The 47,905-nt window shown below is 72.0% G+C and carries 50 protein-coding genes (1 of these 50 running past the window's edge); 22 read left to right on the top strand and 28 right to left on the bottom strand.

The window, feature by feature from the left end:
• Nucleotides 1-190: 190 nt before the first annotated feature.
• Both AB0947_RS33115 and AB0947_RS33110 read right to left on the bottom strand, forming a co-directional pair.
• A complete protein-coding gene (locus tag AB0947_RS33115; RefSeq protein WP_366754063.1) occupies nt 191-457 on the bottom strand; it encodes a twin-arginine translocase TatA/TatE family subunit in 267 nt (88 codons plus the stop codon).
• A 14-nt stretch (nt 458-471) separates the two neighbouring features.
• Nucleotides 472-1,047: a TerD family protein gene (locus AB0947_RS33110; RefSeq protein WP_366754062.1), complete on the bottom strand. Its 576-nt coding sequence runs from the start codon at nt 1,045-1,047 to the stop codon at nt 472-474.
• Nucleotides 1,048-1,484: 437 nt separating this feature from the next.
• Here AB0947_RS33110 and AB0947_RS33105 point away from each other — a divergent pair, with 437 nt between their 5' ends.
• The 3 genes from AB0947_RS33105 to AB0947_RS33095 all read left to right on the top strand — a co-directional run bounded on the left by AB0947_RS33105 (nt 1,485) and on the right by AB0947_RS33095 (nt 5,062).
• On the top strand, nt 1,485-2,804 hold the full coding sequence (locus tag AB0947_RS33105; protein WP_366754061.1) for a GAF domain-containing SpoIIE family protein phosphatase: 1,320 nt from the start codon (nt 1,485-1,487) through the stop codon (nt 2,802-2,804).
• Between the two features lie 510 nt (nt 2,805-3,314).
• Nucleotides 3,315-4,229, top strand: a complete 915-nt coding sequence (locus tag AB0947_RS33100; protein WP_366754060.1) for a YceI family protein — start codon at nt 3,315-3,317, stop codon at nt 4,227-4,229.
• Nucleotides 4,230-4,408: 179 nt separating this feature from the next.
• Entirely contained in the window at nt 4,409-5,062 is a 654-nt protein-coding gene (locus AB0947_RS33095) for a YceI family protein (RefSeq protein ID WP_366754059.1), read from the top strand.
• A 185-nt stretch (nt 5,063-5,247) separates the two neighbouring features.
• Here AB0947_RS33095 and AB0947_RS33090 read toward each other — a convergent pair whose 3' ends face one another.
• On the bottom strand, nt 5,248-5,409 hold the full coding sequence (locus tag AB0947_RS33090) for a hypothetical protein (RefSeq protein WP_366754058.1): 162 nt from the start codon (nt 5,407-5,409) through the stop codon (nt 5,248-5,250).
• Between the two features lie 363 nt (nt 5,410-5,772).
• Between AB0947_RS33090 and AB0947_RS33085 the strand changes: the two genes are divergently transcribed.
• Nucleotides 5,773-6,138 carry an STAS domain-containing protein gene (locus tag AB0947_RS33085; protein ID WP_366754057.1) on the top strand — a complete coding sequence of 122 codons (366 nt, stop codon included), beginning with the start codon at nt 5,773-5,775 and terminating at the stop codon, nt 6,136-6,138.
• Between the two features lie 195 nt (nt 6,139-6,333).
• Here the strand turns inward: AB0947_RS33085 and AB0947_RS33080 are convergent, their stop codons facing one another.
• The 5 genes from AB0947_RS33080 to AB0947_RS33060 form a co-directional block, all read right to left on the bottom strand.
• Nucleotides 6,334-6,816 (bottom strand): DUF3618 domain-containing protein, encoded by a 483-nt coding sequence (locus AB0947_RS33080; protein WP_366754056.1) that lies wholly within the window; start codon nt 6,814-6,816, stop codon nt 6,334-6,336.
• On the bottom strand, nt 6,813-7,250 hold the full coding sequence (locus AB0947_RS33075; protein ID WP_366754055.1) for a phage holin family protein: 438 nt from the start codon (nt 7,248-7,250) through the stop codon (nt 6,813-6,815). Before AB0947_RS33075 ends, AB0947_RS33080 begins: the two co-directional genes overlap by 4 nt.
• Nucleotides 7,251-7,417: 167 nt before the next feature.
• Nucleotides 7,418-8,629, bottom strand: a complete 1,212-nt coding sequence (locus tag AB0947_RS33070) for an MFS transporter (protein WP_366754054.1) — start codon at nt 8,627-8,629, stop codon at nt 7,418-7,420.
• 682 nt (nt 8,630-9,311) lie between these two features.
• Nucleotides 9,312-10,097, bottom strand: coding sequence for a GNAT family N-acetyltransferase (locus AB0947_RS33065; RefSeq protein ID WP_366754053.1), 786 nt, complete (start codon nt 10,095-10,097; stop codon nt 9,312-9,314).
• 137 nt (nt 10,098-10,234) lie between these two features.
• Nucleotides 10,235-10,612, bottom strand: a complete 378-nt coding sequence (locus AB0947_RS33060; RefSeq protein ID WP_366754052.1) for an STAS domain-containing protein — start codon at nt 10,610-10,612, stop codon at nt 10,235-10,237.
• A gap of 162 nt (nt 10,613-10,774) precedes the next feature.
• Here AB0947_RS33060 and AB0947_RS33055 point away from each other — a divergent pair, with 162 nt between their 5' ends.
• From AB0947_RS33055 to AB0947_RS33045, 3 genes are all read left to right on the top strand, one after another.
• A complete protein-coding gene (locus AB0947_RS33055; RefSeq protein WP_366754051.1) occupies nt 10,775-11,254 on the top strand; it encodes an ATP-binding protein in 480 nt (159 codons plus the stop codon).
• Nucleotides 11,255-11,444: 190 nt separating this feature from the next.
• Nucleotides 11,445-12,017: a GNAT family protein gene (locus AB0947_RS33050; protein WP_366754050.1), complete on the top strand. Its 573-nt coding sequence runs from the start codon at nt 11,445-11,447 to the stop codon at nt 12,015-12,017.
• Between the two features lie 80 nt (nt 12,018-12,097).
• A complete protein-coding gene (locus AB0947_RS33045; RefSeq protein WP_366754049.1) occupies nt 12,098-12,856 on the top strand; it encodes a DUF642 domain-containing protein in 759 nt (252 codons plus the stop codon).
• A 123-nt stretch (nt 12,857-12,979) separates the two neighbouring features.
• Here the strand turns inward: AB0947_RS33045 and AB0947_RS33040 are convergent, their stop codons facing one another.
• Genes AB0947_RS33040 through AB0947_RS33030 form a run of 3 tightly spaced genes read right to left on the bottom strand, consistent with a single transcriptional unit; the run spans nt 12,980 to nt 15,455 of the window.
• Nucleotides 12,980-13,753 carry a DJ-1/PfpI family protein gene (locus AB0947_RS33040; protein ID WP_366754048.1) on the bottom strand — a complete coding sequence of 258 codons (774 nt, stop codon included), beginning with the start codon at nt 13,751-13,753 and terminating at the stop codon, nt 12,980-12,982.
• On the bottom strand, nt 13,750-14,796 hold the full coding sequence (locus tag AB0947_RS33035) for a DJ-1/PfpI family protein (protein WP_366754047.1): 1,047 nt from the start codon (nt 14,794-14,796) through the stop codon (nt 13,750-13,752). The genes AB0947_RS33040 and AB0947_RS33035 overlap by 4 nt, the downstream gene beginning before the upstream one ends.
• Before the next feature lie 47 nt (nt 14,797-14,843).
• Nucleotides 14,844-15,455 (bottom strand): TetR/AcrR family transcriptional regulator, encoded by a 612-nt coding sequence (locus AB0947_RS33030; RefSeq protein WP_366754046.1) that lies wholly within the window; start codon nt 15,453-15,455, stop codon nt 14,844-14,846.
• A gap of 91 nt (nt 15,456-15,546) precedes the next feature.
• Here AB0947_RS33030 and AB0947_RS33025 point away from each other — a divergent pair, with 91 nt between their 5' ends.
• Complete coding sequence (locus AB0947_RS33025) at nt 15,547-15,960, top strand: DUF4345 domain-containing protein (RefSeq protein WP_366754045.1); 414 nt, start codon at nt 15,547-15,549, stop codon at nt 15,958-15,960.
• Nucleotides 15,961-16,517: 557 nt separating this feature from the next.
• Here AB0947_RS33025 and AB0947_RS33020 read toward each other — a convergent pair.
• From AB0947_RS33020 to AB0947_RS33005, 4 genes are all read right to left on the bottom strand, one after another.
• A complete protein-coding gene (locus tag AB0947_RS33020) occupies nt 16,518-17,918 on the bottom strand; it encodes an isopeptide-forming domain-containing fimbrial protein (protein WP_366754044.1) in 1,401 nt (466 codons plus the stop codon).
• A 601-nt stretch (nt 17,919-18,519) separates the two neighbouring features.
• Entirely contained in the window at nt 18,520-19,956 is a 1,437-nt protein-coding gene (locus tag AB0947_RS33015; protein WP_366754043.1) for an MFS transporter, read from the bottom strand.
• A 278-nt stretch (nt 19,957-20,234) separates the two neighbouring features.
• Nucleotides 20,235-22,280, bottom strand: a complete 2,046-nt coding sequence (locus AB0947_RS33010; RefSeq protein ID WP_366754069.1) for an ATP-binding protein — start codon at nt 22,278-22,280, stop codon at nt 20,235-20,237.
• Nucleotides 22,281-22,490: 210 nt separating this feature from the next.
• Nucleotides 22,491-22,991: a cupin domain-containing protein gene (locus AB0947_RS33005; protein WP_366754042.1), complete on the bottom strand. Its 501-nt coding sequence runs from the start codon at nt 22,989-22,991 to the stop codon at nt 22,491-22,493.
• Nucleotides 22,992-23,235: 244 nt separating this feature from the next.
• Here AB0947_RS33005 and AB0947_RS33000 point away from each other — a divergent pair, with 244 nt between their 5' ends.
• Together AB0947_RS33000 and AB0947_RS32995 are read left to right on the top strand one after the other, a co-directional pair.
• Nucleotides 23,236-23,790, top strand: coding sequence for a hypothetical protein (locus tag AB0947_RS33000; RefSeq protein WP_366754041.1), 555 nt, complete (start codon nt 23,236-23,238; stop codon nt 23,788-23,790).
• The gene (locus AB0947_RS32995) at nt 23,787-24,218 is read left to right on the top strand and encodes a helix-turn-helix domain-containing protein (RefSeq protein WP_366754040.1); all 432 of its coding nucleotides are present in this window, start codon (nt 23,787-23,789) and stop codon (nt 24,216-24,218) included. Before AB0947_RS33000 ends, AB0947_RS32995 begins: the two co-directional genes overlap by 4 nt.
• 27 nt (nt 24,219-24,245) lie before the next feature.
• Here the strand turns inward: AB0947_RS32995 and AB0947_RS32990 are convergent, their stop codons facing one another.
• Nucleotides 24,246-24,752 (bottom strand): MarR family transcriptional regulator, encoded by a 507-nt coding sequence (locus AB0947_RS32990; RefSeq protein WP_366754039.1) that lies wholly within the window; start codon nt 24,750-24,752, stop codon nt 24,246-24,248.
• A gap of 365 nt (nt 24,753-25,117) precedes the next feature.
• Here AB0947_RS32990 and AB0947_RS32985 point away from each other — a divergent pair, with 365 nt between their 5' ends.
• The 3 genes from AB0947_RS32985 to AB0947_RS32975 all read left to right on the top strand — a co-directional run bounded on the left by AB0947_RS32985 (nt 25,118) and on the right by AB0947_RS32975 (nt 27,869).
• Complete coding sequence (locus tag AB0947_RS32985) at nt 25,118-25,654, top strand: NAD(P)H-dependent oxidoreductase (RefSeq protein ID WP_366754068.1); 537 nt, start codon at nt 25,118-25,120, stop codon at nt 25,652-25,654.
• Between the two features lie 97 nt (nt 25,655-25,751).
• The gene (locus AB0947_RS32980) at nt 25,752-26,687 is read left to right on the top strand and encodes an NADP-dependent oxidoreductase (protein WP_366754038.1); all 936 of its coding nucleotides are present in this window, start codon (nt 25,752-25,754) and stop codon (nt 26,685-26,687) included.
• Nucleotides 26,688-26,819: 132 nt separating this feature from the next.
• Nucleotides 26,820-27,869, top strand: a complete 1,050-nt coding sequence (locus AB0947_RS32975; protein ID WP_366754037.1) for a hypothetical protein — start codon at nt 26,820-26,822, stop codon at nt 27,867-27,869.
• On the opposite strand, the gene AB0947_RS32970 is transcribed toward AB0947_RS32975, so the two are convergent.
• From AB0947_RS32970 to AB0947_RS32950, 5 genes are all read right to left on the bottom strand, one after another.
• Nucleotides 27,839-28,516 (bottom strand): S26 family signal peptidase, encoded by a 678-nt coding sequence (locus AB0947_RS32970; RefSeq protein WP_366754036.1) that lies wholly within the window; start codon nt 28,514-28,516, stop codon nt 27,839-27,841. The two genes, AB0947_RS32975 and AB0947_RS32970, sit on opposite strands and share 31 nt — an antisense overlap.
• Nucleotides 28,513-30,378 (bottom strand): ABC transporter ATP-binding protein, encoded by a 1,866-nt coding sequence (locus AB0947_RS32965; protein ID WP_366754067.1) that lies wholly within the window; start codon nt 30,376-30,378, stop codon nt 28,513-28,515. The genes AB0947_RS32970 and AB0947_RS32965 overlap by 4 nt, the downstream gene beginning before the upstream one ends.
• Nucleotides 30,379-30,515: 137 nt before the next feature.
• Nucleotides 30,516-31,070, bottom strand: coding sequence for a hypothetical protein (locus tag AB0947_RS32960; protein WP_366754035.1), 555 nt, complete (start codon nt 31,068-31,070; stop codon nt 30,516-30,518).
• A 54-nt stretch (nt 31,071-31,124) separates the two neighbouring features.
• Nucleotides 31,125-31,706, bottom strand: a complete 582-nt coding sequence (locus AB0947_RS32955) for a MauE/DoxX family redox-associated membrane protein (protein ID WP_366754034.1) — start codon at nt 31,704-31,706, stop codon at nt 31,125-31,127.
• Nucleotides 31,707-31,818: 112 nt separating this feature from the next.
• Nucleotides 31,819-32,004, bottom strand: coding sequence for a hypothetical protein (locus AB0947_RS32950; RefSeq protein ID WP_366754033.1), 186 nt, complete (start codon nt 32,002-32,004; stop codon nt 31,819-31,821).
• A 434-nt stretch (nt 32,005-32,438) separates the two neighbouring features.
• Here AB0947_RS32950 and AB0947_RS32945 point away from each other — a divergent pair, with 434 nt between their 5' ends.
• Both AB0947_RS32945 and AB0947_RS32940 read left to right on the top strand, forming a co-directional pair.
• Complete coding sequence (locus AB0947_RS32945) at nt 32,439-33,245, top strand: MerR family transcriptional regulator (protein WP_366754032.1); 807 nt, start codon at nt 32,439-32,441, stop codon at nt 33,243-33,245.
• Nucleotides 33,242-34,243, top strand: a complete 1,002-nt coding sequence (locus AB0947_RS32940) for a BtrH N-terminal domain-containing protein (RefSeq protein ID WP_366754031.1) — start codon at nt 33,242-33,244, stop codon at nt 34,241-34,243. The genes AB0947_RS32945 and AB0947_RS32940 overlap by 4 nt, the downstream gene beginning before the upstream one ends.
• 70 nt (nt 34,244-34,313) lie before the next feature.
• Here the strand turns inward: AB0947_RS32940 and AB0947_RS32935 are convergent, their stop codons facing one another.
• Nucleotides 34,314-35,141: a helix-turn-helix transcriptional regulator gene (locus AB0947_RS32935; RefSeq protein WP_366754030.1), complete on the bottom strand. Its 828-nt coding sequence runs from the start codon at nt 35,139-35,141 to the stop codon at nt 34,314-34,316.
• Nucleotides 35,142-35,252: 111 nt separating this feature from the next.
• Here AB0947_RS32935 and AB0947_RS32930 point away from each other — a divergent pair, with 111 nt between their 5' ends.
• From AB0947_RS32930 to AB0947_RS32910, 5 genes are all read left to right on the top strand, one after another.
• Complete coding sequence (locus AB0947_RS32930) at nt 35,253-36,035, top strand: alpha/beta hydrolase (protein WP_366754029.1); 783 nt, start codon at nt 35,253-35,255, stop codon at nt 36,033-36,035.
• A 121-nt stretch (nt 36,036-36,156) separates the two neighbouring features.
• The gene (locus AB0947_RS32925) at nt 36,157-36,285 is read left to right on the top strand and encodes a S24 family peptidase (RefSeq protein ID WP_366754066.1); all 129 of its coding nucleotides are present in this window, start codon (nt 36,157-36,159) and stop codon (nt 36,283-36,285) included.
• Nucleotides 36,286-36,365: 80 nt separating this feature from the next.
• On the top strand, nt 36,366-36,707 hold the full coding sequence (locus tag AB0947_RS32920) for a VOC family protein (RefSeq protein ID WP_366754028.1): 342 nt from the start codon (nt 36,366-36,368) through the stop codon (nt 36,705-36,707).
• A gap of 127 nt (nt 36,708-36,834) precedes the next feature.
• Nucleotides 36,835-37,737: a hypothetical protein gene (locus tag AB0947_RS32915; RefSeq protein WP_366754027.1), complete on the top strand. Its 903-nt coding sequence runs from the start codon at nt 36,835-36,837 to the stop codon at nt 37,735-37,737.
• Between the two features lie 568 nt (nt 37,738-38,305).
• The gene (locus AB0947_RS32910; protein WP_366754026.1) at nt 38,306-39,244 is read left to right on the top strand and encodes a zinc-binding alcohol dehydrogenase family protein; all 939 of its coding nucleotides are present in this window, start codon (nt 38,306-38,308) and stop codon (nt 39,242-39,244) included.
• Between the two features lie 527 nt (nt 39,245-39,771).
• On the opposite strand, the gene AB0947_RS32905 is transcribed toward AB0947_RS32910, so the two are convergent.
• Complete coding sequence (locus AB0947_RS32905; protein ID WP_366754065.1) at nt 39,772-40,908, bottom strand: phospholipase D-like domain-containing protein; 1,137 nt, start codon at nt 40,906-40,908, stop codon at nt 39,772-39,774.
• A 312-nt stretch (nt 40,909-41,220) separates the two neighbouring features.
• On the opposite strand from AB0947_RS32905, the gene AB0947_RS32900 reads away from it, so the two are divergent.
• Nucleotides 41,221-41,391 (top strand): hydrophobic protein, encoded by a 171-nt coding sequence (locus AB0947_RS32900; RefSeq protein WP_225812692.1) that lies wholly within the window; start codon nt 41,221-41,223, stop codon nt 41,389-41,391.
• Nucleotides 41,392-41,737: 346 nt separating this feature from the next.
• Here AB0947_RS32900 and AB0947_RS32895 read toward each other — a convergent pair whose 3' ends face one another.
• The 3 genes from AB0947_RS32895 to AB0947_RS32885 all read right to left on the bottom strand — a co-directional run bounded on the left by AB0947_RS32895 (nt 41,738) and on the right by AB0947_RS32885 (nt 44,103).
• Nucleotides 41,738-42,406, bottom strand: coding sequence for a hypothetical protein (locus AB0947_RS32895; RefSeq protein WP_366754025.1), 669 nt, complete (start codon nt 42,404-42,406; stop codon nt 41,738-41,740).
• Nucleotides 42,407-42,470: 64 nt separating this feature from the next.
• Nucleotides 42,471-42,698 (bottom strand): hypothetical protein, encoded by a 228-nt coding sequence (locus AB0947_RS32890; protein WP_366754024.1) that lies wholly within the window; start codon nt 42,696-42,698, stop codon nt 42,471-42,473.
• Nucleotides 42,699-43,185: 487 nt separating this feature from the next.
• Nucleotides 43,186-44,103 carry a hypothetical protein gene (locus AB0947_RS32885; RefSeq protein ID WP_366754023.1) on the bottom strand — a complete coding sequence of 306 codons (918 nt, stop codon included), beginning with the start codon at nt 44,101-44,103 and terminating at the stop codon, nt 43,186-43,188.
• A gap of 219 nt (nt 44,104-44,322) precedes the next feature.
• Between AB0947_RS32885 and AB0947_RS32880 the strand changes: the two genes are divergently transcribed.
• Nucleotides 44,323-45,363: a LacI family DNA-binding transcriptional regulator gene (locus AB0947_RS32880; protein ID WP_366754022.1), complete on the top strand. Its 1,041-nt coding sequence runs from the start codon at nt 44,323-44,325 to the stop codon at nt 45,361-45,363.
• 94 nt (nt 45,364-45,457) lie between these two features.
• On the opposite strand, the gene AB0947_RS32875 is transcribed toward AB0947_RS32880, so the two are convergent.
• Together AB0947_RS32875 and AB0947_RS32870 are read right to left on the bottom strand one after the other, a co-directional pair.
• A complete protein-coding gene (locus AB0947_RS32875) occupies nt 45,458-46,540 on the bottom strand; it encodes a DUF1996 domain-containing protein (RefSeq protein WP_366754021.1) in 1,083 nt (360 codons plus the stop codon).
• A 140-nt stretch (nt 46,541-46,680) separates the two neighbouring features.
• Nucleotides 46,681-47,905 carry the 3' portion of a discoidin domain-containing protein gene (locus tag AB0947_RS32870; RefSeq protein WP_366754020.1) on the bottom strand. 950 nt of this gene lie beyond the right edge of the window, so the window shows 1,225 of its 2,175 coding nt (coding positions 951-2,175); the start codon falls outside the window, past its right edge; its stop codon occupies nt 46,681-46,683.

The raw sequence follows: 47,905 nt of genomic DNA, 5'->3' as shown, positions 1-47,905 counted from the left end.
GCCCGTCACGTCACGAAAGTCGGTAACACCCGAAGCCGGTGGCCCAACCCCTTGGTGTCCGCGTTGGTCGGTTACGCGCTGTCGGTCGCCGTGGCGGCGGCGTGTCTCCTCGGTCTCTCCCCGTGCCGGCGCGCGAGGGAGGGTAGGCGGTCGCCCGTCGGGCGCCGGCCGCCTGCCCCCGCCCCTCGCTTCAACGCCGCTGCGGCTTCCCGTCGCCGGGCGGTGCGGCCGGCCGGTGGTCCGCGTCGGCAACTGCGGAGGCGTCCTGGCGGGTGATGGTCTCGCCTCGGATGACGCGCGGTTGCGCCGTCGGCTGTCCGTCGTCCATCGCCTTGGCCTCGGCCTTGAGGATGCGTGCCGACTTGCCCGCCGACCGGGCCAGTTCGGGCAGCTTCTTGGCGGCCAGGACGGCTATGACGACGATCAGGATGATCGCGAGTTCGCTCAGTCCGAACACGGAGGGGCCGCCCGTCAGACGTTGACGCCGAAATCGGCGGCGATGCCGGCGAGCCCGGAGGCGTATCCCTGCCCGACGGCACGGAACTTCCACTCGGCACCGTTCCGGTACAGCTCGCCGAAGATCATCGCCGTCTCGGTGGAGGCGTCCTCGGACAGGTCATAGCGGGCGATCTCCGCGCCGCCGGCCTGGTTGACGATGCGGATGAAGGCGTTGCGGACCTGGCCGAAGCTCTGGCCGCGGTTCTCGGCATCGTGGATGGACACGGGGAAGACGATCTTGTCGACCTCGGCGGGTACGGCGGCGAGGTTCACCTTGACGGTCTCGTCGTCGCCCTCGCCCTCACCCGTCAGGTTGTCGCCGGTGTGCTCGACCGATCCGTCCGGGCTGGTCAGGTTGTTGTAGAAGACGAAGTGCCGGTCGGAAAGCACCTTGCCGGACGCGTCGAGCAGCAGGGCCGAAGCGTCCAGGTCGTAGTCGGCACCGGTGGTGGTGCGCACGTCCCAGCCCAGTCCGACGAGGACGGCGGTCAGGCCCGGCGCCTCCTTGCTGAGCGAGACGTTGCCACCCTTGGACAGGGAAACTCCCACTGCTCTCCTCCTCGGTGAGACGATGACGTCCCAGAATGAATCTACAGGACTGTAGAAGCAGCGGGGTGGCCGGGAGTCCCTGGGTTCTGGACGGCAGCAGGAGCGCGGGAATGTTCGCCGGACGGGCGTGGTTGGGTAAGACGTGATGGTGAAGGGACGATGTCCCCGGGCCTCATCCATTGCATGCGAGGACGATCGTCCGGCTGAAGCCTCGCATCGCCTTTCGCCGCGTAGGCGACCGCCCTTCACGATCACACCTTCTGTGGGTAACGCCCCGGTCGGCATGCCGGCCGGGGCGTTCCCGTCTCCGTCGGTGCCGGGGCGGTGCCGGATCGGCCGAGCTCGCCGGTGCGGAGGCCGAGGGCCCCGATCAGCCGCCGCGCATCGCGGGTACCCGATGCCCAGGCGCAGGCGTCCGGGAAGGAGGTGGGATGGCCGTGACCAGGGATTCAGGCGATCGTGACGCACAGAGCCCCGAACCCCCGCCGCGTGCCGGCGGCGACGACCTCGACCGCCTCCAGCAGAGCCTGCGGCACCTGGCCCATGCTCACGGGCGGATGCGCTCCCTGCTGGACGCCGTGCTGTCGATCAGCAGCGCGCTCGATCTGACAGTGGTGCTGCACACCATCGCGGAGGCGGCCCGGGGCTTGGTCGGCGCTCGCTACGCGGCCATCGGGGTCCTCGGGGAGGAGGGGGAGTTCACGGATCTGATCACCTCCGGGTTCGGCGCCGACCAGTTCCGCGGCGAGGGCGGCCCCCCGCTCCCGCACGGCAGCGGGCTGCTCGGCGAGGTGGTCCGCCACCCCGAGCCCCTGCGTGTGGACGACCTGGCCACCCACCCGCAGGCCGCCGGCTTCCCCGAGGACCACCCCCTCATGACCACCCTGCTGGGGGTGCCGATCAGGGTGCGCGACACCGTCTACGGCAACCTCTACATCGCCGACAAGGAAGCCGGTGTCTTCACCGGCGAGGACGAGGATCTCGTCACGGCGCTGGCGAGCGCGGCAGGCGTCGCGATCGAGAACGCCCGCCTCTACGAGAGGCTGCGGCAGGCCACTGAGGAGTTCCAGCGCCGTCTGCTGCCCGACCTGCCCACGCTGCCGGGACTCGAACTGGAGGCCCGCTACCAGCCCTCCACCGACGTCCCCCGCATCGGCGGCGACTGGTACGACCTGATCCACCTGCCCGACCAGGTGCCCTGCCTCATGGTCGGCGACGTCATGGGCCACGGCCTGGAGGCCGCCACCGTGATGAGCCAGATCAGCAACATGCTCCGCGTGATCGCCTTCGACGAGCAGGAGCCGCCCAGCCGCGTCCTGCACCGCCTCGACGACGCTCTGCACCAGCTGCACGGAGGTCCGCTCGCCACCGTCGTCATCGCCCGTCTGGAACCCGCGCCGGCCGGAGGCAGGATCATGCGCTGGTCCAGCGCCGGCCACCTGCCACCCCTCGTCGCCACCCCCGGCCGGAGCCGGCACCTGCCGCAAGAAGTCGGCCTGCCGCTCGGGGTCGATGTCGGTGTTCCGCGCCCCGACCACGAGTGCCGGCTGCCCGCGGGCGCCACCGTGCTCCTGCACACGGACGGCCTGGTCGAGGAGCGCGGCCACCCGATCGACGACGGCATGCGGCAAGCCGCCACCGCCGCTGCCCAGCACGCCCTCGACCCGCTGCCCGAGCTGTGCGAAGCCCTCCTCGCCCAGCGTCAGGGCGCCTTCCACGACGACGTCGCTCTCCTCGCCGCCCGGCTCACGGCATGACCGCACCGCCGGCCCAGGCCGTGGCCTGACGGCGCATGAACGCTTCGCGCCCGCCGACCCGCCTGTGAGGTTCCGCTTGTCTCCGCAGCCGAGAGGGCCGGTGAACACTCCGGCGAGCATCGGCATCGCCGGGCGGTGCCGTAGTCGCCGCACATGCTCACGGCCGGGTCGGCCGTCCCGTCCGTGTGGGGTCCGTGGTGAAACCGCAGACCGCCTGTGAACATCGCGGTCCCCTTCTGTGCCCTTCACCACAGCTTTGCCGCAAAGAGATGAAGCCGAGCCACCGCGATATGGCCGGTCGGAGAGCTGATTGATGGCCTCACATCCCTCGCAGGGCGTTGAGCAGCCTTGATGCCGCGGCCGGGAACCCGCGCACGGACCGCTCTATGATCGCCAATGAACTGTTCGCTTCGCGTCCGTCCCTCTGTCGCAGGTGATTCTTGGCGACCGCGAACGCGAGCAGCCGAGCGGACCGGGTGACGGTAACGCATGTGGAGAAAGGTGAACTCAATGGCCATCAGGTTGCTCCAGCGTCGGCGGTCCCGCGGCGCCTCCGGTGCCGTGCCGAGCCTCTCGGTCCCCCTGCCGGCCGAGGCCGGGGCGTTCGGCCTGGTGGTCGTGGATCCCATGGGGCAGCCGATGGGCGGAGCCGAGGTCACGGTGACCGCGCTCGACAGCCACCGGGTGGCCGCGCGGGGCACCACGGACCCCCACGGGTACTTCATGGCGACGCTGTCACCGGGCTCCTACAGCGTGCTGACCGTGGCCGAGGGTCTGTCACCCGCCCGCGAGGACCTGGACATCGCCGCCGGGGTGGCGCTGCCCCAGAGGCGCGTCGCGCTGGAGCCCGCCCGACAGCTCGAACTCCCGACAGCCGGAACCTGGCTGTTCGACCCTCCGCACACCGCGATCCGGTTCATCGCCAAGCACGTGGGCATGGCCCATGTCCACGGGCGGTTCACCCGTTTCGAGGGCGGTATCCGCATCGCACCGAACATGGCCGACTCACACGTTTCGGTGCGCATCGACGCCTCCAGCATCTCCACGGGCAACAACACGCGGGACAACCACCTTCGTTCCGCCGATTTCCTGGACGTCGAGCGCTTCCCGTACATCGACTTCACCAGCACCCGGTTCGCCTACCGCGGCGGCTCCAAGTGGACCCTGCACGGCACGCTCACCATGCACGGCACCAGCCGTTCCGTCGGACTCGACACGACCTACCTCGGGACGGTCAACGGAGGCTACGAGCAGGAACTGCGCTGCGCGGCCCTCGCGAAGGCGGAGCTCCACCGGGAGGACTTCACACTCAACTGGCGCTCCATGCTGGCCCGTGGCATCGCCGTCGTCGGCCCGACCGTGCAGCTGGAGCTCGACGTACAGGCGATGTACCACACCCACGACACGCCCACGCCGCCGAAGTAGAGCCCGGCAGGGACCCGCGAGACGCGGACCGCGGTCCGGCAGCGCACCCCCACATCATGCTGTTCTTGTGCAGCTTTGCGGTGGACCGCATGGAAACCAGACGAGACCACCCATCCGGCCGGGCAGTTCCGGCGAAGCCGTGATAGCACGGAGCGGTCTGATGGAAAGGGCTCACGCATATGGGAATCTTCAGTCGCCGCCAGAGCGCTGTCATCGACCCGACGACGCCTGCCGGCACGGGCGCCCCGGACACGGCGGCCGCACCCCCGAGTGTCGCGCTCGACCCGGCCTTTCAGGCACTGACCGGGCTGTGGGCCATCGACCGTGCGCACAGCCGCATCGGATTCTCCGTCAGGCACGCCATGGTGACCACGGTCCGGGGGGCTTTCGCCGACTACGACAGCGCGTTGTACTTCGACGGGGCCCGGCCCTCCGAGTCGCGGGCCGAACTCGTCGTCCGGGTGGCCAGCGTCGACACGGGGGTGGAGCAGCGGGACGCGCACATCATCGGCCCCGACTTCTTCGACGCGCGTCGCTACCCGGACATGACCTTCCGCTCCACCTCCACCAGCCACGAAGGCGGCGGGAGCTTCCGCATGACCGGGGACCTGACCATCCGCGACATCACCCGGCCCGTCCACCTGCAACTCGACTACCTCGGGTCGGTCCTGGACCCGTTCGGCTACGAGCGGGCCGGCTTCGACGGCACCACCACCATCGACCGCACCGAATGGGGTCTGGCCTACAACCAGCGCCTCAAGACGGGCGGCGCCATGGTGAGCGAGAAGATCCGACTGCAGTTCGACATCTCCGCGATCCGGTCCGTGTCATAGAGGAGCGCCGGCGTGCGAGCCGGCCCATCCAGCGGCCCGTACGACGAGTGGCCCCCCGGCACCCGCCCTCGTCACGCGCGACCGGCCAGTTCCTTCCCAGCGGACCCGTGGCCGCGTCACATCCCGGCTCGAAGGGGCTCAGCCGGGCAGCAGGCTGCGTTCGCCGCCGTGGACGCCGATCACGGTTACGCGACCGCGTTGACCCGGATGCCGGCGCCGCCGAACTCGGTGGCCCAGTGGCGGGTCAGCGTCTCCGGCGCCGCCACCAGCGGGAACGGCGCCCGCGTGTGGGTCGCCAGGTGCCCGGCGTTGTTCACCGGGAAGTCCACCTCTCCTGCCTCGGCCACCAGCCGTTCGAGACGTCCCCGACGTTCGCCAGGTCGGCGGAGACGAACCGCGTTCGGTGATCGCGGCCACCAGTCAGGCCCCCCGCTGCGCGTCCCGACCCGAACCGGGTGACACGACCTCACCTGGCGTAGCTATGCGCGGAGGCGCAGTCGGCAAAGGGCGGTTACTGCAACGGCCCCTTCCCTCCCTGCCCGGGGTGGGCATCGGAGCGAAGCGTCATCACGCGGGTATCCGCCAGGCCAACCGGAATCGGTGCATCGCAGACGCCACGGACAGATGCCGCTTATCCTCGGAAGAAGCCGGCCCGTCCTGCCCGGGCCGGGCAGCAGCCCCCTCACCCCCGACAGCTCACCGAAGGCGCCATGCCATCCCACTCCGGGGCCCGACCCCGTCCCCTGCCATCCGCACGGACCGCCGCCGGCGAGGACATCAGCGTCGTCACGCTGCACGGCGCCATCGACCACCACAACATCGACGACCTCAGCGACACCCTCCTCTTTCCCCGCGGTGCGGCCACGGCCCGCACCGTGATCAACCTCAGCGCCGTCACCTTCATCGACTCCAGCGGCATCAACGCCTTCATCACCGCCCACCATGCCGCACAGCGCGCCGGAGGCTGGCTGCGTCTGGCCGGCCCCGTCGAATCGGTCCTGCGCATCATCGAGATGGTCGGCCTGGACGAGATCATGGGCTGTTACCCCAGCACCCGCCGTGCGCTTGCCGCCTGACGACAAGCGGGGGAGGGGGGCGGCCGCGAGCAGCACCTCGCGTCAGGAGCGGTCGTCGCCGGCGGGGTCGGGGTGTCCTCGTCGTAACCGAGTGACAGCCGCGCCCGCGTGAACGGTGCTGCCGCGGTCGTACCGCCGACGGAGCCGGGCGTCAGACCGACCGGCTCGCCGACGACCTCGCGTCCTGTGCCCCGCTCACTCCTTCGGGCGGCGGCAGGCCAGCCACGCCAGGACGGCCACGCCCGCCGCGGCCAGCAGCACCTTGCGGTTGCTCCGCGCCAACTGCGCTCCTCGGGCCGTCTTGTGCCGCACGGGCTCGGGTGCCTTCTCGTTCCACAGCTGCCCGGCCTGCGCCGTCTTCGCGCGGGCCTGCTCGGCGGCCTGGGCGGCGGAGTCCTTGACCGTCTCGGGCAGCCGGTCCTGTGCCTGGTGGGCCAGGTCGGCGGCCTTCGCCTTCAGCTGCCCGGCCTTGAGGGCGGCCTGCTCCTTCAGCTCGCCGGCCTTCGCGGCGGCCTGCTCCTTGACCTCGGCGGCCTTCTCCTGGGCGCGTGCCTTGACGTCGGTCTTGGCCGCGAGCGCCTCGACCGTGTCCCCGAGTTCGTTCCGGGTCCGTTCGACCTGCTCGCGCAGTTCCTCGGGGCTGGTGGCGGTGGGCTCGTCGTGCGGGGGCTGGGTCATCGGTGCGCACTCTCCTTGATCTCGGCCACGTCGGCCTTCACGTTCTCGACCGTCTGCTCGGGCGTGGGCGGCGCGGCCTGGTCGACCTGCTTCTTTCCACTCATGGCCAGCACGGCGGCGATCACGCCCAGCACCGCTGTGACGATCAGCCCGGCCGCCCACACCGGCAGCGGCACGGCCAGCGCGGCGATCACGGTGGTGACCAGCGCTTGCAGCGTCAGGAAGCCGACGACTCCGGCCCCGCCGAACAGACCACCGCCCTTGCCGTAACGCCTGCCCTTCTGTTTCATCTCCGTCTGTGCCAGGCGCAGTTCGCCTCGCACCAGCTCGGTCAGCTGCTGCGAGGCCCGCTGGACCAGCTCGCCCACCGGTTCCTGACGGGAGCGGTCCGCGCTCCGGCCGGGCCCGGCGAAGTGCGGCTGTGTGCTCGACATGACAGTCACCTCCCGTTCCTGAGTCCCGGCCGGACCGCCTCCCGCGCCCGGCCATCCGTCGAGCGCGCGAGTACCCCGAACGGGCAAGTTCAGATCGGGCATCCGGCCCGCGAGCAAGTCCCGCCGGGTGGCTCGGTACGGGAGCACGCCCGACGTTGAGGGCGCCGTCATTTCCGGTGTCTGGCGCGGCGCGGCCGGGAGCGGGTGCCGCGGGTGAAGGCGCAGGCCAGGCCGAGGCATTGCAGGGCGGCGCAGACGGTGATCGTCATGTGCAGGGCGGCGGGGTCGATGAGGGCCATGAGGATGCCGGCGACGGGGTAGGGCGCGAGCAGGATCAGCACGGTGACGGACAGCGTGCTGCCGAACACCTCGGCGGGGATGAGGTGGGATCGCAGCGTGCGCAGTACGACGGCCAGCACGCTGTCACCTGCCATGAAGAGGGCGACGAGGACCAGGTACGACAGGTACGAGCCCGTGTGGGCGATCAGGAAGCACGGCACCACGGTCACGAGAGCGGCGCAGCGGCCCACCCCTTGCAGCCCCCACCGGTCGATCGCGACACGGCTGGTGGCGACCGCGAGCAGCGAGGCGGCGGCCGCGCAGGACCACACCACCCCGACCAGGGCGCTGGACCGGCCCAGTTGCTGCACCACGATCACCGGGGTCGCCGCCTCCAGCAGGCCGAGCGCCAGGTTGGACAGTGCCAGCCCCACCACCAGCCAGGTGAGCGCCGGCAGCGCACGCAGGGTCGCCCAGCCGGTGCGCCATCCACTGGCGGCCGGTACGGTCGCTTCCCCCGCCTGTGCGGAGGGCCGGTGCATGCGAGGGGTGATGGCGGCCGACACCACCGACAGACCACTGATCGCCGTGAGCATGCCGCTGAAGCCGGCCCACTGCAGGAGCAGGCCGCCCGCCGCGGGGCCGGCCAGGGCCGCTGTCTGATCGATGCCCAGCAGGACGGACTGGAGGCGGTGCGCGGTGTCGCCGGCGTCCCGGCTGGCGACGGCCCCGACACTCTCGGCCGCGATGAAGCTGAACTGGGTCAGGCAGCCCGCGCACGCCGCCAGGAGCATGACCAGCCCGGGGGTGTTGGTGTCGTCCGCCGTTGCCAGTGCGGGCACGGCGAGAGCGGTGATGAGCGCCCGCGCCGTGGCGGCCAGCCGGAAGACCCGGGTGGGCCCGAAACGGTCGACGGCCAGGCCGGCCAGAGCGAAGGTGCACAGCCGCGGCGCCCACGCCATGACGAAGGCGATGCCGGTCAGCGACGACGACTTGGTCGCGCCCAGCACCAGCAGGGGAATGCCGTAGGTGGCCATGGAGGAGGCGAGGGCGTCCGCGAGGCGCGGCAGATAGACACCGCGGACCCGACCGTGGGTCACGGTGCGGGCGTGTCTGGGTCCGACGGACCGGACTTTCGTGGGTATCAAAGGGACGTGTTGTTTCTGTGAACCGTGGCGGCGGTCAGGGGAGCGACCCGGGCGGGGAGAGGCGCAAGTGCCCACAAGGCAGGTAGGTCCGAGTGCACTCCGTTCCAGCGAGAGCCAGGTCGATGGCGGACGGCGGGGCGCGAGGGCGGAGTTCGCACTCGGACGAGTGGAAGCAGGCGCCCGTGGCCGGACAGTCCGCGACGGGCGAGCGGACCCGTCACCTACCATCAGCGTGATCACCGCACCGGATGTTACGCCGGGTAAACGCAGGTCGCGCCCGCGAGTCGGGGAGGTCACGGGTACAGCACGGGCGGCGGGGGAGCAGGGCGGCATTTCAGGCGCCCGCGTCACCGTCACCGACGGCGAGGGGACGGACGTGCCGGCCGAAGAGATGCTCCGGCGTCCGTGCCGCCGTGATTTGCAGGGGCCGGGTCGACAGGCACCGCGAGGCTTCCGCGCCCTCCCCGCCATGCCGCCCGCTTCGAGTGCGGGGCGGCTGGTATCCGGCGGGCACCGGCGCTGCCCGGTGCCCGGCGGGGGCGGCATGGGGGCGCCGTGCGGCGCCCATGACGAGGTCGTGCAGCGTGAAACGGCGGTTCAGGAGGTCTGAGGAGCCGGCGAAGGCCGGCCGGGATCAGGGCGACCAGACGTACGGTGTCGTCGTGGTGACCGCGTGCAGGCCGAGGCGGGTGAGGATCGGTGCGCTGTCGGCTGAGGCGTCGACGTAGACGTAGGGGACACCGCGGGCGGCGGCGAGCTGGGCCCGGCGGGCGACCATGGCCCGGTAGATGCCCTGTCCGCGCCATGCCTTGAGCGTCGAACCGCCCCAGAGGCCACCGAAGTCGACGCCGTCCTGGAACACCAGCCAGGCCGCACAGACGACTTCGGTGCGTGTCTCGGCGACGAGGACGACGGTGTTCTCCGGGGCGTTCTCGATCCGGGCGGCCAGGTCGTCGGCGAGCCAACTCCAGTCCTCGCCCCAGACACTGCTCTCCATGGCGGCGACGCGCCGGAGGTCCGATCTGGAGGTGACACGGCGGAGGGACACACCGTCGGGCAGGACGGGATCGGCGGCAAGGTCCGCGGACTGCCCGATGAGCACGGTCTCGCTGTCCTCGGCGACGAAGCCGGCCGCCGTGAGCCGGTCGGTGAGGTCGGCGGGGAGGTCATGGGCGCGGGTCTTCCACTCGACCGCCTCGCCACGGGCAGCGTAGAAGTCACGCTGCCGCGCTATGAGCGCGTCGAGTTCCGCCCCGTACACCGCGAGGTCGCGTGGGCCCGTGACCAAGCCACGGTGCCGGCCGACGACGCGGGTCAAGGGGCCGTCCTTCTCGATGCGGGCGCTGCCGCCTGGAGGGGTGACACCACGGAGTTGGGCGTCGTACGCGGCGCGGAGTCCGTCGATCAGAATGTCCTGCACCCGAACACCGTACGGACCGGGTCACGTGCCCGGAACCACGTACCGACGACATGCCGTCAGCGACTGCCACCGGAAATCCTGGACACATGCTGTCCTCGGGGACCAACGGAGCCACGATGTCGGGGACCGGTCGTCGCTCAGCCGGTGAGCGCTTGGCGGAGGGTCGCGCGGCAGTCGATGACGGCGTCGACGCCGACGAGGGTGAGGGTGCGCATGACGGATTCGCCGACAGCGGCCAGGCGCAGCCAGCCGCCGGCCTCGCTGAGGACCTGGTGGGCGGCGATGAAGACGTTGATGCCGCTGGAGTCCATGAAGGTGACCTGGCGCATGTCGACGACGATGCGGGGGCGGGCGGTGCCGGAGGCGTCCAGGGCATGGCGCAGCGTGTCGCCGGTGTGGTGGTCGATCTCTCCGGCCAGGGCCAGCACGCGGATGCCCTCGGTGACAGTGGTCACGACCGACAGCTGCCCGATCCCACCCATGTGTTCCGTACCCGTCATCTCCGCCTCAGACATGCCGGTGATCCTGACACACTCCGACCCTCGGCGCAGCGCCGAGGGTCGTGGTAGGAGGGCTGCCCCTGCGTGGCGGCCGATCCGACAGAAACAGAACGGCGTGATTCCGAGCTGCGCGGGTAGACGGGCGGAGATATGAAGGGGGACCGAATGGTGGCCGTGATGAAAACAGACCTGGTGCCGGCGGGCGGCGCGGCGCCGGACAGGCCGGTCGTGCGGACCAGCGTGGCCCTGGCCGGAGACGGCACGGACATCGCCCACGCCCGTCACCTGGCCGCCCGCTTCCTTGCCGGCGTCCAGGCCGGGCACGGCCTGCCCGTCTCGGAGCGTGCCATGGACCTCACCCAGTTGGTGGTGAGCGAACTGGTCACCAACGCCCACAAGTACGCGCCCGGACCGGCGCTGCTGGACCTGCGCGTCACCGGTGACACGGTCGAGGTCGCCGTGTGGGACTCCGACCCGACCCTTCCGATCGCACGGGCCGCGGACGTCGGCCGGGTCGGCCAGCACGGCCTGGAGATCGTCATGGCCGTCGCCCAGGGGTTCGAGGCGCAGCGCGAGCCGGTCGGCAAACGCATCACCGCCCGCATCGCCCTGGCCGACGACCCGGGCGGCGCCGTCTGCGGGCGCCGCCCCCTGTAGAGCGACTCGGCCGCGGCCGGCAGAGACGTGGTCCGAGAGGCGTCACTGCCGGGAAGCGGCCATGGCAGCACCCGGGCCGGCGCCGTGAGCCCTCCCGGCGTCGGGCGGATCGGCCCTGTGGCTCCGTCCCCGACGCAAGCAGGCGAAAACGGCTGGTCGGCGGTGCGCGTGACGCGGCAGGATGCTCCGCATGGCATTGCCCACCCCCGAACTGCACACCGACCGCCTGCGACTGCGGCCGTTCACCGACGCCGACGCGGCGCCGCTCTACGCGCTGCACAGCAGCGCCCACGTGCTGCGGTACTGGGACTCCCCGCCGTGGACCGAACCGGCCCGCGCCCAGCGCTTCATCGCGACCTGCCGGACGATCGAGGAGCAGGGCACGGGGGCGCGGGTGGCCGTCGACCGCGTCGCCGACGGCGCGTTCATCGGCTGGTGCGGCCTGACCAGCTGGAATCCGGACTTCCGTAGCGCATCTCTGGGCTACGTATTCGACGCCGCCGCGTGGGGCCACGGCTACGCCACGGAGACCGCACACGCCGTGCTGCGGTGGGCGTTCGACACCCTGGACCTGAACCGCGTCCAGGCCGAGACCGACACCCGCAACGTGGCGTCCGCCCGGGTCCTGGAGAAGCTCGGCTTCGTCCGCGAAGGCACGCTCCGCGAGGACTGCGTCGTCAACGGTGACGTCTCCGACTCCTGGGTCTTCGGGCTGCTCCGCCGCGAGTGGCACCCGACGGACACGCCGACGGCCGGCCGCTAGGCGCTCATGGATGCCGGTGCCCCCGGTCCTGCCGGGGGCGATGGGGTGCGGGTACACGGGAGTGCCGGAGCGGGTGAACCGTGCTTCCTGCGCCTGCTGGAGCGCTGTTTGACCGCCCCCCACCCGCGAGCAGTCACTACCCGACATCGCGTCACTCGTCCCCACCGCACCAGCCTGGAGGAACACTTCATGGTCATGCGCCGTTCGACCCGCAAGCGGAAACTGCTCACAGCCGTGTCGGCCGCCGGAATCATGGCCGGCCTCGTGGCCACGGCCGCCCCGGCGGCCGCACAGCACGGATCGCGGTCACCAACCCCTCGTTCATCCAGCCGTACGTCAACCCGACCGATGAGGGCGCCTACCAGACTTACGGCCCCGGGGACAACAGCATCACCGGCTGGCGCGTCACCCAGGGCAGCGTCGATGTCCTGGGCCGGGTCGCGTCGAAGACAAGCGGTTCGCCCGTCGTGGAGAGCGGCTCCCAGGCGGTGGACCTCAACGGAGCGGGACCCGGCGGCATCGAGCAGACCCTGAACACCACCCCGGAATCCACGGTGACCGTCACCTTCGCCGCCAAGGTCAACCACCATCCCTGGTGCACGGCGAACGCCGCCACCGTCAACGAGAGCATGTACGTGCAGTTCGCCGCCGACCCCGACAACGCCCGCCTCCGCAGCCTGGGCAGCATCAGCGCTCCCGGCCGCTACGCCACCTGGCAACTGCTGCGTGTCACCCTGCCCGCCACCGGCCGCCACAGCCGGCTGCAGTTCATCTCCACCACCCCCGGGGCGTGCGGACCGCTGATCACCGACGTGGAAGCCACCGACAACACCGCCTGACGGCGGCCCGGCGCTGCCCGGTGGCGGGCCGGAACCGCGATGAGCCCCGACCCGGACATCACCGGCCGGCCGCCAGGCTGCCGGGCGTTCCCGGCAGCCTCATCCCGTCACCGGGGCCGGCCCCTACACCTGTGAGGCGGCGAGCGACTCCAGCGCACGCTGCCTGAGTTCCGGGCCGGCGTGCGACGCGTTGCCCGCGTCGAAGGGCGGCTGCGGGTCGTACTCGATGGCGAGCTGGATCGCCTTGGCGGTTTCGTCGTCCGTGATCAGTGAGGCGAGGTACAGCGCCATGTCCACTCCCGCCGACACCCCGGCCGCGGTGACGATCTTGCCGGAGCGTACGTAACGCCGCGGCAGGTAGGTGACGTCGAACGTGGACTGGAGATAGTCGGCGGACGCCCAGTACGTCGTGGCCTCCCGGCCCTCCAGCAGGCCGGCGGCGGCCAGGACCAGACTGCCGGTGCACACGGAGGTCGTCCATCGGGTGCGGCGGTGCATCGCGCGGATCCAGCGCAGGAGCACGTGGTTGCGCATGGCCGCGAGGGTGCCGCGGTTGCCGCCGCCCGGCACGAGCAGGACGTCCAGGCCGTCGACCTCGGCGAGGGAACGCTCGGCGACCACGGCCACGTCCGCCGTGTCCGTACGGACCGCCCCGCGCCTCTCGGCGATCATCGTCACGGTGGCGTTCGGCAGACGTGACAGGACCTCCGCGGGGCCGGTGGGGTCCAGCAGGCTGTAACCGTCGTAGAGCAGGATGCCGATGCGCGGCCCCGCTCCGCCGTCGGCCGGGGCCGCGTGCGCCTCTCCGCCCCGGGCCGCGACCGTGGGTGTGGCCGCGAGCGCGGTGGTGGCCAGGGTTCCGCGAAGTACGTTCCTGCGTGTCGTCGAAGGGCTCATGAACGAGGAGTCTCCCGCCCCGGTGCGACGCGTGCGGGTGGCATGTCCGTCATCCTGCGAAGCCTGTCCCCGGTGACCCCGTAGTGGTCGAGGAACGCCTGCCGAAGCGTCTCCACCGATCCGAACCCGCAGCGGCGGGCGATCGCCGCGAGGGGCAGTCCGCTGGAACGCACCAGATGCGCAGCCGCCTCGGTGCGCGCCGTACGCACGGCCCGCGCGGGGGTCGTACCGAGGTGAGACGTGAACAGACGGGTCAGGTGCCGGGAGCTGATCCCCGCGCGGACCGCCAGAGCCCCCGGGGTGAGGTCCTCGGCCAGGTGGCCGGTGATGTGACCCATCAGGTCACGCACCAGCCGGTCCTCGGGCGGCGGAGCGGCCAGGAACACCGATATCTGGGCCTGGTCGGCGGGCCGGTGCAGATGGGCGACGAGTTCCCGGGCCACGGTCCGGGCCAGCGTCGGCCCGTGATCGTCCTCGATCAGCGCCAACGTCAGGTCGAGCGCGCTGGTCACTCCGGCCGAGGTGAAGACGTTGCCGTCACGGATGTACAGCGGAGCGGCATCCACGGCCACGGCGGGATGGCGCTCGGCGAGCCGCTCCGCCCATCCCCAGTGGGTCGTCACCCTCCTGTGGTCCAGCAGCCCGGCCGCGGCCAGCACGTAGGCGCCGGTGCAGACGGAGGCCACACGCCGGCTGCGTGCTGCCAGCCGACGCACCTGACGCAGTAATCGCTCGTCGGCCGCCGCGTCCTCGCAGCCGATCCCGCCCACGACGATCACGGTGTCCAACGTCCCCACGACCGTCTCCAAGTCCTGCCCGGCCCCCACCACCAGCCCCGCCGAACTGCGGACGGCTCGCCGGCCCGGGGTGCCCAGCTCGACGGAGTAGGGCGGCTCCGCGCCGTACCGGTTGGCGATGTCCAGGGCGCCGCTGGGACAGGCGATGTCAAGGATCTGCGCGTCGTCGTAGGCGACGATGAGAACGCGCCGCTCCTCTGCGCCGTTCCGGTACACGCGCACTCCGGACATCCTCTCGGGTCGCATCCGCTTCTCCCTGCCGCACCCCAGGCCCCGGACGGCTTCGAGGGGGGTCATGGTGGCGGGCAGGCAAGAGCAGGCTCGTCGGGGAACAGGGAACGCAGGGCGCCGAGCAGGGCGCCGATGCAGAGGTCGCGGAGCTGGGTGCGGGTGCACGTCTCGTGGGTGAGCCAGTCGACGCAGAGGACCTGGACGAAGACCAGCCAGCTCTTCAGGACGGCGGAGACCGCCTCGCGCGAGCCGTCGTCCGCGACAGGGAGGACGGCCAGCAACCGTGTGCGCAGCGCGTCCAGTTCGTTCGTCATGATCGACTGGATCACGGGGTCGCCCGAAAGCACCCTGTTGGCGGTGAGGACGGCGTTGCGGTTGGCCGTGAAGTAGTCGAGGTGGACGTCCATGCCCTGGACGAGCTGTGCCACCAGGGAGTCGCCCGGGTCCAGCCGGGTCTCCGCGAGCAGTCGGTCCGCCGCCTGCTGGTACACGGCCGCGAAGAGGGCGTGTTTGCTGGGGAAGTGCCGGTAGAGCAGGGCTCGGGAGACGCCGGCCGCTCTGGCGACGTCCTCCATCAGCACGTCGTCGTAAGGGTGAGCGGCGAAGAGCTGCGCGCCGGTCGCGAGGAGCTGAGCGCGGCGGTCGGCGGGGCTGAGACGTTGACGGCGGGGCACGGACCGCAGACTACTTGACATGTGTCTACTTGCGCACGGAGTCTAGTAGACGCATGTCAACTAAGGTGCGGTGAACCGGGAAGAAGGCGCCATGGCCAGGACCTTGCGGACGCTCACACAGGTGACGGGCTGGGCTTGCGTGATGATCGGTGTCTTCCACGTGCTGTTAGGCAACGCGGCCATTCCGGGGGCCAGTTCGGCTGGTGCGACGGTGGACAGCTGGGGCCGGTTCATGGGAGCGGGCTTCGCCGGCTACGGGCTGGCCTGGTTGTGGGCCGCACGGCAGCATCCGGTCCCGGCCGGGCCGGTGAGGTGGCTGGCCGGGGTCTTCCTGCTGGGCGGCGCGGGTCGGCTGCTCTCACTCGCCGTGCACGGCCGGCCGCAATGGTTCCAGCTCGCGCTGGCGGTCATCGAGCTCGGCCTGCCGCCCGTCTTCTTCTGGCTGGCCGGCGCGGAGGAGCGAGTGGTGGCTTACGCAGCGGAGGCCAAGACGGGAAACGGCTGAAGCGCACCCGGGTTTCGAGCGGTTGAGGCGGGCCGGCGCCCGACCCGTGCCCGCCCCCCGCGACGCGGTGCCGAGAGGAAGGCAGGGGTGACATCGACCGGTGGCGTCGAAGGGGTCGTTTCCGTGGGTGGAGAGGTTCCCGCGACGGTCTCAACGTGCACACCGTGGATCAGGAGGACGCCGGACCGAAGCACGGCCTGGCCGGTACGCGCAGCAGCGGACCGCATCGGAGCGGGCCCGGCGAGCCGCAGTGTGCGTGTCCGGCCCCTTCCTCGTCGGACCGGGCACGCGAGGGCTTCCCGGACTCGTCCGCCGCCCCGCCCGCGTACACCGTGAAGGGAGTGTGAGGGCCGGCCCGTCCTCGGGCTTGAAGTCGGCGTACAAGGGTCGGCGAGGCGTCCCAGGTCATCGCCCGGCTCGTACGGGCCCGAGTCACCGACGTTACGGGCCCGGTGAGGAGCAGGGCCCCGAGGGCCGTGTCCCCGGCCGCGTCCCTTCGCGGGGGATGGGCCGGGAGCAGTCGTCGACGGTGGTCCTCATGGCGAGTGGCCGCGGAACTACTTCTGGGTGGCGCAGGGGTCGCAGCAGGCGGGGGCCGGCTGGACGCAGACGCTGACGGTGTCGGCGTTGTTGGTGGTGTCGGGATCCTTCTCGTTGCCGGTGGCGGTGGCGGTGTTGCCGATCAGGCCGGTCTTGGTGGCCTTGGCCCGCAGCACGAGGGCGGCGGTGGCGCCGTCGGCCAGGTCGCCCACGGCCCACTGCCCGGTGGCCGGGTCGTGGCTTCCGGGGCCTTCGGCGGACAGGAAGGCGAGGCCGTCGGGGAGCTGGTCGGTGACGGTGACGCCGGTGGCGTCGTTCGGGCCGGCGTTGTGGACGGTGATGCGGTAGGTGACCGTCTGGCCGACGGTGACGGTGGTCGCGTCCGCCGCCTTCGTCACGATCAGGTCGGCAGCCGGTTTGACCTGCGTGACCTGCTCGTTGGAGGTGGACGTCAGGGACTCCGGGGTGTCGCCGAGCCGGTTCTCGTAAGAGGCGGTGGCGGTGTTGCTGATCTGCTTGCCGGCGCCGGCCCGGCCGATGGTGACCCGGTACTCCACCGTGGTCCCCGCCGGCACGGTTTCGGTGCTGGGCAGGCTGCCCCCGTCCCCGGCGCTGGCACCGTTGCCGAGGTGGAAGACGACCTTCTTCGCCTGGGCGTCGTAGTACGCCTGGTCGTCACCTCGGGCGTCGGTCTTCGCTCCGGCGTTCGGGCCGTCGACGATGCGCAGGGAGCCGGGCAGATACGTCGTGCCCTGCGGGATGCTGTCGGTCAGGGTGAGGTTCTCGGCCGCGCCGCCGCCTTCGTTCTTGGCGGTGATGCGGTAGGTGACGACGTCGCCCACTTCCAGCGGTCCTGCGGGAATCGCGGTCTTGTCCAGCACCACGTGGGGCGCGGTGCCGAAGAAGATGCCGTCCAGGAAGTTGCCGATGGCGCGGTTGCCGCCGGCGGCGGAGATGGAGCGGAAGGCGAAGCGCGTCAGCGTCTGGCCGGCCGGGACGGTGTAGGTGCCGGTGTAGTACCCCCAGGCGGTGTTGCCGTCGGTGAAGCGCCTCTGCTCCACCGTGGAGCCCGGCACGCCGATGTCCAGCGCCATGGTGTCGTCGCCGGCGCGGCCACGGTGGTACAGCCGCCAGTACAGCTTCTGACCCGGTGCGGTGGGCAGATCCTGGTAGAGCGTGGAGACCTGGTTCGCGTTGAGCTCGGCGAACTGGGAGCCGTCGGCTGCCGGCACACCCTGGAAGCCTGAGTGCCACAGCTCGATGAGGTGGTCGGAGGCGGTGGTGAGCCAGCCCGGGACTCGCTTGGACGCCTGTGTCTGTGAGGCGTCCGGGAGCAGCTCGTAGTCGGTCACGGAGGGCTGTTCGAAACTGCCGTTGACCAGGGCCACGCGGAGCGGAGCGGCAGGAGGTGCAGCCACGGTTCTTCCCCTCGGGTCGGTGCTGCCGGAACGCACCGCCGACCGGCCGCACCTCTGCGTGCCGTGGCGGAGCGGGAACGTGTGGTAGCGCACAGCACTCAGATGAGTACGTAAAGTGACGACCGGTGGGGTTCAGTCAGCCCGTCGCAGCAGGTTTGCGAAACCCGGTCCCGGACAACCCTGGCCACGTCGTCACCCCAGAAACGGGCCGGCAGGCCACTCCCGCCACACACCGGCTCCCAGCTCTCTCCCGCCCATCCCGTCATGACCGAAAGCCCCCGTCGTACCGCTGACGCTCGCCCGTGCTCAGGGTGAATCGGCCGCCGGCAAGTTGACGCTGGGAAGCCGGCGTGGTCGCCAGGCCGGCCGGCGTTGGTGTGGGGCCTTCCCTCGGACTGACCTCGGCCGGAGCGGCCGGTGCCGCTTGTCGACGGCGACATCCATGAAACGCTGGGTGACGCGCCGATTCTCATCGGCGTCTACGCCGCAGGGCCTCGGCCGAGTGGCTTCCGGGCCGTCGAACTGGCTGGGGCGCTCGGCGGCGCCAGTGGCCCACAGACCTCGCTTCGCGCGTCGCGTGGTCTGCGGACCGGCCGAGAAGCTATGCGCGGACCTGCTCGTCCCGCGCGACCGGATCGGCGTCGGAACCGGTCGCAGGCTTCTCGCCCCGCATCACCAGCAGGGTGATCAGGCCGCCCACCGCGGCGATCGCGGCGGCCCAGACGAAGGCGGCACCGAAACCGTCCGTGAGTGCCGACGGGTCGCCCGGTTGTCCGGCGCCCTGCGAGGTGGCCACCGCGGTCAGCGCCGCGAGCCCCAGGGCCGACCCCACCTGGTAGGTCGTGTTGACGATGCCGGACGCCAGGCCCGCCTGCTCCCGCGGGGCACCGGACATCGCGGCCATCATCGCCGGGATGTAGGCCAGCGACATGCCGAGGGCCGCGACCAGTGAGGCGGGCAGGACATCGACCGCGAAGGTGCCGGTCGGCTCCACGGCAGACAGCCACAGCAGCCCGGCGGCGAGGACCAGCAGCCCGCCACCGATGAGCGGCTTGGCTCCGAGCTTCGCCAGAAGCTTCGCCGTGATCGCCGTCATGAAGATCATCAGCAGGACGGTCATCGGCAGCAGCGCGGCGCCGGAGGCGAAGGCCCCGTAGCCGAGCACCTGCTGCAGGTACAGGTTCAGGAAGTACCACATCGGGATCCACGCGGCACCCAGCAGGGTCATCGCGAGGTTCGCCGAACCCAGCCGCGGCACACGCCAGATGCCGAGCGGCATCAGCGGCTCGCGCACCGACTTCTGGATCACGAAGAACAGCACGAGCAGCGCGGCGGCCCCGCCCAGTCGCAGCACGGTGCCGGTGGAGGTCCAGCCGCTCTCCGGGGCACGGACGACGGCGAAGACGACGAGCGCCAGACCCGCGGTGACCGCGACGGCACCGAGCAGGTCCACGGAGCCGCGCCGGCCGCCGACGGCAGGCAGCAGCTTGGCGGCCGCGAGGGTGGCGACGCCGATGGGGATGTAGATGATGAACACCCACGGCCAGCTCAGCCACTCGGTGAACACCCCGCCGAGGAACACGCCGGCCGTACCGCCGGCGGGCGCTGCCGCGCCGTACAGCGCCATGGCCTTGCCGAGTTCCTTCGGATCGTGCATGAAGAGCATCATCAGCAGGGTCATGGCCGAGGGTGCGATCAGCGCGCCGCCGACGCCCTGCACCGCCCGGCCGGCCACCTCGGCCCACGCGGTCTGCGCGGCGGCTGCGACGACCGACCCGGCGATCAGCACCACCCAGCCGGTGGCGAAGATCTTCCGGGCGCCCAGCAGGTCGGAAAGCCGCCCGCCGAGCAGCAGCAGTCCGCCGAAGGCGATCACGTACGCGTTGAAGACCCACTGGAGCTCGCCCTGCGAGAAGCCGAGATCCTTCTGCATCTCGGGGAGCGCCACCCCGATGATCGACGTGTCCATGATGACCATGAACTGTGCCACGGCGAGCACGACCAGCGCCCACCAGCGTCGTGGATGAGCAGTTGACATGACACACTCCTCTCATACCCCCTGGGGGTACCTTGGAGGGGTACTTTAACATACCCCTGGGGGGTATCAGGAGGGAGGTGTCGACCGGCGATCGGATGGTGGCCCACCGCTCCCGCGAGGACGAACGGACCACGGTGGACGAGGTGTTGGCCAGGCAGGGCGGCGCCCGGGGCGTACGCGCTGCTCCTGAGCTTCATTGGGATCGACTTCCCGAACACCGCCGAGGACGACTGTCGTCACCGCCCGCCCCCGCGATCCGCACCACCCGTACCGCCTGCTCACTCAGTGAGCGAACGCCCTCTTCCGGCCGGGGTGACGGGAGCCGGTTGTCGCAGCAGTTGGTCGACGAGGCGGTCCTTGCCCAGGGCGAGGTGGCGCCGGTAGGTGCCGTAGGGCACCCCGAGTCGTCGGGCGGCGGCCCTGTGGGTGCGGGAGGCCGTGATGTAGGCGGCGGTGAGGGCCTCGTGGGCCTTGACGCCCGCCGGGTCGGTCTGTATCGCGTCGAGGGCGGTGATGATGGCGCCGCGCAGGTCCCCGGCCGGGTCCGAGGAGCCGGGCGGCACGAGAGGCGAGTGCAGCAGGACGCTGGTGGCGAATGCGCGGGGGGTGTGCCAGGTGCGCAGCGCCTCCAGCACGCCTTCCGCGAACGCCGCGCGCGGCAACCGGCTGTCCGGGCCACTCGTGGCGGCGGTCGCGGGCCAGGTCGCCACGGGCGTGACCGCGGCGCGGGCCCGGTGCCGCACCCACTGGTCCACCGTCTGCCGTCTCCAGTCCCGGCCGAAGACGTGCTGCCGCCGCCCGCCGACGTCCACGGCCGCGAGTTCCGGCATCCCGGCCCCGGCGAGGTAGCGCCCCCAACGGCCGGCGTCTTCGAAGACGGTGAAGGTCACCGCGCGTCCGTGGGTCCTCATCTCCTCGCCGATGGCGCGCCGGCTGATCAGCTCCATCAGGGGTGAGGGCCGCTGGTGCCCGCCGGGTTGCACCGCGAAGCGCCGGATGCCCAGATGCTCGCCCGGCCCGAGGGGGGCCGTCGCCTCCACCAGGTCCCAGACCGCCGCGATCACCGGGTCCGCGGCACGGTCCTCGGCCAGTGGCGCGTCCAGCCGCAGGACGGCCATGAACGCCACCGGCGCGCGGGAGCCCGCGTAGCGGTGGACACGGAACGCCTCCGGCCGGCGGCGCACCCAGTACGCGACCGCCGCCGCCGATGCCGGGCCCTCCGCCTCCTCGGCCATACGCAGCACGCCGGGCACGTCCTCGGGCCGGAGCGGGGTGTCCTCGATGTGCGGGTGCGACCGGTAGTTGTACAGCTCGTCCGGACCTCCCCGATTGCGGAAGAGGAACATCCACTCCGCGACCCGCAGCAGCGCGTCGTCCTCGGCGGCGTCGCGTACGGCCCGCAGACCCGCGAGGGAGACGCGGACGCGGACGTCGTCGTAGCGCTCGGGGTCCCGCCAGCGCAGGTCGGCCCCGAGGGCGGCCCGTACCGCGTCGTGCGGGTGCAGCCCTTCGGGCGTGGCCTCGATGTAGGGCAACTGACGCAACCAGGAGAACGCCGTGCCGGCGTCCTCCTCGCCCAGCACCGCGCGCAGCAGGGGCTCGCGGGTGACGTAGGCCTGTACGACGACTTCGAGGGCGCGCCGGTGGACGGCGCTGGGCAGGTCGCCCACGAGCCGCTCCACCAGCGTCGTCAGCACGTCACCGGTCGGCTCCCACGGTGCGCCCGGCGCCGCGGCGGGCACGGAGGCGGCCAGCGAGAGGGCGAGGGGGCTGCCTCCCGCGAAGGCGACGAAGGGACCGCGCTGCTCGGCGGGCACCCCCCGCGCGGCCAGCAGGGCGTCGGACTCGGCGGCGTCCAGCGGCCGTACGGCCAGCGCCGTGAAGAGCCGCGCCCATCCGGGGTCCAGCGACCATTCGACGTCGGGGGCGACCCGGCCGGCCAGGATCACGATCGCGCGGTCGGCGAGCCGCCGCAGGAACGTCTCGCGCAGCCACGCCTCGAGGGACTGGCACTGCTCGAAGGTGTCGATGAGCAGCACCGCGCCGGGTTCGGCGCACGCCGGGGCCGCGGCCTCCTCCAGCCGGCGCGGATCGGCGTCGAGGAACCGGCCGTCCACGTGCACCACGCGGCGGCCGCCGAGCTCGGCCTGCCGCGCGGCGTAGCGCAGCAGCGAGGACTTGCCGATGCCGCCGGGACCATGCAGATAGGCCACGGGCGGAGCGTCCGCCGCGTCCGACAGCATCCGGTCGAGCACCGCCCGCTCGGGCTCCCTGCCCACCAGCGCGCCGGCGCGTGCCGCGGCCAGCCGCTCCGTCAGTCCCACCGCTCCCAATCCGCGCTCCTCGGAGATAGCAGTAACAGTCGGAGGCAGCCGTAACGGTCGGAGGCAGCAGTGACAGTCGGAGACAGCACTGACAGCCGGCCTGTCCGCGGCCGCGCCACCGGACCGCTCACCACGGCCACACCACTGGACACGGCCGCGTCCATGACCGGCCAGGACCCCGGCCACCCGGCCCCCGGGCGGCCCCGCGGGCTAGAGGAACTCGCTCCGGTAGGTCGCGGCCAGTTCGGCCGCGCGGCGGCGACGCTCCATCAGCTCCTCCTCCGACAACTGCGGCGGCGGCGCGTCCTTGCCCGCGACGACGTCGCCGATGCGCAGGAAGTACTCGTCCTGGCCGGCGGGGGTGCACATGCACAGCATGCGGGCCAGCGCACCCGAGACGTTGCGGAAGTGGTGCGGCGCGTTGGCCGGAACGTTGATCGTGGACCCGGCCCGCACCGTGTGCTTCTCGCCGCGGAAGGTGAACTCGATCTCGCCCTCGAGGATCGTGAACATCTCCTCGAAGTCGTGCCGGTGCGGGGGCGGTCCGCCGCCGTCGGGCACGCGCATGTCGATCAGGCAGTACCGGCCGTCGGTCTGCTCGCCGGTGACCAGCATGGCGTACGTGTTGCCCACCAGCGAGACGTACGTCGTGCCGGGGTCGTCCGGGTGCGCCACGGTCAGCGACCGGGACGGATCGTCATCGGGAATCATCGCGGGCGTCTCCTCGGAGGTCGGGTCGGAACCGGTTGCCGGCGCGGCGACGACTTCGCCACCGGGCAGGCCGCCCGCGGCGGCGCCGGCGTGCACGACGGCAGCGCGGCCGGCGGAACCCGCGGGCGGAGGATCGTCGACGGTCGGATCGCAGCCAAGGGTACGAACGCCCGTGCGCAGCAGGCGTGTACGGTGGCGACACCGGATGGGATCCCGGCGACATGTTCGCCGGTGCGGAGGACACATGAGCAGCGGACCGCTTTTACCCGGACCGAGCCGCAGGGCGGGCACGTTCACCGCCGACGCCCGCTCCACCGGCACCGGCCGGCGCACGTGGGAGTCGTTCATCGACACCTGGAACGACCGCATGGGAGACCTGTACCCCCTGCCGGAGTTCAGCGCCTCCACGGTCGAGGGCTTCCAGGGCACCATGCGCTCGGTGACCTTGCAGGACACCGCCGTCAACGAACTCCGGGCCTCCTCACCCCTGAGCACCCGGGCGGTCGGTACGCACGAGCACGACCACATCAGGCTGTACGTCGGGCTGCGCGGTGCGATGACCCTGCGGGACCCGCACGACCGGGGCGGTGAGGCCCGCGTCCCGGCCGGCACCTACTTCATGCACCACGTCGTGCGGGAGAACCACTTCCACACCACACCCGGGACCGGCAGCCGCATCTTCATCTTCCCGGCGACGCCCTGCGGTCCCTGGTCTCCGGCCAACCGCGCGCCGGGCGGGCCACCTCGCCCGCGGCGCAGGTCCTCCTGGCACACACCACCATGGTCCAGCGGACCGTGAGCGACCTGGGCCCGGCGGCCGCGCACGCGTCCCGCAACGCCTTGCTCGAACTGGCCAAGGGGCTGGTCCTGGACCACTTCGACGACCGCGAGCCCGCCTTCACCCCGGCGCTGGCCCAGGCGGCCAAGGACCTGGCCGACGCCCGCCTCGCCGACGCCGGCCTGTCTCCGGCCACCGTCGCCGCGCACCTGCACGTCTCCCTCCGCACCCTGCAACGGGCCTTCGCCGGTCTGGACGAGTCGTTCAGCGCCTACATACGCCGCCGGCGCCTGGAGGAAGCGGCCGCGGCACTCACCGTCCCCGGATCACGCCTCACCGTGTCCGAGGCCGCCGCGCGCTGGCACTTCACCGACAGCAGCCACTTCATCCGCGCCTTCAAGAAGCAGTACCGGACGACACCGGCGCAGTTCGCACGCCGGCCGGCCTGACGAGGGGCTGCGGGACCTGCCGAGTCCTCACGCTCCGTCTCTGCGGCGGCGGCGAGGCGTGGCCGAGCGGGGCGGCGTCGAGCGCATGTGGTCGCGCACCGGCGCCAGCAGAGCGGCGAGGGCCTTCACGTCGTCGCGCGAAAGCGGCTCGAACAACAGGCCGCCGACCACCTCGACGTGACCCGGCAGCACCTTCGCGAGCAGCTCACGTCCGGCGTCGGTGAGGGTGACGGTGATGCTCCGCTCGTCGTCCGGCGAGGGAGCGCGGACGACCAGGCCCTCCTTCTCGAGCAGACCCACCTGGTACGTCAGGCCGCTGCGGCTGTAGACGACGCCGTCGGCCAGGTCGGTCATGCGGTGGCTGCCCGTCGGCGAGTCACCGAGGCGGGCCAGCAGCTGGAACTGCACGTAGCTGATGTCGCCGCTCTCGCGCAGTTGCTGCTCGACCGCGTGCTTGAGCAGGCTGGTCACTTCGACGAGGTCGAAGTAGGCGCCGAGCTGCACGGGGTCGAGTGACGGCGATGGATCGGGCATGACCGGAGTCTACTGCGGCTGGACCGGGCGGACGCGGGGTCTCGTCGGCCCGGTGCCGTGACCCGGCGAGCGCGCCGCGTGGGCAGTGCCGGGCCCGGCTGAGCACCACCGGACAGGGAGACCGGGCAGGGGTGCGGCGCAGGGTTGGGCGGAGGAGGACGGCGCCGCCGCCCACGGATCCCGAGGACCGCCATGAGCATCCCCCGCCTCGCGCGGCGTGCGGACCAGCAGCACGTCCCGGCTCCCCGAGGGCTGGAGAGGGTGTTCCGCCCCGCGGGCCGTCACCCTCGTGAGCCACGCCCGGAGGGCTCCGGGACGGTGCCGGGATGAGCACCGGCGGGTGGAGTCCGGTGTCCTTGGCCGTCGTGAGCGCCGGCGCCGGCCACGCGCGTCCGACCCGCCTGCTCGCGGACCGGGTCGCGGAGGCCGTGTGCCGGTCACCGGCGGCCGGCGGTGCGCGCGCCGAGGTGGAGGTGCTGGAGCTGCACCGGCTCACGGCCGACCTCGCCCAGCAGGGCGCCCAGGGCCGCGCCGGCCTGGACCTGCGGGAGGCGATCGCGGCGGTCGTGGCGGCCGACGGGCTGGTGGTGGCGACACCGGTGCTCGCCGCGTCCCCGAGCGAGGTGTTCGATTCGTTCTTCGCCGTCCTCGGGGACGGAGTCCTCTCCGGCATGCCGGTGCTCCTGGCGCTCGACAGCGGCTCCGGCCGGCAGCCACCCGGCCGCACGCAGGTCATGCGCGGGCGCCTGGCCGGCGTGCGCGCCCACCCGGTGCCCACGGTCGTCGTCGCCGGTCCCGCCGACCGGCAGGCCACGACGCGACGCGAGTCCGGGCGGCTGCACACGAGCATCGGCCGGGCCGCCGCCGAACTCGCCGCGGCGATGCGCTCGCACCGGCGGTGACCGGCACCACTTGCTTCGAATTCGAAGCAGATGTATCGTCCTCGACAGTTACTTCGAATTCGAAGCAACTTGGATCGCGGTGAAGGTGAGAACCGAAATGAAGGCAGTGCGTTTCCACGAGTACGGCGACCCCGGCGTCCTGCGCCACGAGGACGTGGAGCTCCCCGTCCCCGGAGCCGGTGAGGTCCGCATCCGCGTCGCCGCCACGTCGTTCAACCCCGTGGACGGCACCATCCGCGGCGGCTTCATGCGCGGCCCCATCCCGGTGGCGCTGCCGCACACTCCCGGCATCGACGTCGCCGGCACGGTCGACGCGCTGGGCGAGGGCGTCGACGGCGTATCGGTCGGTGACGACGTCGTCGGCTTCCTGCCGATGGACGGCGCCGGAGCCGCGGCGGAGTACGTCCTCGCGCCGGCCGAGGTCCTGGTCCCGGCCCCCAAGAGCGTCCCCCTGGCCGACGCCGCCGCGCTCCCGCTGGTGGGCCTGACCGCGTACCAGGCCCTGTTCGACCACGGCGGTCTGACGGCCGGGCAGCGCGTGCTGATCAACGGCGCCGGCGGCGCGGTCGGCGGCTACGCCGTGCAGCTCGCCAAGAACGCCGGTGCCCACGTCATCGCCACGGCCGGCCCGCGCAGCACCGAGGCGGTCAAGTCCGCCGGCGCCGACGACGTCATCGACCACACCACGACCGGCGTGACCACGGCGGTGACCGAGGGCGTCGACATCGCACTCAACCTCGCACCGGTCGATCCGGCCGAACTGGCCGCGCTGGTCACCCTGATCCGTTCGGGCGGGGTCCTCGTGAACACCACGGTGTGGATGCCCGCCCCCGGCGACGAGGAGCGCGGCGTACGCGGCATCGACCTGTTCGTCCGCAGCGACGCCGACCAGCTGGCGCGGCTGGTGTCGCTGGTCGACCGCGGCGAGCTGCGCGTCGACGTCGCCGAGCGGGTGCCGCTGGCCGAGCTGCCGGCCCTGCACGCACGGGCCGCGGAGGGCGCGGTGCACGGCAAGGTCGTCGTCGTCCCGTAGCGGGGACGTCGGTTCGAGTCCTGGTGGTGCGGTGTCCGACGGTGGCCCCGTACAGGCCCCCTTTGCGTCGAAGCCGACAATGGCGGGCATGGTCGTTGTGGGCGATCAGCGGCCACCGTGACGATTTCTCCCATGGAACGGAACAACACCGGTGAACTCGAGGACGTCCAGGATGTAGACCACTTCATGACGTTGCTGCGGGAACTCAAGGCCCGCTCCGGGCTGTCGTACCGGCGGCTCGAGGAGCGGGCCGCCGCCGTGGGGGACGTACTCCCGCGCAGCAGCGTCTGCACCATGCTGAGCCGTGACCGGCCGCCCGGGCCGGAGCTGCTCGCGGCCTTCGTCCGGGCCTGCGGGGACGGCGAGCGGGTCGCGCGGTGGTGCGCGGCCCGGGACCGGGTGGTACGACCCCCCGCGCCGGCGGGGGAGACGTCGAGGGCATCGGCGGAGGCGCCGGACGCGTCGTCCAGCGCGGCGGGCGCCGGTACTCGGCCGCCGGGGGACCAGGGCACGCCGGACACCGGGAGCGGTGGCGCCGCACCTCCCGGACCGGGGACGGGCGGGCGGCGGGCGCGCCTCGGACGGCACCGGCGGGGTCTGACGGTCGCCGCCGTCGCCGTGCTGACGATCGCCCTCGGGGTCGTCATGGCCTTCCGTCAGGTTCCAGGGCCGTGGCGGCAGTCCCGCGCCGCCGACCCGCCGTCCGGCGTACCGGCCGGAGGCCGGCCGACACCGCCCGGCGGCTGGGTGACGATCAGGATCGCGGAGGACCCGGAGCTGTGTCTGACCGACGGCCGGGTCCACGACTGGCGGTACACACCGCTCGTCGCGGTGCAGCGCCCCTGTGCCGAGGCCGCGCCGCAGAGCACCCTGCTGGAGCCGGCCGGCGACGGGAGGTACCACATCGTCTGGTACCACCCCGACTACGGCCGGGGCTGTCTGAAGGCGCTCACCGACGGGGACGGCGCGGGACTGCTGGAGCCGATGGACGTCTGCTCGGACGGCAGTCTGTTCACCATCGAGCCGTCGGGCGAGCTGCGGAAGGGCGGATTCGTGCTCCGGGTCGAGGGAAGCGGCTGTGTGGGCATCGCCGGTTCCAGCTCCGCCCACGGTGCGGAGGCGGTGATGCAGCGCTGCGAGGGCAAGGGCCGTCAGGTGTTCCTCATCCGGCGTGCGGGCTGACCCGGGCCGGCCACCTCGCCCAGGACGCGTGCCGCGGGGAAGTAGCCCACGTGGCGCGAGTCGTAGCTCTGCTCGCTGTTGTCCCCGAGCAGGACCAGCATGCCCTCCGGGACGGTCCGGTCCGGGATGTCCCCGAGCGCGGGCAGTACGGACCGGGGCACGGGATCGCCCGGTACGGCCGCGACCCGTTTGATGAACCACTGCCGCGCGTAGATCCGGTGCGCGGGCGCGGTCCGCGACACGGGCGGGTCCGGCCACGGCGCCTGGTACGGCGGACGCTCCACCACCACGACCGCCCCGCGCCCGGGCGTACGGCCGCGACGGACCAGCACGCCGTCCCCGTCGTGGTGGGCCGGTTCCATGCTCCGGCCCGAGACGACGACCGCCACCAGCCGCAGTTCCGCGGCCCGCGCGAGGGCGAGCCCGGCAGTGAGGAGGAGGGCGGCCGCCCCGCACCCTGCTGCCCAGCCGGGGCTGTGCGCGGGCCACAGGAGCGCGGCGGTGCCCGCCCCGAGGGCCACGTCCGAGGTGAGCAGAGCGGTCCGGGCGCGGCGTGCGCGCCGGGCGCGGACCCGGGCCCGGTCGGGGGCGGTCTCCGCCCAGGACGCCTGGACCTCCGGGACGCGGGGGCCGCTGCCGGGACTCATCGTGGTTCCTCCTCCGCGGGGTGCGTGGGGACAGGGACCGCTCGGGCGATGTGCGGGGAGGCGTCGGGGCCGGTGGCCGGGTCCGGGTCCGCCTCGTGGCGGTACCCCGCTGCCTGGAGGGCGTACAGCTCCGCGTACCGCCCTGCCGCACACAGGAGTTGGCTGTGGCTGCCGCGCTCGGTGACCCGTCCGCCGTCGAGCACGACGATGATGTCGGCCTCCCGTACGGCGCCCAGGCGGTGCGAGATGAGGACGCTGGTGAGTCCCTGCCTGTGGGTGCGCAGCGAGGTGTGGATCTCGTGCTCGGCCGCCGCGTCGAGCCCGGCGGACGGCTCGTCGAGGATCATCAGGTCGCGGCGGTCGCGTACGAACGCCCGGGCCAGGGCGAGCCGTTGGTTCTGCCCCCCGGACAGCATGACCCCGGTGTCCGGGTTCCGCTTGTCCGCCCCGGCGAAGAACGTCCGGGACAGCAGGGTGTCGTAGCCGTGCGGCAGCGCCGTCACCACCTCGTGGATCCCGGCCCGCCGCGCCGCCCTGCGCAGGCGTTCCGGTTCACGGAGGGCGGCGAGGTCGCCCTGCGCGATGCTCTCGGCAGCCGTCATGTCGTAGTCCATGTAGTCCTGGAACACCGCGCTGATGCGTCGGCGCAGCTCGGCGACGTCGGTGTCGCGCAGGTCGACGCCGTCCCACCGGATGCTCCCCCGGACCGGGTCGTAGAACCGGCACAACAGCTTGACCAGCGTGGACTTGCCCGAGCCGTTGAGGCCGACGAGGGCGAGCGACGATCCCGCGGGGATCCACAGGTCGATACCGCGCAGCACCCAGGGATGGTCGGGCGCGTAGCGGAACCACACGTCGCGCAGCTCGATGCCGCGCCGCAGCTCCGGCAGCGGGCGGGGATCGGCGGGCGCGGAGAGTTCGGGCCCGGCGCGCACCACGGCCAGGTAGTGCCCGAACAGCAGCAGGGCGTGGTGGGTGGTCGCGACCTCGCCCGCGAGCGCCGTCAGGGCCGTCTGGACCCCGGCCACGGCGGCCAGGAAGACCGCCACGTCGCCGGGGGTGAGTCCGCCTGCCCGGGCGCCGGCGACCGTCCACAGCAGCCCCGCGCCCGCCACCGACGCGGACAGCAGGCCGAGTCCGGCGCGCACCCGCACCTCCCGCCGGTCGACCGTCCGGCGGGCGGCGTCCGCGCTCCGCCGGCCGGCGAGCATCCGGCCGCGCAGGAAGGCGCCGGTGCCGAAGAGGCGGATCTCCTTGGCCGCCTCGACGTTGGCGAGCAGGCCCATGTAGAAGAACTGGCGCCGCTCGTCGGGCCCGATCTCCCAGACGGCGGCGGCGCGCCTGCGCGACAGCAGCAGTTCGGCCGCCAGCACGGGCAGCGCGGCGAGCAGGACGAGCGCCGTCGCCGGCGGGCTGATCACGAACAGGGAGCCGAGGAAGCCGACGACGGTGAGGACGGACCGGACGACGCCCAGGGCTCCTTCGACGGCCTGGCCGGCGACCGGTTTGGCCACCACCGTCTGCTGGGCGAGGCGCAGCCGGTCCAGGAAGACCGGGTCCTCGAAGCGGGCGAGCCCGGGGAACCGGTCGACGGCCAGGAACAGCCGGTCCTGGGCGTACACCCCGACCCGGCGGTCCATCTCGGTGCGCAGGTAGTGGGCCAGGTGCGGCAGCGCCCCGGTCGCCACCCCGGTCGCCGTCAGCACGGCCACGGGGAGCAGCAGGGCGCCCACCGTGGCGCCGGCGGCGAGGCGGTCGACGACGAGTTTCAGCGACCAGGCGGCCGCCACCGGGAAGAACCCCAGGGCCAGCGCGGGCCCCGTGTACAGCGCGAGGACGCCGGGTGCTGCTCGCGCCACCATCCGCGCCGCGTCCAGGAGATGGGACGGCCGGAGGCGGAGCGGGCGTTCGTCGTCGGGGGGCTCGGCGGCGGTGGCCCGGGCGGGGCGTGGAGGCGTCACGGCGGGGCGCGTCATGGCGTGGCGGACGGCGACGCCGCTCAGCGGGCGGCGACGGCGGGACGGTCCACGTCGACCTGGTCGGCCATGACCAGCAGACGGCCGTCCGTGCTCCGGTTGACCTTGAGGACGACGGGGAAGCCCTGCACCTTGCACGCCTCGGCGACGGCGTCGGCGTCCCGGCCGGTCAGTACGCGCGCCACCGGGCGCAGCGCGGTCAGCATCGGGGCCGCGGCCTCCGCCTCCTCCGGGCTGTCGGCGATCACCGCGGCGAGGACCTGTTCGCGTCCGCGCGGCACGCTCCGGGCGTACTCGGCGAACTTCGGGAGCTTCTCCTTGCACGGGCCGCAGGTCGGGGAGAAGAAGGCGACGACGGTCTCACTGTGGATCATGCCGTCGTGCACCCGCTCCCCGTCCACGGTGACGGCGGAGAACTCCCCGACCTCGTCCCCGGTGCCGAGGGAGAGCCGGCCGCCGCCCCGGGCGGCGAGCAGTTCGGTGTGTTCGCGCAGCCGCTTGACGACGCCGACGGTGAGCACCAGATCGAGCAGGCACAGCAGCCCGACGAGGACGAGAACGGCGATGACGATGGACACGGTGGTTCTCCGTTTCCTGTGCGGAGGTGGGTGGGGGACGGCGCGGGACCCGGCTCACCGTCCCGGGCGGACGGGACGCCGGGACCCGGTGGTGCCTACGGGGCCCATGGGCCGGAACAGGCCGGCGAGGGTGTCGAGCGCGGCGACGCAGCCGCCCACGAGCAGCCCGCCGAGCGCCGCCACGAGCAGCCCGGCCGGCCGCGCGGAACCGGTGTCCGGGAGCGGCACGGCTCCGGCAGCGGCCAGGGCGAGCCCGGCGAGCAGGACGTTGCGTACGATGTGGCGCGCGCCGAGCGGGCCGGCGGACGCTCCTCCGAAGCACCGGCACACCGCACGGGTGCCCCGGGCCACGGCACAGGCGATGGCCGCCGCGAAGGCCAGGAGCAGGACCGCCGCCACGGTCAGACCGAGCGCCGGGAGACGCGCCCACGGCGCGGCGAGCAGCAGGCAGACCAGCGCCTCGCCCGCGACGACGGCCACCGCCACCGGGCGGACGGCCCGGAGCGGCACCAGCCCCAGGTCGCCCAGGGCCGAGGTGAACGCGGCGAACGAACGCCCGCTCGCCGCCTTGCCGACGGCGGCGGCCAGGAACACCGTGCCGATCAGGCAGCGGATGCCGAATTCCAGGTATTGCACGGGGACCTCCTGCGGAACTGGAGCCCGGAACCGGGAGCCGGGGGCACCGGTGGACGACGGCACGGCGTTCCGCCCGGCGCCGCACGCCGGTGCCCCCGGTCACGTCACCGGATCAGCAGGACGGACAGGACCGCCAGCAGTTGATGGAGCCGCAGGCGGTGTTGACGCAGCACGCGCTGCGCGCGCACTGCCAGCACTCGTTGAAGCACTGGCACGCCTGGGCGGAAGCGGCGGCCTCCACCTTGGGCACGAACAGGCCGAGCAGCCTGCCGCCCATGGTTTCCAGCACCTTGGACATGGTTCTCCTCCTCAGGGGATGGGGTGCGTCGGGAGTACGTCGCGCGAACCGCTCCACGGGAGCGGCGAGCAGCCGTCGGCCGTTTGCCTCCGCCGAGTCGGACTCGCGACGTCTCCGGATCCTAGGGAGGCCCGCACCGCCCCCTCCAGCGTCCCGCCGTCCGGGACACGTCCCGGACTGTCCGGGACGTGTCCCGGTTGGTCCCGCACCGCGCGGGGGCAGGTGGCGCGCGTGGATGCCGTGTGCGGGGTGAGCGGACTGGTGCCGGGCACGTCGGCTCCTCGACGTACGAGTTTCTGTGGCCGTGCTTTGGACGGCGGTGTCGCCGTTCCCGTGCCCGCGTCTCGGACGACGGCGTCCCCGTTCCCGCGCCCGTGCAGCCGACGCGACTCGGCGCTGGACTCTCCCACGGGGGGAGAGTCCACGATGGCGGCATGCAGGACGGACTTCTCACCATCGGGCGCTTCGCCCGCCTGTGCCGCCTCAGCGTCAAGCAGCTGCGGCACTACGACGACCTGGGGCTGCTGGCTCCCCGCCGCGTGGGCGCCGGCTCCGGCTACCGCTACTACGCACCCGAGCAGGCGCGCGACGCCCTGACCATCGCCCTGCTGCGGGAGATGGACCTCCCGCTGGCCGTCATCGCGCGGGCACTGGCTGCCGGGCCCGAGGGCAGGGCGGGGATCCTGGGCGCCGAGCGGGACCGGCTGGCCGAGCGGATCCGCAGGGACCGGGCCCGGCTGGAGATGCTGGAGCGGCTGGCGCAGGACGGTCTGCCCGGCTACGAGGTCACGCTGGGCAGGGAGCCGGAGCGACACCTGGCGGTGGCGCGCGCGGTGTGCACCCCCGCGGGGATCGGCGCCGCGATGGAGGAAGGCATGGGCCGGCTGCTGTCCGGGCTCGGCGGGAGGGGGGTCGCGGGGCAGCCACCGCTGTGGGGGCTGTACCCGCTCGACCTGGAGGAGCGGATGGAGATCGGCGTCGGGGCACAGATCCCGCAGGGGGCCGGCGTGCCCGGACTGCGCCGCGAGGTGCTGCCCGGCGGCCCCGTCGCCGAGACCGTGCACGTCGGGCCCTACGCCCAACTGCCCCTCGCCTACCACGCGCTCTTCGCCGCCGTCCACGAGCGCGGCCTGCGCCCGCTGGCACCCGTACGCGAGGCCTACCTCGTCGGACCGGCGCAGGCGCCGCCAGGAGAGCTGACGACCCGGCTGATCGTCCCCGTCGAGGAGAGCGCGGCATGACCACGGTGACGGGCATCGACGCGCGCGGCATGCGGCACTGCGAGACGACGGCCCTGGGCGTGCTGCTCAAGCACGAGGGCCTCGACCTGTCGGAGCCCATGCTGTTCGGGCTCGGCTCCGCCCTGTCCTTCCTCTACTGGGACGGCAGGAACACGGACTTCCCCTTCCTCGGGGGACGGGTCAAGCCCTTCGACCTCACCAGGAACCTGGCCGGCAGGCTCGGACTGGACCTCCTGGTCCAGGAGACCACCTCCCCGCGCAAGGCATGGGCACACGTGACGGCCGCCCTCGACGCCGGCCGGCCCGTGGGACTCCAGCTCGACAGCTACCACCTGGACTACTTCGGTCCGAAGGTCCACTTCGGCGGCCACGTCGTCGCCATGTACGGCTACGACGACCACAGGGCCCACCTGGTGGACACCGACCAGCAGGGCGGGGCGGTCTCCGTCGGCCTGGCCGCTCTCGCACGGGCCAGGGCGGCGCGGGGCCCGATGACCGCCAGGCACCGATCCTTCACCCTGACCGTGCCACGGGACCTGCCCGCCCCGCACGGACAGATCGTCCCGGCCATCACCGCCTGCGCCGACGCGTTCCTGCATCCGCCCATCGCCAACGTCGGCCACCGCGGCATCGAGAAGGCCGGCCGGCTGGTGCGCACCTGGCTCCAGCGCACCGACGACCCGCAGCGGGACCTGCCCCAGGCCGCCCTGCTGATGGAGAAGGCGGGCACCGGTGGCGCCCTGTTCCGCAACCTCTACCGCGACTTCCTCGCCGAGTGCACCGGGTTGCTCGACAGCCGTCACCTGCGCACCGGCCACACGCTGTACACCGAGGCGGCCGGCCTGTGGACGCACACGGCGGCACTGATCGCGAAGGCCGGTGAGACGGGCGATGCGCGGTGCCTCGACCAGGCAGGCTGGGCCCTCGGCGACATCGCCCGGATCGAACGCGAGGCCATGCGGGCGCTGAACCGCCTGAGCAGTGAAGCCCCGGTGTGAGCCGGCCCTCCGGAAGACGATCTCCTCCCGCGTGATCACAGAGGTTGCGTGTTCTTCTCCTGGCACCTCCTCACTCGGCGGCCACCGTCGCCTGCCACGCGCCCGGGCGTTCGCCCGTGGCCTTCTGGAAGAACACCGAGAAGTTGGATGCGTCGGCGAAGCCGAGCACATCGGCACAGCGGGCGGCGGTGAGACGGTCGTGCGCGAGGAGCCGTTTGGCTTCCAGGGTGATCCGTTCGACGATGTACGCCTTCGCGGTGCGGCCGGTGGCCTGCTGCACCGCTCGTGAGAGGGTGCGGGGCGAGTATCCCAGCGTCCGGGCGTAGTAACCGGCGTCGTGGTGTTGCCGGAAGTGCGCTTCGACGCCGGCGCGGAACGACCGGAACACCGGATGCGTCAACCGTGCTTCGGCGTGCGGGGGGCGCAGCCGGGTGATGAGCGCGGAGAGCAGGATTCCGGGCAGCTCCGTCGAGGAGTCACCGGGTGGCGCGGAGGCTTCGAGGAGGAGATGGCTGCGCGCCGTGTCGACGAAGGGCCAGTCGGCGTCGGGGATGTCCCAGTGCGCGGCCGGGTCCGGGGAGGCGACGAGTTCCCGGGTGGCGTGGGTGACCGGCGCGGTCGGCACGAACAGCACGAGGTGCCCTGCCACTTCGGCGATGTCGTCCCACCGGTGCACCGCGCCGGGCGGAATCCACACCGCGGACCGGTCCCGGAGCGGGTGGCGGCGGAAATCGACCGTGACCGCGCCGGGTCCGGCGTCGATGACGCCGAGGACGTGGAAGTCGGCGCGCTGCGTGCCGCCGTCGTTCAGCTCGCGGAGGCGGCCGAACGTCATCGTCTCGACCGAGGCGGCGCGGCGAACCGCGGGCTGGTAGGTCATCTGCCGGATCACGCTCACGTGTCCAGTTTTCACCATCGGGCGACCAGTCAGGCCGATGCCCCGCCCGGGTGCGGAAGCTTCAATGAACACACGGGGAAATCGCCCGAAGCATCGACCGGAAGAGCCTTCGTGAACACGACGCAGCAGATGCCTCTGCCCGCTTACGACCATCGGCCGGGGACCGGGCCGACTCTGGTCCTCCTGCACTACTGGGGTGGTTCGGCCCGCACCTGGGACCTCGTCGTCGACCGCCTGGCCGGCCGTGACGTGGTCACGGTCGACTTCCGCGGATGGAGCCGGTCGAGCGCTCTGCCCGGTCCCTACACGCTCGGTCAGCTCGCCGACGACACGCTGGCCGTGATCGAAGACGCGGGGGTCACCGACTACGTCCTGGTGGGGCATTCGATGGGAGGCAAGGTCGCACAGCTGGTCGCGGCCACCCGGCCCGCCGGGCTGCGCGGCGTCGTTCTCGTCGGCTCCGGCCCGGCGAAGCCCGCCCCACAGGTCACTCCCGAGTACCAGGAAGCCCTGTCGCACGCCTACGACTCCGACGAGTCCGTGGCCGGGGCACGGGATCACGTCCTGACCGCGACCGAGCTGCCCGCTCCGGTCAAGGCGCGGATCGTGACCGATTCGCGGACCGCCACCGACGCCGCCCGCACCGAGTGGCCGCTGCGCGGCATCGCGCAGGACATCACCAAGCACACGCGCATGGTCGGTGTGCCGGCTCTCGTCGTCGCCGGAGAACACGACCGGGTGGAGCCGGTCGGCGTGCTCCGCGACAACCTGGTGCCCTACCTCTCCCAGGCCGACTTCGTCGTGATCCCCCGCACCGGTCACCTGATCCCGCTGGAAGCCCCGGCCGACCTCGTCGACGCCCTCACCGCGTTCGCGCCGCCGGCCCGACCGTGACACCGACCGCCCGCAGGTTGTCGCGAGCGCCCGGGTCCCAAGCGCGGGCGGGGGGTGTTCTGCTCCAGGAGGGCTTCGCGTTCGTCGGCGTCGAGGCCGGTGCCGGCGTCTCGACGCGGCGATCCGGAACGGCGGCACCGTGACCGTGCGCCGGCGGGACGGCGCCGCCGACCACGGCGACATCGTCGCCGCGCTCGTGGAGGACGAGGCCACCGTCAAGGTGCTGCGCCGCCAGCACGGGCGGGTGTGACTCCTGCCCCGCAACCCGGCTACAGCTCTGCGAACGGCTGGCGCCGATGATTGTCGGTGGTCGTGGTTAAGGTGACGATCATGAGTCTGTCAGCAGTGATGATCACGGTGGATTGTGCGGAACCGCAGGAGCTGGCCCAGTGGTGGGCCACTGCGTTGGGAGGCGAGATGGCCCAGGACCACGGCGACTTCGTCATCGTCAGAGCGCGGCCTCTGGCACTGGGCTTCCAGCGTGTGGCCGAAGAGCGGCGGGGCAAGAACCGTGTCCACGTCGACTTCTCCGCCGCGCCCGGCACGGACATGGCGGAGGAGGTGAAGCGGCTGGTCGCTCTGGGTGCGAGTGTCGTCGGCGAGCACAGCGTTCCGGGCCTCACCTGGACGGTGCTGCAGGACCCGGCCGGCAACGAGTTCTGCGTCCACTGAGTCATGGCCACCGTGCTGGTCACAGCCATTCCTCGATGACTGCGCCCGGCACGGACGCCTCATAGCGGACGGCCCGCACGGTCGTCCACGCCTTCGGCCGATACGGCCTGGACGGCCTCACCTCGGCTTGCTCGACACCCACCTCGCCTGCGGAACCGGACGCGCTGCCGCAACCGTAAGCGCGAAGCCGTCCCGGGCCTGGACGACCGCGGCCACGACCGGCTGCTCCGGACCCTTCGCACCCGACCTGGCCACCGGCAACGAGCCCTACCAGCTCGACTACACCTACGACGGCATCGGCAACCTGCAGAAGGTCACCAACACCACCGCCACCGGCGCCCAGGTCAACGACTACGTCTACCCCGGCTACTCCGCCGACCAGTCGGCGTACACCGCAGGCGCCGCCCACCCGCACGCCGTGGCCTCGGTGAAGACCCCCACCGGCACGGACAGTTACGAGTACGACGACGCCGGGCAGCTGAAGAGGCGCACCGTCGGTGGTCGCACGTCCGACTTCGTCTGGAACGAACTGAGCCAGGTCACCGCGACCAGCGGAGCCGCCACGACCGGATACGTCTACGACGGCGTCGGCAACCTGCTTGTCCGCAGGTCCTCGGCCGAGAACGTCCTGTACCTCGCGGGCCAGGAGGTCCACAAGGCACCCGGCGCCACCGCGAAGGCCACCCGCTACTACAGCGACGGCAGCTCGACCGTGGCGATGCGCACCGCGGTGGACAAGACCAGCAGCAAGCTCAGCTGGATCATGTCCGACGCCCAGGCGTCGACCCAGCTGACCGTCGACACCGCCACGGGCACCACCACCCGGCGTAAGTACCTTCCAACTCACGGTCAACGGCGCGCAGTTGCTCGACCAGAGCATGTGGGACTACGTCGACCAGCTATGGGCCTACCTGGTCAACCTGACCATCGACACGAGGAAGTCGGGCCGCGCCGAAGTGCTGTTCCCCGATCAGCCGATCCGTCTGTCCATGGAGCGGGTCGGGGCGTCCGACCTCTTGATCCGGTGTGACGCCGGGGACGGAAACCGCGTTGCCCGGGTCCGGAACGAAGAGTTCACCGCCGGCCTCCGGGAAGCGGCGGACCGCTTCTTCCGGGCCATGCTCGTGCTGATCCCTGAGAACCGAGCGGGCTACGAACACGAGGTGCGCAAGGCCGAGTCACTGACCTGATCTTCAGCGTGTGCCGTCCATGACGCCTCCGGCTGGATCAGCCGGTTCGGTACCTGCCGTACGGGAAGCGGTCTTCGTCTGGACATGTGCTCCGGCCAAGGGACACACCTGTCCAGCGCGAAGGCCGTGAGAACGAGTCCGCGGGACTGAGGTCCTCGACGTGCTTCCTGGACACGCTGGGAGGCGTGGACCGCGTGCCGGTCGTCGTGCGCCGGCCCTCCGGCCCAACCGTTCAGGCAGGGACCGGGCGGTGAAAGGCTGGTCCTGGCCGAGCGAACGGTGTGCGTCCTCGCCCGGATGCTTGCAGGCGCGGGCAGTCTCGGTGTGCGTCGGTATGGGTGTTCGGCGCCGGCGCGGTGTTCTCCTCGGACCGCATCACCTCGTACGGAACCGACCCTTGGAGCAACCATGCTCGCCGCTCGTCTGCACACCTGGAACACCACACCCGACCTTGAGGAGACCGCGCCCCCCGGGCCGCCCCGGGAAGGCGAGGTGACCGTGGAAGTGGAGGCCGCCGCCGTCACCCACCTGGACCTCACCGTCATGACCGGTACCTTCACGCACCGGCCCGCGCTCCCGTTCACCCCCGGTACCGCCGGTGTCGGCACCGTCGTCGAGGGCGACGCCGCGCTGCTAGGGCGCCGGGTGCTGGTCCGTGGCGGCGGCGTCGGGCTGGAGCGGGACGGCACCTGGAGCGAGCGCGTCGCGGTCCCGGTCGGCGCGACCCGCGCGGTCCCCCAGGAAGCGGACGCCGCGCTCGCCGCCACCTGTTACTCGCCCATGACCACCGCGTGGGCCGCAGTGAAGGCGGTGGGCCGGATCGCGAAGGGGGAGCGGGTACTGGTCACCGGCGCGGCCGGCGCCGTCGGTTCACTGTGCGTCCAGTTGGCCGCGCGGGCCGGGGCATACGTCGTCGCCGCGGTCCGAGACGAGGGTGCGGCCGGCGCTGTGCTCGACACGGCACACGAGGTCCTGGTCCGCCCGGCCGCAGAAGACATCGCGATCGACGGGGAGGTCGACGTCCTGCTCGACACCGTCGGCGGGGACACGGTCCCCGGCTTCCTGAGCGCCATGCGGCCCGGCGGGCGGGCGGTCCTCATCGGGTACGTGGCGGGCACCACACTCCGTGTCGACCTGCCCACGCTGATGTCCCGGGACGTCGCCCTGCTGCCGATGAACATGGTCCGCCGCGCTGTCCCCGCCGAGGTGTTCGACCGGTTGCTGAGGGACCTGACCGAGGGCCGGCTCACCCTCCGCACCACCGTCCTGCCCTTCGCGCGGATCGCGGAGGCGGTGGAGACCCGCCGGAAGGGGGGAGGGCGAGGCACGCTCGCCGTGCTGATGTGAGGCCGGCGGCACCGAGCGGGACAAACGATCCATGGCATGCCGATGGACCACGGAGCAGCATCTGGTCGCGATCCAGGCGCCGGTCAGCCTGGTGACGATGCCGCCGTTCGAGCAGGCCCTTCGCGGCCGGGGCCCGCTCCGGCCGCCTCCGCCGGGGGCTGCGGGTGACGGTGTCCGCGCCGCTGTACGGCGGCGGATGCGCTGCGCGAGCTGCCCGGCCGAGCGCTCGATGTGCCGCCGGCTACGGCGCCGGTGCCCGCCCGCCCGGCCTCCTCCCGGAACGCCAGTACGCGCGCCGGTGCCCCGCCGTCACCGCAACACGGTCGCTGCGTACCACCCGTCCTGCACCCGGCCTTCTCGCGTGCCCTGACCGAGCGGGGCCCGAGCCGAGGTGCTCGGCATGCCGTCCGGGTCTCAGGGATCATGTCGGCCCGGCCCGGCCCGGCCCGAGCGTGCGTCAGCCGTAGGACGGACACCCGTCGTGGAGGGCCCGATCCAGCGGCGTGCGCGCCGGGGCATGTGCGGCGTCACAGGAAGCGTCGTATCGGAGTGACGGCGGCTTCCTTGGCACGCTGGAGTATGGCCCGCCGTCTCCATCGGGTGAGGTCGATGTCGACACTGCGCCGCAGGTCCGCGTCGTAGTCTCGGTCGAGTTCGGCGGTGAACGTCTCGTCCAGGACGGCGAGCATGACCTCCTCGTCGTGGTCCATGGACCGGCGGTTGAAATTGGTGGATCCGATCAGGGCGGCGACCGAGTCCACGGTGATGATCTTGGCGTGCATCATGGTCGGCTGGTACTGGCGTACCCGCACGCCTGCTTCCAGTAGACGTGTGTAGGAGTGCTGGCCGGCGAGTTGGCAGGCGCGCTGGTCGGTGTGCGGCCCGGGAAGCAGGATCTCCACGCGCACCCCTCGGCGGGCGGTCTGACACAGCAGGTCGATGAAGTAGGTGTCGGGGGCGAAGTAGGCGGTGGCGAGGCGGAAGCGCTCCTCGGCGGAGGTGAGCATGACGCGGATGAGCGTCTGCATGTCCTGCCAGCCGATGCTGGCCGAGCCGCGTACGACCTGGACCACCGAGTCGCCGGCCCGCGCGTGCTCGATGAAGCGGTCGCGATCGTCGTAGAGCTGGTCGTGGCACTCGGCCCAGTTCTGCGCGAACGCGGCAGCGATGCCGTCCACGGCCGGTCCGCGCACCTGAACGTGGGTGTCGCGCCACTCCCCGGGGTTGCGGGCGTCACCACACCACTCCTCCGCGATACCGACGCCGCCGGTGAAGGCGGTCTGCTCGTCGACGATGAGAGCCTTGCGGTGGCAACGGTGGTTCTGCTTGAACGGCGACAGCCAGGCGGGCTTGCGGAACCAGGCCACCTGCACACCGGCCGCATCCATGAGATCCAGCAACCGCTGCTCGATGTCCTTGGCGCCGAAGCCGTCCAGCAGCAGACGGACGCGCACTCCCGCCCGCGCGCGATCAGCGAGAGCGACGGCGAAGTCCCGGGCGATCTGACCACGCCAGTACACGAAGGTCATCATGTCGATCGTGTACTGGGCCGACCTGATCGCCTTGAGCATGGCGGGGAAGATCTCGTCGCCGTTGCGAAGGGGCAGGAGATCGTTGCCTTCGGTGGCGGCTACACCGATCAGCCGTTCCAGACGGCGGCGCAGCCGTTGCTTGCGTGCCGCCGCGTCAGACGTGGTGAGAAGGTCCGGGGCTGCCGGTCCACTGCCTGGGGTCACGTCGTATCTCCCGTTCGACCATGAGGACGGATCGTTGCGGGCCGCTGGTGGAGCCCGAGAAGCAACATGCCCGGCGGGTACTGCCGCATGTCGGCGGCCGCGCGTGCGTGGGGAGCGGGGCGGGGGGAACCATGCAGGGCGGGCGGCCCGCATATGCCCTGTACTTTGTGAAAGTAACCCACATTTTATGTGCATGTCAGCGCGAGGTAAGGGCACCTGGTGGCCAGGAGGTTGATAACGATGGTTCCCCTGCTTCTGGTTCTTCTGCTGGCTCTGATCCTTTTCGGCGCGGGTTTCGCGCTGAAGGCGCTGTGGTGGGTCGCGGTGATCGTGCTGGTCGTGTGGCTGCTGGGCTTCGTCGTCCGTACGGCGGACGGCGGCGGCCGCAAGGGCCGCTGGTACCGCTGGTAGACGGCGGACACGCTCGGCGCGAGGTACGCGCCACGCACGAGAGGTGAGTGGGGCCCGGCCGGATACGGCCGGGCCCCACTCGCGTACGAACGCGCGTGGCGAAGGTGGTTGGGAGGGATCGGGCGTATCGGGCGCATCGCTGGGTACGTGAGTGATGCACCGGCTCCGCGGACCCAGCAGTGGAACCCTGCTCCTCCTGTCCGCGGGGCCGTTGCACGCCGCGCGGGCCGCGTCGTCATCCCTCCTGAGCGGATCGACCGAGGCCCACTGGTCCGGCCGCCCGGTATTCGCCCTGCGCTGACCGCCCGTCGGACTTCTGCCGCCTGCCGCAGGACACAACGCGGGGTCAAGGCAGGCGGATGTTGTCGTACCTGGTGTTCGGCTCCCCGTTGGCGTACACGCGCGGGGACGTGAACACCCCGACCAGCTCCTCACCGACGATCGCCCTCCGGGGAAGGCTCAGCCCGTAGTGCTCGCCCATCAGCCGGTACACGCCCCCGATGTCCGGGACGTGCAGCCTCCACTTCTCCGGCTCGCCGGGCGAGTCAGGGTTCGGGACGAGGCTGCCGAGCCCGAGCTCGGCGGTCATCCGCCGGGTGAGGGGATGGTCCGCCCTGACCGCCCGGTGCACCTCGCCGTCGAAGTAACTCCAGTCCAGCTTCCCGTCCACGGTCACATGGATGACGGGTGGGTCCATGGTGGTGTCCATGATGGTCAGCCATGTGCGGCCCTCCCACAAGTGCTTCACGTGGTCAGGGCGGTCCATGTAGAAGCCGTCGTCGCCCCCGCACAGGGCGAAGGCCCACCCCGCGTGCTCGCCCAGTCTGGACCAGTCCGGGATGTTGCCGGAGCGGTCCAGCGCCGTGTTGAACACCTCAGGGGACATGATGCCGAGGCCGGGATCCGCCCCCCGCATCGCCGCCAGCTCCTCGACGCCCACGCCCTTGACCATCTCCAGGTAGAAGCCCCAGGAGGTGAGTTCTTGCTGTATCCACTCGAATCCCTCGCCGCTCATGGACGGAAGTGTGGCAGCCACCGGCACTGCGCCCGGCGTCTCAGGCCCGTACTGGAAGACCGGCTCAGAACAAGGTGTCGGTGCTGTCGGTGGGTGGCGGGGCCGGCGTGCGGGTGCGGCGGGGACGCTCGGGCTCCGGTTCTTTCCCGAACAGTGCCTGTGTCCCGCACTCGTCGGGCACGGCGGGGACCGGCCGGCACACGGCCGCGTCGACGAGGTCGAGCGGGGCGGAGTCGTCGAAGTCGGCGCGCTGCATACGGGTCCAGTCGCGGCCCTGGGGTATGTCGGTCACTGGCGCTCTCCTGACTGTGCTCGAGGGCCGGGGGATGGGGGCGGGCGGCGGCCGCGCGGGCGGTCGTCTGCGTGGTGACGGTTGCGGCCGCTGTCGTCCTCCTCGATGCCGTATCACGTTGGTCGTCGCCCAGCGCACCGGCCCGGGCTGTCACTCCATCCTTCTGCCCGCACAACGGTCCCCGGATCGCCCGTCACCGACGACGTACGGGTACGTGCGAGGTGCCCTTGCCGAGGGCGGCCACGTCCCGCCGTCCGACCGGCGTCGTACGGGGCCGCGACGTCGTCTGCGGCCGACAGGCGTCATGGTGACCGGCCCGGGCCGGCCCGCGCGCGGTGCGCCGCTGCCCCGCCGACAGGGGGGCGGCGCGCTTCGGCTCGTGTCCGTCCATGGCTTTCCCCCTGATCAAGCAGCCCCAGCAGAATGCCGGAACCGCCCGTCCCCGTGCTGCCCTGACTGGACCCGGACGCTCACTGACGGTCGGGCCCTAGCCGATCAGGCGGCGGCGCCAGTCCAGGGGGGTGACGGTGATGGCCCGTCCGGGGTCATGGTCCCACTCGGCGTGGAGACCGACCGCTTCGAGCGCGGCCACGACCTCGTGACCAATGGCCGCAGTGGTCTGCGGCGAGCCGTCGAAACCGCCGTACAGGAGCGTCAGTCCGCGGCCGGCCGCGGCCGAGTCCGTGCACTGGGCGTGGAAGTAGACGAAACCACGGGCGTCGGGGTGGGCTTCACCACCGATCTCGGACTGGCCACAGTTACGGCAACAGGTGAAGTTCTCGCGCGCCGTGATACCGGCGTCCTGGAGGGCGGTGAACGCGCGGGTCAGCCGCTCAGGGTCCGTCTCGCCCTGCCACCCGGCCTGCTCCGCGACCCGCTCCAGCCACAGCCGGTCGGCCAGCGACTGCGCCTGCTCGCGTGAGACGGGCCGGCGGTCCTGGGTGACCAGGTACTCCTCGGCCAGCTCGGCCAGTTGGGCGCGTGAGGCGTAGCCGCCGACCAGCACCTGACGAACGCGCCTCTCCAGCTCCTCGCGCTCGTCCTCGCCGAGGTCGAGCGGCGGCACCTCCCGGGCGGGGCCCATGTCCAGCGACGACCAAGCAAGACCGCCCTCCCACCCGGCCTCCTGGCGTGCCCAGCCGGTAAGCGCCGCGATCACGGCCTCGGGTCCGTCAACCTTGGCCTGGAGCTGCCGGTCGGCGGCACCGTCGCGGTACTCCAGCGTGTAGTCACCACCGGCCTGGTGCCACACCTGGGCGAAGACGTCGGGCAGGTCGGGTATCCGCTGGACCACCAGGAACCGGTCACCGTCACCACCGATCCGCCGGACCAGCCCTCCCAGCTCCTCGGCGGACACACGGACGTGCCGCTCCCGGTTCTCCGTCCTCACCACGATCTCGAGCATGCGCAGACTCTGACACACGCCTCTGCGCGCGGTCCTCCCGGGACCCGCGGCGCAGCCGCTGCTGCGAGGGCTCGACCAGCCCTGGAACTGGACGGTCTCTGGCCGGGGTCTGACGACAGTCCCCGGTGCGACACGCGCCGCCCGACGGGGGACAGGGAGCCGAGGGAACCGGGAAAGGCGCCCTACTCGGTTTTTCCGGCGCGCGGTTAAGGTGCGGGCATGACCAACCAGGCCCCGACGCTGGAGGACGTCGCCCGTGAGGCGGGCGTCTCGCGGGCGACCGTCTCCCGGGTCGTGAACGGTGTCCGCAACGTGGACCCGGCGATCCAGAAGCTGGTGCACCGCGCGATCGAGCGGACGGGTTACGCCCCCAACCGGGCCGCCCGGTCGCTGGTGACCCGGCGCGCCGAGACGGTGGCGCTCGTGGTGTCCGGCGCCGGGGACACCTCGCGGGAGACCCAGGACGCCTTCGTCGCCCGGGCCTTCGCCGACCCCTTCTTCGGAAGGGTGGTCTCAGGGATCGTCGGCTTCCTGCGGCCGCGCTCCATGTACCCGGTGCTGATGTTCGCCGAGTCGCCCGAGGACCGGCAGGAGGTGCTGACCTATCTGCGGCAGGGCCGTGCCGACGGCGCGCTCGTCGTCTCCACCCACGCCGACGACCCGCTGCCCGCGCTGCTGGCCGAGGCGAAGCTGCCCACCGTGCTGTTCGCCCGCCCGGCACGCGAGGTCCCCCTGAGCTACGTGGACCTGGACCACCGGCACGGCGGACGGCTCGCGGCGGAGCACCTCCTCGCCCGCGGCTGCCGCAGACCGGCCACCGTGACCGGCCCGCTGGACCTGCCGGCGAGCCGGGAGCGGCTCGCGGGTTTCCGTGACGCGCTGGCCCGTGACGGCCATCCGCACGTGCCGTTGGCCGAGGGCGGCTTCACCGTCGACAGCGGCATCGCCGCCATGGAGCGGCTGCTCGCCGAAGCACCGGACGTGGACGGCGTGTTCGCCGCCAACGACCTCATGGCACAGGGCGTCTGCCAACTGCTCCGGCAGTGGGGCAGGCGGGTGCCCGAGGACGTCGCGGTGATCGGCTTCGACGACTCGGGGGTCGCCCGGACCTGCACACCGCCGCTGACGACGGTTCGCCAGCCGGTCGAGCGGATGGCGGCGGAGATGGCCCGCCTCCTCGACGAACTCGTCCGCCGGAACGGTACCGGCCCGACGCGTGTCCTCTTCGAGCCGGAACTGGTCGTGCGGGAGAGCGCGTGACGCGCGTGACCGGGGCGGGGGCCGGGAGCGGACCGAGGGCCCGGCCGGCCCCGCGGTGTGCGGGACCGGCCGGGCCGAGGGGCGGAACCGGCGGTCAGGGCAGCCGGTAGTCCGCGTTCAGGGCCGCACCCGCCTCCGGGTGCGTCTGGTCGTAGCCGCGGGCGTCGCACTGGAGGCCGCCCACGATGCAGTGGTCGACCATGGCCTTGAGCGTGCGCTCCTCCCACGCGTTGAAGAAGTCGTAGTGGAAGGAGTAGCCGCGCCCGCTCGCGAGGCGAACCTGCGACATGTCGCCGTTGACCGGGAAGGCCATCTTGAACTCGATCATCGGCAGTGCGACCGGGTGGTCGTCGGGGCAGATGTTGTCGTTCGTCCCGGGCTTGACCACCGGGTAGGACATGTGGCTCTTGTGGTCCGGTGTGTCGAGGTACTTCCCGTCCCAGCAACTCGGCGCCTGGAAGCGGATGTTGAGCTGTACGTCGGCCCGGTTCGGGCAGCTCGCGGGGAAGTCGGTGTTGAAGTAACTGTCGCCGCACTCCCAGCCCTCGACGAAGCCGCGGTGGTGGCGGAACTGGTCGGCGCTCTGCATCGGATCGCCCACCACGAACCGCAGGCCCTTGGGGAAGGGCCGCACACTGGTGTAGTCGGTGACGCCGGCCTTGTAGTAGATCGTCTGGGGCCCGACGGGCAGGATCTTCTGGTCGCCCTTGTACAACGAGGGCATCCAGTACCCCGAGGCGTCGGCGGGTGCCTTGCAGGTGGTGGCGCCGCCGTACAGAGAGGCCGTGGTGCTGCTCGCGTCGGTCGAGGTGTTGCCCATGAAGGTGTGGTCGTGGGACTTGCCGGGCTGGCCCGGGTAGACGATGGGGTCGTCCGGAGCGGTGTGCGTGACCGAACAGTTGGCCTGGAACTCGTGGAAGTAACGCGGCGGCGGAGTCTTCGTGGACGGCGTGACTCCGGTGACCTGCGGCACGGCCGGTATGTAGCCGTCGCCGTCCGGGTCGTCGCCGGACGCCTGGGTGGAGACGGCCATCACGTGCCCGGTGCGCGCGGCCGCGGCGGCGGGAACCTCGCGGTTGTCACCGGCGGCGGAGGTGATGGTGCCGACGCCCAGGACACCGGCGAGGAGGGCGGTGCCGAGGAGGAGTGCGGGGAGTCGCTTCGGACTCGATCTCATGGGGGTCTCCTGCCCGTGGGGTGGGAAGAGGGCCCGCGCGCACACGTGTGTGACACGCGGGTGGTGCGTCCGGTGCGGTGGCGGCGGAACACCGCGGAGAGTGCCGTCACCGTCGTCCGGGGTCGTCCGGGACACAGCCGTCAGCTGTAGATCCCCAGTTCGTGGAGGGAGTAGCCCCAGCCCGTACCGCGTGCCGTCAGCCGGAGGCGCACGTAGCGGCCGGTGGCCGAGACGTCGACGGTGTCGACGTCACCGTCGCCGGCGGTCGTGGAGTACACCGAGCGCCAGGTGGTCGCGTCGTCGGACACCTGCACCTCGTAGGACTTGGCGTAGGCGGGGTCCCAGACGAGCTGAAGCCTGCGCAGCGCCTTGGAGGAGCCGAGGTCCACCTGGAACCACTGCGGGTCGCTCCAGTCGCTGGCCCAGCGGGTGTCCGCGCGGCCGTCGACGGCCAGCTCCGGGGTGCAGGGGCAGTCGCCGTAGGACTGCTGGGAGGAGGAGGCGGTCGCGGGCCGGTTCAGCGCCAGGTCGGTGCCGCTCACCGGCGGGGCGACGACCTTGACGGACCTGGTCTCGATGCCGGCGTTGCCGTGCCCGTCCTCGGCCTGCACGTAGACCTTCCACACGCCGAGCTTCTGCGGCGCGGTGACCGTGAAGTTCCCGTTCCCGGTCGAGCGCCACTGCGCCTCGACGAGCCGCTTGTCCCCGTTCGCGTAGTTGCCGCTGAGGAAGATCTTGTACGTGACCGCGTCACCATCCGGGTCACGGACGTCGGCGTGCACGGTGAAGTCGCCGCCGGCCGGTGCGGAGGAGGCCGGGGAGACGGTCATGCCGCTGATGACCGGGGGCGTGTTCCCGACGGACGCCGAGCCGGTGTACGCCTTCTTGACGGCGTAGTACGACAGTCGCTTCAGCCCGTCGGGCACGAGGTTGAACCAGACGCCGCCGAAGTCGTGTTCGGTGCCGTAGTGGAAGAGGGTGGCGCCCAGGGCCACGCCCTGGTGGCCGGTGACGCAGTTCCATGCCCTGGTGTACCCGTCCGCCTTCTGCACGTCGGTCGGCTCGTCGGGGACGCCGTTGGCGTCGTCGGGCACCTCCCACTCGCCGGCCGGTCCGGTCTCGGTGATGATGTACGGCTTGGTGTACCCCCCGTCGATCCAGTCCTGGCGGACCTTGCACACGTTGCTGTACGAGTTCATCGCGTACAGATCGAGGTCGGGTGCGTTGCGCTTGTAGTACGGCCAGGCGCCGGTCCACGCGTCGGTGGAGGTGACCGGGTGGTCGGGGTCGATGCCGTGGATCTTCTTGGCGACGTCGTTGACGAAGCTGGTGTAGGCGTTGCGCTGGGCCTCCAGTTGGGTGCCG

Source organism: Streptomyces sp. NPDC047841, from assembly GCF_040704085.1.
Taxonomy (GTDB): Bacteria; Actinomycetota; Actinomycetes; order Streptomycetales; family Streptomycetaceae; genus Streptomyces; species Streptomyces argyrophylli.
The sequence above is the reverse complement of the archived record's forward strand: the minus strand, read 5'-3'. Positions and strand labels throughout refer to the sequence as shown.

Excerpts from the sequence above, each read along its gene's own strand:
- AB0947_RS33100 (WP_366754060.1), top strand. The coding sequence starts at position 3,315 with ATGGCCATCAGGTTGCTCCAGCGTCGGCGGTCCCGCGGCGCCTCCGGT.
- AB0947_RS33095 (WP_366754059.1), top strand. The coding sequence starts at position 4,409 with ATGGGAATCTTCAGTCGCCGCCAGAGCGCTGTCATCGACCCGACGACG.
- AB0947_RS33085 (WP_366754057.1), top strand. The coding sequence starts at position 5,773 with ATGCCATCCCACTCCGGGGCCCGACCCCGTCCCCTGCCATCCGCACGG.
- AB0947_RS33080 (WP_366754056.1), bottom strand. The coding sequence starts at position 6,816 with ATGACCCAGCCCCCGCACGACGAGCCCACCGCCACCAGCCCCGAGGAA.
- AB0947_RS33075 (WP_366754055.1), bottom strand. The coding sequence starts at position 7,250 with ATGTCGAGCACACAGCCGCACTTCGCCGGGCCCGGCCGGAGCGCGGAC.
- AB0947_RS33060 (WP_366754052.1), bottom strand. The coding sequence starts at position 10,612 with ATGTCTGAGGCGGAGATGACGGGTACGGAACACATGGGTGGGATCGGG.
- AB0947_RS33055 (WP_366754051.1), top strand. The coding sequence starts at position 10,775 with ATGAAAACAGACCTGGTGCCGGCGGGCGGCGCGGCGCCGGACAGGCCG.
- AB0947_RS33050 (WP_366754050.1), top strand. The coding sequence starts at position 11,445 with ATGGCATTGCCCACCCCCGAACTGCACACCGACCGCCTGCGACTGCGG.
- AB0947_RS33040 (WP_366754048.1), bottom strand. The coding sequence starts at position 13,753 with ATGAGCCCTTCGACGACACGCAGGAACGTACTTCGCGGAACCCTGGCC.
- AB0947_RS33035 (WP_366754047.1), bottom strand. The coding sequence starts at position 14,796 with ATGCGACCCGAGAGGATGTCCGGAGTGCGCGTGTACCGGAACGGCGCA.
- AB0947_RS33025 (WP_366754045.1), top strand. The coding sequence starts at position 15,547 with ATGGCCAGGACCTTGCGGACGCTCACACAGGTGACGGGCTGGGCTTGC.
- AB0947_RS33015 (WP_366754043.1), bottom strand. The coding sequence starts at position 19,956 with ATGTCAACTGCTCATCCACGACGCTGGTGGGCGCTGGTCGTGCTCGCC.
- AB0947_RS33005 (WP_366754042.1), bottom strand. The coding sequence starts at position 22,991 with ATGATTCCCGATGACGATCCGTCCCGGTCGCTGACCGTGGCGCACCCG.
- AB0947_RS33000 (WP_366754041.1), top strand. The coding sequence starts at position 23,236 with ATGAGCAGCGGACCGCTTTTACCCGGACCGAGCCGCAGGGCGGGCACG.
- AB0947_RS32990 (WP_366754039.1), bottom strand. The coding sequence starts at position 24,752 with ATGCCCGATCCATCGCCGTCACTCGACCCCGTGCAGCTCGGCGCCTAC.
- AB0947_RS32980 (WP_366754038.1), top strand. The coding sequence starts at position 25,752 with ATGAAGGCAGTGCGTTTCCACGAGTACGGCGACCCCGGCGTCCTGCGC.
- AB0947_RS32975 (WP_366754037.1), top strand. The coding sequence starts at position 26,820 with ATGGAACGGAACAACACCGGTGAACTCGAGGACGTCCAGGATGTAGAC.
- AB0947_RS32970 (WP_366754036.1), bottom strand. The coding sequence starts at position 28,516 with ATGAGTCCCGGCAGCGGCCCCCGCGTCCCGGAGGTCCAGGCGTCCTGG.
- AB0947_RS32965 (WP_366754067.1), bottom strand. The coding sequence starts at position 30,378 with ATGGTGGCGCGAGCAGCACCCGGCGTCCTCGCGCTGTACACGGGGCCC.
- AB0947_RS32950 (WP_366754033.1), bottom strand. The coding sequence starts at position 32,004 with ATGTCCAAGGTGCTGGAAACCATGGGCGGCAGGCTGCTCGGCCTGTTC.
- AB0947_RS32945 (WP_366754032.1), top strand. The coding sequence starts at position 32,439 with ATGCAGGACGGACTTCTCACCATCGGGCGCTTCGCCCGCCTGTGCCGC.
- AB0947_RS32940 (WP_366754031.1), top strand. The coding sequence starts at position 33,242 with ATGACCACGGTGACGGGCATCGACGCGCGCGGCATGCGGCACTGCGAG.
- AB0947_RS32920 (WP_366754028.1), top strand. The coding sequence starts at position 36,366 with ATGAGTCTGTCAGCAGTGATGATCACGGTGGATTGTGCGGAACCGCAG.
- AB0947_RS32910 (WP_366754026.1), top strand. The coding sequence starts at position 38,306 with ATGCTCGCCGCTCGTCTGCACACCTGGAACACCACACCCGACCTTGAG.
- AB0947_RS32900 (WP_225812692.1), top strand. The coding sequence starts at position 41,221 with ATGGTTCCCCTGCTTCTGGTTCTTCTGCTGGCTCTGATCCTTTTCGGC.
- AB0947_RS32895 (WP_366754025.1), bottom strand. The coding sequence starts at position 42,406 with ATGAGCGGCGAGGGATTCGAGTGGATACAGCAAGAACTCACCTCCTGG.
- AB0947_RS32885 (WP_366754023.1), bottom strand. The coding sequence starts at position 44,103 with ATGCTCGAGATCGTGGTGAGGACGGAGAACCGGGAGCGGCACGTCCGT.
- AB0947_RS32880 (WP_366754022.1), top strand. The coding sequence starts at position 44,323 with ATGACCAACCAGGCCCCGACGCTGGAGGACGTCGCCCGTGAGGCGGGC.
- AB0947_RS32875 (WP_366754021.1), bottom strand. The coding sequence starts at position 46,540 with ATGAGATCGAGTCCGAAGCGACTCCCCGCACTCCTCCTCGGCACCGCC.